This window comes from Micromonospora sp. C81 (assembly GCF_018070425.1).
Lineage (GTDB): Bacteria > Actinomycetota > Actinomycetes > Mycobacteriales > Micromonosporaceae > Micromonospora > Micromonospora zamorensis.
In genome coordinates this window covers 57,672-103,800 of the sequence record NZ_JAGPXS010000022.1, presented here as the reverse complement: position 1 = coordinate 103,800, position 46,129 = coordinate 57,672, and the positions used below count along the sequence as shown (strand labels likewise).

At 71.6% G+C, this 46,129-nt stretch carries 54 protein-coding genes and 1 tRNA gene (1 of these 55 running past the window's edge); 22 read left to right on the top strand and 33 right to left on the bottom strand.

Going from position 1 to position 46,129, the window contains the following annotated elements:
- Nucleotides 1-119: 119 nt before the first annotated feature.
- The 3 genes from KBX46_RS28000 to KBX46_RS27990 all read right to left on the bottom strand — a co-directional run bounded on the left by KBX46_RS28000 (nucleotide 120) and on the right by KBX46_RS27990 (nucleotide 3,733).
- Nucleotides 120-1,679 carry a cobyric acid synthase gene (locus KBX46_RS28000; protein ID WP_210794905.1) on the bottom strand — a complete coding sequence of 520 codons (1,560 nt, stop codon included), beginning with the start codon at nucleotides 1,677-1,679 and terminating at the stop codon, nucleotides 120-122.
- Complete coding sequence (locus KBX46_RS27995) at nucleotides 1,676-2,680, bottom strand: cobalamin biosynthesis protein (RefSeq protein ID WP_210794903.1); 1,005 nt, start codon at nucleotides 2,678-2,680, stop codon at nucleotides 1,676-1,678. Before KBX46_RS27995 ends, KBX46_RS28000 begins: the two co-directional genes overlap by 4 nt.
- 297 nt (nucleotides 2,681-2,977) lie before the next feature.
- The gene (locus KBX46_RS27990; protein WP_210794901.1) at nucleotides 2,978-3,733 is read right to left on the bottom strand and encodes a single-stranded DNA-binding protein; all 756 of its coding nucleotides are present in this window, start codon (nucleotides 3,731-3,733) and stop codon (nucleotides 2,978-2,980) included.
- 305 nt (nucleotides 3,734-4,038) lie between these two features.
- On the opposite strand from KBX46_RS27990, the gene KBX46_RS27985 reads away from it, so the two are divergent.
- Nucleotides 4,039-4,479, top strand: a complete 441-nt coding sequence (locus KBX46_RS27985) for an HPF/RaiA family ribosome-associated protein (RefSeq protein WP_141910862.1) — start codon at nucleotides 4,039-4,041, stop codon at nucleotides 4,477-4,479.
- Nucleotides 4,480-4,641: 162 nt separating this feature from the next.
- Entirely contained in the window at nucleotides 4,642-5,814 is a 1,173-nt protein-coding gene (locus tag KBX46_RS27980; protein WP_210794899.1) for an alpha/beta hydrolase, read from the top strand.
- Between the two features lie 91 nt (nucleotides 5,815-5,905).
- On the opposite strand, the gene KBX46_RS27975 is transcribed toward KBX46_RS27980, so the two are convergent.
- The gene (locus KBX46_RS27975) at nucleotides 5,906-6,610 is read right to left on the bottom strand and encodes a hypothetical protein (protein WP_210794897.1); all 705 of its coding nucleotides are present in this window, start codon (nucleotides 6,608-6,610) and stop codon (nucleotides 5,906-5,908) included.
- A gap of 160 nt (nucleotides 6,611-6,770) precedes the next feature.
- Here KBX46_RS27975 and KBX46_RS27970 point away from each other — a divergent pair.
- A tRNA-Arg gene (locus KBX46_RS27970) sits at nucleotides 6,771-6,846 on the top strand.
- A gap of 131 nt (nucleotides 6,847-6,977) precedes the next feature.
- On the opposite strand, the gene KBX46_RS27965 is transcribed toward KBX46_RS27970, so the two are convergent.
- Nucleotides 6,978-7,703 (bottom strand): dienelactone hydrolase family protein, encoded by a 726-nt coding sequence (locus KBX46_RS27965; RefSeq protein ID WP_210794895.1) that lies wholly within the window; start codon nucleotides 7,701-7,703, stop codon nucleotides 6,978-6,980.
- A gap of 142 nt (nucleotides 7,704-7,845) precedes the next feature.
- Between KBX46_RS27965 and KBX46_RS27960 the strand changes: the two genes are divergently transcribed.
- Complete coding sequence (locus tag KBX46_RS27960; RefSeq protein WP_210923722.1) at nucleotides 7,846-8,226, top strand: VOC family protein; 381 nt, start codon at nucleotides 7,846-7,848, stop codon at nucleotides 8,224-8,226.
- A 115-nt stretch (nucleotides 8,227-8,341) separates the two neighbouring features.
- Here KBX46_RS27960 and KBX46_RS27955 read toward each other — a convergent pair whose 3' ends face one another.
- From KBX46_RS27955 to KBX46_RS27940, 4 genes are all read right to left on the bottom strand, one after another.
- Entirely contained in the window at nucleotides 8,342-8,644 is a 303-nt protein-coding gene (locus tag KBX46_RS27955; RefSeq protein WP_210794893.1) for a MerR family transcriptional regulator, read from the bottom strand.
- Nucleotides 8,645-9,494: 850 nt separating this feature from the next.
- On the bottom strand, nucleotides 9,495-9,893 hold the full coding sequence (locus KBX46_RS27950; protein WP_210794891.1) for a nuclear transport factor 2 family protein: 399 nt from the start codon (nucleotides 9,891-9,893) through the stop codon (nucleotides 9,495-9,497).
- A 95-nt stretch (nucleotides 9,894-9,988) separates the two neighbouring features.
- Nucleotides 9,989-10,462 carry an STAS domain-containing protein gene (locus KBX46_RS27945; RefSeq protein ID WP_210794889.1) on the bottom strand — a complete coding sequence of 158 codons (474 nt, stop codon included), beginning with the start codon at nucleotides 10,460-10,462 and terminating at the stop codon, nucleotides 9,989-9,991.
- A gap of 166 nt (nucleotides 10,463-10,628) precedes the next feature.
- Nucleotides 10,629-11,375 carry a GAF and ANTAR domain-containing protein gene (locus tag KBX46_RS27940; RefSeq protein ID WP_210794887.1) on the bottom strand — a complete coding sequence of 249 codons (747 nt, stop codon included), beginning with the start codon at nucleotides 11,373-11,375 and terminating at the stop codon, nucleotides 10,629-10,631.
- Between the two features lie 442 nt (nucleotides 11,376-11,817).
- On the opposite strand from KBX46_RS27940, the gene KBX46_RS27935 reads away from it, so the two are divergent.
- A complete protein-coding gene (locus KBX46_RS27935) occupies nucleotides 11,818-12,141 on the top strand; it encodes a plasmid stabilization protein (protein ID WP_088951974.1) in 324 nt (107 codons plus the stop codon).
- A gap of 58 nt (nucleotides 12,142-12,199) precedes the next feature.
- On the opposite strand, the gene KBX46_RS27930 is transcribed toward KBX46_RS27935, so the two are convergent.
- From KBX46_RS27930 to KBX46_RS27920, 3 genes are all read right to left on the bottom strand, one after another.
- A complete protein-coding gene (locus KBX46_RS27930; RefSeq protein ID WP_210794885.1) occupies nucleotides 12,200-12,607 on the bottom strand; it encodes a four-helix bundle copper-binding protein in 408 nt (135 codons plus the stop codon).
- Nucleotides 12,608-12,684: 77 nt separating this feature from the next.
- A complete protein-coding gene (locus tag KBX46_RS27925) occupies nucleotides 12,685-13,398 on the bottom strand; it encodes a GAF and ANTAR domain-containing protein (RefSeq protein WP_210794883.1) in 714 nt (237 codons plus the stop codon).
- Between the two features lie 257 nt (nucleotides 13,399-13,655).
- The gene (locus tag KBX46_RS27920; RefSeq protein ID WP_210794881.1) at nucleotides 13,656-14,666 is read right to left on the bottom strand and encodes a hypothetical protein; all 1,011 of its coding nucleotides are present in this window, start codon (nucleotides 14,664-14,666) and stop codon (nucleotides 13,656-13,658) included.
- A gap of 188 nt (nucleotides 14,667-14,854) precedes the next feature.
- Here KBX46_RS27920 and KBX46_RS27915 point away from each other — a divergent pair, with 188 nt between their 5' ends.
- From KBX46_RS27915 to KBX46_RS27895, 5 genes are all read left to right on the top strand, one after another.
- Nucleotides 14,855-15,250, top strand: a complete 396-nt coding sequence (locus KBX46_RS27915) for a VOC family protein (RefSeq protein WP_088951975.1) — start codon at nucleotides 14,855-14,857, stop codon at nucleotides 15,248-15,250.
- A 119-nt stretch (nucleotides 15,251-15,369) separates the two neighbouring features.
- Nucleotides 15,370-16,548 (top strand): sensor histidine kinase, encoded by a 1,179-nt coding sequence (locus tag KBX46_RS27910; protein WP_210794879.1) that lies wholly within the window; start codon nucleotides 15,370-15,372, stop codon nucleotides 16,546-16,548.
- A 22-nt stretch (nucleotides 16,549-16,570) separates the two neighbouring features.
- On the top strand, nucleotides 16,571-17,746 hold the full coding sequence (locus KBX46_RS27905; protein ID WP_374225031.1) for a hypothetical protein: 1,176 nt from the start codon (nucleotides 16,571-16,573) through the stop codon (nucleotides 17,744-17,746).
- A complete protein-coding gene (locus KBX46_RS27900; RefSeq protein WP_088949813.1) occupies nucleotides 17,719-18,432 on the top strand; it encodes a response regulator transcription factor in 714 nt (237 codons plus the stop codon). The genes KBX46_RS27905 and KBX46_RS27900 overlap by 28 nt, the downstream gene beginning before the upstream one ends.
- A 72-nt stretch (nucleotides 18,433-18,504) precedes the next feature.
- Nucleotides 18,505-19,227 carry a hypothetical protein gene (locus tag KBX46_RS27895; protein ID WP_210794875.1) on the top strand — a complete coding sequence of 241 codons (723 nt, stop codon included), beginning with the start codon at nucleotides 18,505-18,507 and terminating at the stop codon, nucleotides 19,225-19,227.
- Here the strand turns inward: KBX46_RS27895 and KBX46_RS27890 are convergent.
- The 5 genes from KBX46_RS27890 to KBX46_RS27870 form a co-directional block, all read right to left on the bottom strand.
- Entirely contained in the window at nucleotides 19,109-20,089 is a 981-nt protein-coding gene (locus tag KBX46_RS27890) for a GlxA family transcriptional regulator (RefSeq protein WP_210794873.1), read from the bottom strand. The genes KBX46_RS27895 and KBX46_RS27890 overlap by 119 nt on opposite strands.
- A gap of 4 nt (nucleotides 20,090-20,093) precedes the next feature.
- Complete coding sequence (locus KBX46_RS27885; protein WP_210794871.1) at nucleotides 20,094-20,702, bottom strand: isochorismatase family protein; 609 nt, start codon at nucleotides 20,700-20,702, stop codon at nucleotides 20,094-20,096.
- 79 nt (nucleotides 20,703-20,781) lie between these two features.
- Entirely contained in the window at nucleotides 20,782-21,534 is a 753-nt protein-coding gene (locus KBX46_RS27880) for a 1-acyl-sn-glycerol-3-phosphate acyltransferase (protein ID WP_088949816.1), read from the bottom strand.
- A 93-nt stretch (nucleotides 21,535-21,627) separates the two neighbouring features.
- Nucleotides 21,628-23,688: an amylo-alpha-1,6-glucosidase gene (locus KBX46_RS27875; protein WP_210794869.1), complete on the bottom strand. Its 2,061-nt coding sequence runs from the start codon at nucleotides 23,686-23,688 to the stop codon at nucleotides 21,628-21,630.
- Nucleotides 23,688-24,059, bottom strand: coding sequence for an SCP2 sterol-binding domain-containing protein (locus KBX46_RS27870; RefSeq protein WP_099848068.1), 372 nt, complete (start codon nucleotides 24,057-24,059; stop codon nucleotides 23,688-23,690). The genes KBX46_RS27875 and KBX46_RS27870 overlap by 1 nt, the downstream gene beginning before the upstream one ends.
- 195 nt (nucleotides 24,060-24,254) lie before the next feature.
- On the opposite strand from KBX46_RS27870, the gene KBX46_RS27865 reads away from it, so the two are divergent.
- Nucleotides 24,255-25,364: a winged helix DNA-binding domain-containing protein gene (locus KBX46_RS27865; protein ID WP_210794866.1), complete on the top strand. Its 1,110-nt coding sequence runs from the start codon at nucleotides 24,255-24,257 to the stop codon at nucleotides 25,362-25,364.
- Between the two features lie 76 nt (nucleotides 25,365-25,440).
- Here KBX46_RS27865 and KBX46_RS27860 read toward each other — a convergent pair whose 3' ends face one another.
- Nucleotides 25,441-25,857, bottom strand: a complete 417-nt coding sequence (locus KBX46_RS27860) for a CBS domain-containing protein (RefSeq protein WP_088949820.1) — start codon at nucleotides 25,855-25,857, stop codon at nucleotides 25,441-25,443.
- A gap of 75 nt (nucleotides 25,858-25,932) precedes the next feature.
- A complete protein-coding gene (locus KBX46_RS27855; protein WP_210794863.1) occupies nucleotides 25,933-26,616 on the bottom strand; it encodes a TMEM175 family protein in 684 nt (227 codons plus the stop codon).
- A gap of 130 nt (nucleotides 26,617-26,746) precedes the next feature.
- On the opposite strand from KBX46_RS27855, the gene KBX46_RS27850 reads away from it, so the two are divergent.
- The gene (locus tag KBX46_RS27850) at nucleotides 26,747-27,328 is read left to right on the top strand and encodes a nucleotidyltransferase family protein (protein ID WP_141910880.1); all 582 of its coding nucleotides are present in this window, start codon (nucleotides 26,747-26,749) and stop codon (nucleotides 27,326-27,328) included.
- 18 nt (nucleotides 27,329-27,346) lie between these two features.
- Here KBX46_RS27850 and KBX46_RS27845 read toward each other — a convergent pair whose 3' ends face one another.
- From KBX46_RS27845 to KBX46_RS27830, 4 genes are all read right to left on the bottom strand, one after another.
- Complete coding sequence (locus KBX46_RS27845; protein ID WP_210794861.1) at nucleotides 27,347-27,826, bottom strand: PPOX class F420-dependent oxidoreductase; 480 nt, start codon at nucleotides 27,824-27,826, stop codon at nucleotides 27,347-27,349.
- A 91-nt stretch (nucleotides 27,827-27,917) separates the two neighbouring features.
- Complete coding sequence (locus KBX46_RS27840; protein ID WP_088949823.1) at nucleotides 27,918-28,943, bottom strand: aspartate-semialdehyde dehydrogenase; 1,026 nt, start codon at nucleotides 28,941-28,943, stop codon at nucleotides 27,918-27,920.
- Between the two features lie 229 nt (nucleotides 28,944-29,172).
- Nucleotides 29,173-30,522, bottom strand: coding sequence for a pitrilysin family protein (locus tag KBX46_RS27835; RefSeq protein WP_088949824.1), 1,350 nt, complete (start codon nucleotides 30,520-30,522; stop codon nucleotides 29,173-29,175).
- Entirely contained in the window at nucleotides 30,519-31,808 is a 1,290-nt protein-coding gene (locus KBX46_RS27830) for a pitrilysin family protein (protein WP_088949825.1), read from the bottom strand. The genes KBX46_RS27835 and KBX46_RS27830 overlap by 4 nt, the downstream gene beginning before the upstream one ends.
- Before the next feature lie 100 nt (nucleotides 31,809-31,908).
- Here KBX46_RS27830 and KBX46_RS27825 point away from each other — a divergent pair, with 100 nt between their 5' ends.
- Nucleotides 31,909-32,652 carry a phosphodiesterase gene (locus tag KBX46_RS27825; protein WP_210794858.1) on the top strand — a complete coding sequence of 248 codons (744 nt, stop codon included), beginning with the start codon at nucleotides 31,909-31,911 and terminating at the stop codon, nucleotides 32,650-32,652.
- Here the strand turns inward: KBX46_RS27825 and KBX46_RS27820 are convergent.
- The gene (locus tag KBX46_RS27820; RefSeq protein ID WP_088949827.1) at nucleotides 32,619-32,837 is read right to left on the bottom strand and encodes a hypothetical protein; all 219 of its coding nucleotides are present in this window, start codon (nucleotides 32,835-32,837) and stop codon (nucleotides 32,619-32,621) included. The two genes, KBX46_RS27825 and KBX46_RS27820, sit on opposite strands and share 34 nt — an antisense overlap.
- A 272-nt stretch (nucleotides 32,838-33,109) precedes the next feature.
- Between KBX46_RS27820 and KBX46_RS27815 the strand changes: the two genes are divergently transcribed.
- From KBX46_RS27815 to KBX46_RS27795, 5 genes are all read left to right on the top strand, one after another.
- Nucleotides 33,110-34,204, top strand: a complete 1,095-nt coding sequence (locus KBX46_RS27815; RefSeq protein ID WP_141910884.1) for a 3-deoxy-7-phosphoheptulonate synthase — start codon at nucleotides 33,110-33,112, stop codon at nucleotides 34,202-34,204.
- A gap of 278 nt (nucleotides 34,205-34,482) precedes the next feature.
- Nucleotides 34,483-35,373, top strand: a complete 891-nt coding sequence (locus KBX46_RS27810) for a helix-turn-helix domain-containing protein (RefSeq protein ID WP_088949829.1) — start codon at nucleotides 34,483-34,485, stop codon at nucleotides 35,371-35,373.
- 45 nt (nucleotides 35,374-35,418) lie between these two features.
- Nucleotides 35,419-36,102, top strand: coding sequence for an SDR family NAD(P)-dependent oxidoreductase (locus tag KBX46_RS27805; RefSeq protein WP_210794856.1), 684 nt, complete (start codon nucleotides 35,419-35,421; stop codon nucleotides 36,100-36,102).
- Between the two features lie 75 nt (nucleotides 36,103-36,177).
- Nucleotides 36,178-36,411, top strand: a complete 234-nt coding sequence (locus tag KBX46_RS27800) for a hypothetical protein (RefSeq protein ID WP_218907803.1) — start codon at nucleotides 36,178-36,180, stop codon at nucleotides 36,409-36,411.
- Nucleotides 36,412-36,434: 23 nt separating this feature from the next.
- Nucleotides 36,435-36,626: a hypothetical protein gene (locus KBX46_RS27795; protein WP_088949832.1), complete on the top strand. Its 192-nt coding sequence runs from the start codon at nucleotides 36,435-36,437 to the stop codon at nucleotides 36,624-36,626.
- A 67-nt stretch (nucleotides 36,627-36,693) separates the two neighbouring features.
- On the opposite strand, the gene KBX46_RS27790 is transcribed toward KBX46_RS27795, so the two are convergent.
- From KBX46_RS27790 to KBX46_RS27780, 3 genes are read right to left on the bottom strand one after another with little or no spacing between them, the layout of a single operon-like run.
- Nucleotides 36,694-37,233: a DUF1360 domain-containing protein gene (locus tag KBX46_RS27790; RefSeq protein ID WP_088949833.1), complete on the bottom strand. Its 540-nt coding sequence runs from the start codon at nucleotides 37,231-37,233 to the stop codon at nucleotides 36,694-36,696.
- A gap of 55 nt (nucleotides 37,234-37,288) precedes the next feature.
- Nucleotides 37,289-37,627 (bottom strand): hypothetical protein, encoded by a 339-nt coding sequence (locus KBX46_RS27785; RefSeq protein ID WP_099848083.1) that lies wholly within the window; start codon nucleotides 37,625-37,627, stop codon nucleotides 37,289-37,291.
- Nucleotides 37,627-37,968 carry a DUF6158 family protein gene (locus tag KBX46_RS27780; protein WP_370453105.1) on the bottom strand — a complete coding sequence of 114 codons (342 nt, stop codon included), beginning with the start codon at nucleotides 37,966-37,968 and terminating at the stop codon, nucleotides 37,627-37,629. Before KBX46_RS27780 ends, KBX46_RS27785 begins: the two co-directional genes overlap by 1 nt.
- A 121-nt stretch (nucleotides 37,969-38,089) precedes the next feature.
- Here KBX46_RS27780 and KBX46_RS27775 point away from each other — a divergent pair, with 121 nt between their 5' ends.
- The gene (locus KBX46_RS27775) at nucleotides 38,090-38,512 is read left to right on the top strand and encodes a hypothetical protein (RefSeq protein ID WP_197699564.1); all 423 of its coding nucleotides are present in this window, start codon (nucleotides 38,090-38,092) and stop codon (nucleotides 38,510-38,512) included.
- Between the two features lie 25 nt (nucleotides 38,513-38,537).
- Entirely contained in the window at nucleotides 38,538-38,867 is a 330-nt protein-coding gene (locus KBX46_RS27770) for a DUF3817 domain-containing protein (protein ID WP_088949837.1), read from the top strand.
- Between the two features lie 48 nt (nucleotides 38,868-38,915).
- On the opposite strand, the gene KBX46_RS27765 is transcribed toward KBX46_RS27770, so the two are convergent.
- Nucleotides 38,916-39,437: a DUF6232 family protein gene (locus tag KBX46_RS27765; RefSeq protein WP_088949838.1), complete on the bottom strand. Its 522-nt coding sequence runs from the start codon at nucleotides 39,435-39,437 to the stop codon at nucleotides 38,916-38,918.
- A 498-nt stretch (nucleotides 39,438-39,935) separates the two neighbouring features.
- On the opposite strand from KBX46_RS27765, the gene KBX46_RS27760 reads away from it, so the two are divergent.
- Entirely contained in the window at nucleotides 39,936-40,913 is a 978-nt protein-coding gene (locus tag KBX46_RS27760; RefSeq protein WP_210794854.1) for a C40 family peptidase, read from the top strand.
- A gap of 70 nt (nucleotides 40,914-40,983) precedes the next feature.
- Here KBX46_RS27760 and KBX46_RS27755 read toward each other — a convergent pair whose 3' ends face one another.
- The 4 genes from KBX46_RS27755 to KBX46_RS27740 form a co-directional block, all read right to left on the bottom strand.
- A complete protein-coding gene (locus tag KBX46_RS27755) occupies nucleotides 40,984-41,973 on the bottom strand; it encodes an RNA polymerase sigma factor RpoD/SigA (protein ID WP_088949840.1) in 990 nt (329 codons plus the stop codon).
- A gap of 379 nt (nucleotides 41,974-42,352) precedes the next feature.
- Complete coding sequence (murQ, locus tag KBX46_RS27750; RefSeq protein ID WP_210794852.1) at nucleotides 42,353-43,309, bottom strand: N-acetylmuramic acid 6-phosphate etherase; 957 nt, start codon at nucleotides 43,307-43,309, stop codon at nucleotides 42,353-42,355.
- The gene (locus tag KBX46_RS27745; RefSeq protein ID WP_088949842.1) at nucleotides 43,306-44,220 is read right to left on the bottom strand and encodes a MurR/RpiR family transcriptional regulator; all 915 of its coding nucleotides are present in this window, start codon (nucleotides 44,218-44,220) and stop codon (nucleotides 43,306-43,308) included. Before KBX46_RS27745 ends, murQ begins: the two co-directional genes overlap by 4 nt.
- Before the next feature lie 73 nt (nucleotides 44,221-44,293).
- Complete coding sequence (locus KBX46_RS27740; protein ID WP_210794850.1) at nucleotides 44,294-45,310, bottom strand: NAD-dependent epimerase/dehydratase family protein; 1,017 nt, start codon at nucleotides 45,308-45,310, stop codon at nucleotides 44,294-44,296.
- 113 nt (nucleotides 45,311-45,423) lie between these two features.
- Here KBX46_RS27740 and KBX46_RS27735 point away from each other — a divergent pair, with 113 nt between their 5' ends.
- A complete protein-coding gene (locus KBX46_RS27735; protein WP_210794848.1) occupies nucleotides 45,424-46,113 on the top strand; it encodes an SDR family NAD(P)-dependent oxidoreductase in 690 nt (229 codons plus the stop codon).
- Here the strand turns inward: KBX46_RS27735 and KBX46_RS27730 are convergent.
- On the bottom strand, nucleotides 46,098-46,129 hold the 3' end of the coding sequence (locus tag KBX46_RS27730) for a thymidylate kinase (RefSeq protein ID WP_210794911.1). Its footprint extends 640 nt past the window's final position; 32 of the gene's 672 nt are visible here — the last part of the coding sequence; its start codon lies beyond the right edge, outside the window; the stop codon is at nucleotides 46,098-46,100. The two genes, KBX46_RS27735 and KBX46_RS27730, sit on opposite strands and share 16 nt — an antisense overlap.

Sequence of the window (46,129 nt, the reverse complement as noted above, 5' to 3'; positions counted from 1 at the left end):
CTTGTGGTGCCCGTTGTGCTCCGACTAACCCCTTTCATCCCCCACCACAACTCCATGATCGACCACGGCCAGCGAGTCCACGGCGGACGGAGGTGCGCTGGCGGTGGAGGCCTGGGGGGCTAGTTCTGAGGCGGCGTGGTGGTTGGTGGGGGGCCGGGTGGGATGAAGGGGAGGCCTGCCGGTGGCCCGGTTTCGATGAGACGCCAGAGGGCGTCGGTGTCCAGGTGTTCCTCGACGAGGTCACCGAGCAGATCGAGCGAGCGTTCCCGGGCGGCGGCGAAGCTGGTGGCCGGTGCGACCCGGAAGCCGGTACGGCCGGCCAGGCGAGCCGTCTCGGTGAGGAACCACCGGCGGAACCCGTCGGACTCGAACGCCCCGTGCCAGTGCGTGCCGTGCACCGCGCCGAGTACGGCTCCCTCGCCGACACCGTCGTCGCCGATCAGCAACGGGGCCAGGGTGGGGTCGGTGTGCGAGACGTACCCGTGGTGGATCTCGTAGCCGCGCACCGGAAGGCCACCGTGGGCGGTGCCCACCGACTGCCGGACGGTCTTGCGCGGATCGAACGTGATCTCGATGGGTAGCAGGCCCAGCCCCGGCACGCTGCCCTGGCGGCTCTCCACCGGGTCATGGATGGCGCGGCCGAGCATCTGGAAACCGCCGCAGAGACCGAGCAGTGGCTTGCCGGCCGCCACGTGTGCGGCAACCGCGTCGGCGAGGCCCGTTTCGCGCAGCCAGGCGAGGTCGGCGACGGTTGACTTGGAGCCGGGGAGGACGACCAGGTCGGCGGCGGCCAGCTCGGCTGGTTCGATGGTGAGGCGTACGCGGACACCCGGCTCGGTGGCCAGCGCCTCCACGTCGGTGGCATTGCTGATCCGGGGCAGGCGGACGACGGCCACGTCCAGCCATTCGGTGCCGTGTGGGGCGGCGGGGCGGCCGAGCACACGGCCGTAGGCGAGTGAGTCCTCCGCGTCGAGCCACAGGTCCAGTGCCCAGGGCAGCACCCCGTACGTGGGACGGCCGGTGACGTGACGCAGCATGTCCAGCCCCGGCCGGAGCAGCCCGAGGTCGCCTCGGAACTTGTTGATCACGAAGCCGGCGATCAGGGCCTGGTCGGCGGGGTCGAGCAGCGCCACGGTGCCGAACATCGAGGCGAAGACGCCACCCCGGTCGATGTCGCCGACCACGATGGTGGGCAGGTTGGCGTGCCGGGCCAGCCCCATGTTGACGTAGTCACCAGCCCGCAGGTTGATCTCGGCAGGGCTGCCGGCACCCTCGCAGATCACCACGTCGTACGTCTCCCGCAGCTCGGCCAGCGCCGCGTACGCGGTCTCGGCGAGCCGGGGACGCAGGTGCCGGAAGGTGCCGGCGGTGATGGTGTCGACGGCCTCGCCGAGCAGCACCACCTGACTCGCCAGGTCACTGCCCGGCTTGAGCAGCACCGGGTTGAACCGCAGATCGGGCGCGAGCCCACAGGCTGCGGCCTGCATGGCCTGGGCTCGTCCGATCTCGCCGCCGCGCCCGTCCGGCCCGACGACCACCGCGGAGTTGTTCGACATGTTCTGCGCCTTGTACGGCGCCACCTTCACACCCTGCCGGTGCAGCCATCGGCAGATCCCGGCGGTGAGCACGCTCTTGCCGGCGTCGGAGGTCGTGCCGGCGACCAGCAGCCCGCCGCTCACCGCCCACGCCCACCGGTCACGGCGGCCAACCCGCGCCGGCCCACGGCGCCGACCAGACGGCCGAGGGTCACCGGGTACGCGGCCGCCAACCCCACGGCCGCCAACCCGACAGCGCCGGAGATCCGGGCGGCACGCTTCAGGTGCCGCGCCTCCGGACGGGGGCCGTCGCCGAGGAACGGCCGCACCTCGGAGCGCCCGAAGTAGACGTTGCAGCCACCGAGGCGGACGCCGAGCGCGCCGGCCATGGCCGCCTCGCACTGGCCGGCGTTGGGGCTCGGGTGGTCGTTGCGGTCACGCCGCCACACCTGCCAGGCCCGCTGCCGATCCCCGTGGGCGACGGGCGCGACAGCGATGGTGAGCAGCCCGGTCAGCCGGGACGGCACCAGGTTGAGCACGTCGTCCAGCCGCGCGGCCGGAGTGCCGAACCGGGCGTAGCGCGCCGACCGGTGCCCGACCATCGCGTCGAGGGTGTTCGCCGCGCGGTAGCCCAGCAGCCCGGGCAGACCGGCGACCGCGCCCCAGACCAGCGGGGCGACGACCGCGTCGGACGTGTTCTCGGCGACCGATTCGACAGTGGCGCGGGCCAACTCGGACTCGCCCAGCGTCGACGGGTCCCGTCCACAGAGGTGACCGAGACGTTGACGGGCTGCGGGAAGGTCACCGGCGCGCAGCGTCCGACCCATGACCGTGGCCTCGTGCCGCAGCGTGCGGCCGCCCAGCACGGTCCACGTGCTGGCGGCCACGAGCACCGCCCGGGTCAACGGCCGGTGCCGGGTGGCCGCCGCGGCGACGGCCCCGAGCAGCACCGGCCCGCCCACGGCCAGCGCGGTGAACGCCGCACCCGCCGTACGGTCCGGCCGGTAGAGGCGGCGCTCCAACGCTCCGGCGGCCTGACCGAAGCCGGCCACCGGATGCCACCGGCGCGGGTCACCGAGCAGCCTGTCGAGCGCGTACCCGGCCAGCAGCCCCACCGCGTTCGCCACCGGCGCTGTCCGTCGCACCCGCACCACCTCCGGCCGGCCAGCCTAGACGAGCAACCCGTGAACCAGCTTGGCCCGCGGTGCTTCACCAGTGAAGGACGCTTCGTGGGCCGCCAGGCGGGCCGGTCCTTCAGTTGTTGTCACGCGGGGTGACGACGCTGATCGCATCGCCACCCCGCCCCCGTCGTGCCGTTACGTCCGGTTCGGTGCTGCCGAAGCGCCGACCGACCAGCCGCCAAAGAGGCGGTGACGAGCGGCGTGGCGCCCGGCCGGCACGGGATTGTCAGGCGCCCGGCCCGCGAGGGCCGAACCGATGGGTCATGCCGGCTGCGGGACCCGGCCCCGGCCACGCCGCCCCCGACCGGACTGCGCGGGCTCCGGCTGACCCTCGTCCGGCACCGGCTCCAGCTCGTCGTCCAGGTCGGCGTTGTCCTCGTCCTCCTCGGGCGGGAGGGGCAGCTCGTCGTCGAGGTCGGGCAGGACGTCGACCGGCCCGATCTGCCCGCCGCTCGGGACGAGATCACCATCCACCGGGCCGTCGGCGAACGGGCTGGTGCGCAGCGCGGCGTAGTCGGGCAGCTCGAAGTCATCGTCCAACGGGCGGTCGTCGGGCAGCACGGGCGCCTGCCCGGCCGGGACCGGCTCGGTGGGCTCGCCGTGCACGCGGCTCTCGGCCTCCGCGTCCTCCACCGTGCTGGTCGTGACACTGGGCCGGTTACGCAGGAACCGGGCCCGCCCTCGGGAGAGGTCGTGGCCGACGGCGACCGCCTCCAACTCGTAGAGGGTGCGGTGGTTGCCGGCGTCGTCGGTCCAGTCGCGGGTGTAGAGCCGCCCGCAGACCACTACCGGATCGCCGACCATGACCGATGCCGCCACGCCCTCGGCGAGCTTGCGCCAGCAGTTGACGCGGACGCGCAGTGAGTTGCCGTCGACCCACCGGCCGCTGTCGCGGTCGAGCCGTCGGGCGGTCGAGGCGACCTTGAAGTTGGCCACCAGGGTGTTGCTCTGGGTGGTACGCCGCCACTCGGGCGTTGTCAGCACATTGCCGATGATTGTCACGTAGGTGTCGAACATCGTCCCTCCAGGGGGATTGGGGCCTGCCAGCGCGAGTCGACTCGACCACGAGCCTCTGCGCTGAGGGCGGCCATCACCAGCGCCCCACCCCCGACCTGTGGACAACGAAGCCACCTGTGGACAACGCCCTGATCACGCCCTCATGTGGTACGCCCGACCCGCCCGACTCGACTTCGGCGGTTTCCGGGGCCGCCCGAACTGGGTATGCACTTGATCAACGCACCACCGACAGCTCCACGTCGACGAGAGGTCAGCGCCATGATGATCACCGAAATCGGCTCCGCAAACGTCTCCGAGGCGCAGCGATGAGCGCCGTGGCGAACCCGGCCACCGTTGCGGAGTGCCTGCGGGTGGGTGCCGGGTTCTCGCAGGGCGACCGCAACTGGATCGCCGAGCAGTTCGCCACCCTCGACGCCCGGTTGGCCAGCTTCCACGCCGACGCCACCGAGCTCGAGGTGTCGGTGAAGGACCGGGAGGCCCGCGGCCAGAAGGTCACCCTGGAGTGCTGGATCGCCGGCCGACAGAAGATCGTCACCACCTCCGCCGAGGAGGACCTGCACGCCGCGCTCAACGACGTCCGCGACGACCTGCGCCGCCGGCTCAACGACGCCAAGACCCGCCAGGAGCCCCGGCACAACAAGCACCTGCGCGACGTCCCGCAGCCGCAGAGTGAGCTGGACTCCGCCGACGACCAGGAGCAGCTGCCCGCCGCCGACCCGAGCCGGGCCGACGCGGAAACGGTCTGACCCACGCCTCGTCCCCGCGATCCTGCACCTTCGGGCCGCGCACGCAGCTCGCAGAGGCTGCGCCACGGCAACAGGAGCAGGATCGCGGGGGCAGGCGAGGATCGCGGGGCCAGCCAGAGCGCGGGCTACCGCTGGGTAGGTTCGCGGCGTAGCGTCGCGTCCGTGGAACCGGACGTGTTGGGGCCGCCGTACGAGCGGCAGACGATCAACCTGGGCACCGACGACGAGGGACCGGTCGTCGCGACTCTGGTCCGGCGGCGCGCCGAGCGCCCCAGCGGGCGGGCCGTCCTCTACGTGCACGGCTTCGTCGACTACTTCTTCCAGACCCATCTGGCCGACTTCTTCGCCGAACGGGGCTGGGACTTCTACGCGCTCGACCTGCGCAAATACGGGCGCAGTCTGCTCCCGGGCCAGACCCCGAACTTCTGCCGCGACATCAGCGACTACTTCCCCGAGCTGGACGCCGCCGCCGAGATCATCCGCTCCGACGACGGGCACGACACCCTGCTGGCGATGGGCCACTCCACCGGCGGCCTGATCCTCTCGCTCTGGGCGGACGCCCGCCGCGACACCGGCACCGTCGACGGCCTCGTGCTCAACAGCCCGTTCTTCGACCTGAACGCCCCCTGGGCGGTGCGCCGACCCCTCGCGGCCGCCGTCTCCCGCCTGGGCCGCAGGGCGCCGCACCGCATCCTGCCGTTCGGGCTGGGCACGGTGTACGGCGAGAGCATCCACTCCGACCACCGCGGCGAGTGGACCTATGACCTGGCGTGGAAGCCGCTGGCCGGGTTCCCGGTCCGGGCCGGCTGGCTGAACGCCATCCGCACTGGTCAACGCCGGCTGCGCGCCGGCCTCGACATCCAGGTGCCGGTGCTGCTGGCCTGCTCGACCCGCTCCTTCCGGGGCACCAGGTGGCACGACAACGCGACCCTGGCCGACGCCGTGCTCGACGTCGAGCACATGGTCCGGTACGCGCCCCGCCTCGGCCGGCACGTCACCCTGGCCCGTTTCGACGGCGGGCTGCACGACCTCACGCTCTCCGGCCCGGCCGTCCGCAAGAAGGTCTTCGACGAGGTGGGCCGCTGGGCCGAAGCGTTCCTCGCCGCCGGCCCCACCGCCCCGGCCGATCCGGCCACCGCCGACCCCGGGTCGACCGACCTGGCGCCGGCCGCCCCGGCTACCGCCGATCCCGCACCGGCCGACCCTGCGGCAGGCGGCGGGCCACCGAGCGTCGAGGCCTCCACCGGCACCGACTCGACCACCGGCGAGGCCGGGCTGCCGGAGAGCCGACGGTCCACGGCCGACACGGCAGGTGCCGCGCCGGCCGGCGGCTGACCAGCCGGGAGGGCGACGCCGGGCGCGAGTGCCGTCGCCGGGCGTGGGCTCAGACGTTGCGCCGGGCGCGGCTCAGACGTTGCGGCGTGGCTCAGATGTCGCCGGGCGTCGCCGGAAGGACGGCTCGGATCCGGTCGAAGGTCGCCACCGGGTGCTCGCCGACGCCGGGCAGCACCAGCCCAAGGCAGTACGGCGACAGCTCCCCGCTGGAGTCGAGCTGGACGACGAAGACCGGCGCGCCGACATACCCCTGCGGCAGCTCCGTGGTGATCCGCACGGCGTCCCCGTCGCGGACCACCCGCTCGATCGCGACCTCCAGCGGACGCGACCCGTCTTCGCGTACCCCATGGGCCAGCACGAAAGCGGAACCGGCGTCGGCGCCGAGGCGGGCGATCACCTCGGGCCCGGCGGCGATCCCCGCAGGGACCGGCTGAACGCGCCACCGCCAGCCGCCGTCACCGGCCAACCGGTGCAGGCCCGCTGTTGGCAGCACCGCGACCCCGTCACCCGGGAAACGGGCCCAGCCGGGCACGATGTCGACCTCGGACACGGCGGCCGGGGCGACGCCGGCCGGCTCGGTGACGCTCGTCCGCAGCCCCAGCTCACCAGCCGGCGCGCCGACCAGGTCGGCCGCCGTCAGCAGCGACTCCCCCACCGGATCGTCGCCGCCCTGGAAGAAGAACGCGGTGCCGTGGTGCTGGTCGTCGTCCGACGACCGGTACGGAAGGATGGCGCGACCGACGACCTGGCACAGCTCGTAGGCGACGTCGCTCTCGGCGTCGGAATCCAGCAACACCAGCCAAAGGTACGGTCCGAGGCCCGGCCGGTCCGCGGGAACCCGGATGCCCACCAGGCGCCTGACATGAGACCCTGCTCGACAACGTGGACGCGGGCACCCTTTTCGCCGCCGGGCAGCAGGACGGCGGTACCCTCTGGGCGCGACATCCACGTCACGCGCGCCCGTAGCTCAGCGGATAGAGCAGGGGACTTCTAATCCCAAGGCCGCAGGTTCGAATCCTGCCGGGCGCACCACAGTCGTCCCAGGTCAACGACCTGTCTTTCCCGGTCGAGTCGATCACAACGGCCCCCGTACGGCCATTCATTCAGCCGGCGGCGGTCGATCGCCTGGTCCGTGGCCCCGGAATCGCGGTTGCCGACCCAGATCACTCCGTTACGGGCAGGCACTCTGCGAGCAGGTCGACGACGTCGCGCCAGGCTCGCTGCGCGTGCCGTGGGTGGTAGCCGACGCCGGGGAGCGTGGGGTGGTCGACCGGCGGGTGGTGGAAGGCGTGCAGGGCGCCGCCGTAGACCACGAGGCGCCAGTCGACGCCCGCGGCCTGCATCTCGGCGGTGAACGCGTCCCGTTGCGCGGGCGGCATGATGGGGTCTTCCGACCCGACCCCGGCCCACACCGGGCAGCGAATGCGCGCCGCCTCGCCCGGTCGGCCCGTGATCAGTCCGTTGACTGTCCCGATCGCGCGCAGGTTGACGCCGTCGCGCCCAAGTTCCAGCCCGATGGCGCCCCCGGTGCCGTAGCCGACGGCGGCGATCCGGTCGGGGTCGGTCCGCGGTTCGGCGCGCAACACGTCGAGCGCCGCGTGGCCGATGCCCCGCATCCGGTAGGGGTCGGCGAGCAGCGGCATGCAACGGGCCAGCATCTCCTCGGGGTCGCCCAAATAGCGCCCGCCGTGAAGGTCGAAGGCCAGCGCCACATACCCCAGCTCAGCCAGGGTGTCGGCTCGGCGGCGCTCGACGTCGCTGAGCCCCGTGCCCTCTGGTCCAAGCAGCACCGCGGGCCGGCGGTCGACACCGGCCGGGAACGCGAGGTGCCCGACCATCGTCAAACCGTCGGCCGGATACTCGACCGTACGCGTTGTAACCGTCCTCATGAGACCGGACTGTAGCGACCGTCGAGCCCGGTCGGACCGGTCTTAGCCGCTGGCAGAACAGTGCTGTGCCTGGCATCTGCCGCGGGCTGGCAGCATCGCTCCGGCGTCAGCTCCACTGCGCTGATAGCGTCGTGATGTGTCGATGTTCCGCACTCCGCAGGTGATCCTCTTCTCTGAGGACGTTCTGCGCGCGGCCGAGTTCTACGCCGGTCTCGGCTTCACCGAGACCTTCCGGGTGCCAGTCGAGGGCGAGCCGATCCACATCGATCTCGTGCTCGACGGCTACAAGATCGGCATCGCCTCGGTGGCCTCCACCCGCGACGATCACGGGCTCGACCCGGTGCCCCAGGGCCAGCGGGCCGCGGTGATCCTCTGGACCGACGACACCGCCGCCGCGTACGCCGCGCTCACGGCGAGCGGCGCCCCCGCACTGGCCGCACCGCACCGGTGGCTCGATCGCCTGCTGATCGCCTGGACGGCCGACCCGGACGGCAACCCGATTCAGATCGTCCAGCAGCTCTGAGCTGGGCGGCACCGGACCGAGACCCTTCCGCAGACGACGAACGGTCCCTGCCATGGTGGGAGGGACCGTGTGCGGTCGGCGTCACTTGTGCGGGAGGCCGCAGCGTGGGATGTGTTCAGTCCTGCTGGTAGCGCTCGTTGCGTCGAAGGGCCTCTTCGAGCTGGTCCTCAAGAATGATGATCCGGCAGGCCGAGACGATGTCGGTGCCCTGGTCGCACATCTCCCGGGCTCGTGCGGCAAGGCGGAGCTGGTAGCGGGAGTAGCGGCGGTGCCCGCCGCTGGAGCGCTGCGGGTCGAAAAGTTTGGCGTCACCGAGCCGACGGAGGAAGTCCTGCGAGCAGCCGATGATCTCGGCGGCGCGGCCCATGGTGTACGCGGGGTAGTCCTCGTCGTCAAGCATGTCGTCGGATTGGGTCATGAAACCTCCATCACGAGGGCCCCGGTGCTCGGAAGCACCGGGGCCCAAGGGTTGTGGGTCAGGAACACCATCTGCCGACAGAACGTCGGCTTGTCTTGTCCACACCGGCCGTCAATGACGGCATCGGGTGCGAGGATCGCGTATGCGTGACCGGAGACCACCTTTCGTTCGATGGATACTGCGGTGTCCGCGCCCAGCCCATGTCCACGGGTGGCAGCGGGCGATCCAACGGTGTTACGCCCTCCCTTGCCTCTGATTTCCTCTGTCGTTCCTCTTGCTGTCCGTCGGTGTCCGAGCCCCACGCGACTTCATGGCCCTGACACGTGCGACGAACCCTGCTTGCCTCGGGTGAAGCCCTGAACGAGCCTCGGCCTCACCCGCAACTTCTGAGCGGGCCCACGAGTTTCCTGGCCCAACTCCTTCACCCTCGGTTGGGGCGGTTACGTCAGCGTCTTTACTTGCTCCGTCTTCGACTTGAGAAACGTTAGCCGACAGCCGCAAGAAAATCTAGCTCTTCGCACAGAGATTTTCTCTGCCGACGTGAGCAGTCCCGTCGGCCGTGCAGCCGAGAACGTCGCCGGCGGGTCGAGCAGGCGCTGCGCGGCCGGCAGAAACACCCGGCGGGTGTCTACGGGCCGGCTGACCTACCGCGTCAATAGGGCGTGACGTTCGAGGAGACGCGTTCGCTCGCACGCCCGCGCTGATCCGGCTCGCCCGGCTGCTGACCGATGACGAGCACCTAGCCGAGGACCTGGTTCAGGAGGACGGCCTGGTGGTCCTCGGCGGGTACCAGCCGACCGGCGACCTGGACCGCCCGGACACCTGGTGACAGTCGCCGGGGCGTGAGACGTCACCCGAACAGGTTGGCGGGCGGCAGGAGTCGCCCCTCCTTGGCGTGGGAGTAGTCGCGGGCCTCGGTCACCAGGCCCGCGTCGTCGAAGCGCAACAGGGTGCAGCCGGAGATGGTGAACGGCCGGTCGTTCGGGTAGCTGACCGCCCAGTATTCGACGCTCGCCGTGTCGCCGTCGACCTGCGGGTCGCCAAACCAGACCTCAGCCGGGCGGGTCTCCTCGTCGAAGCACTCCCGCAGGTACGCGCGGAGCCCCACACGCCCCCGGTACGGGCGGAACATCGACGCCCAGTGATCGCCGTCCTCGGCTTGCAGCCCGGCGATGCCGTCGACGTCCTTGGCGGGCCATCCGTGGGCCCACACGGTCGCCCACCGCTTGGCCGCGTCCCGTACCTCCATGCTCGGCCCCCTCACGACAATGCTTGTGCTCCTTCTACCAGCGACCTCCGACATGGCGAGCGTGCAACTCGTCCGGGCGCACGGATCGGCGGTTCTCAGCCGCGTTTGCCGTCGAGGAGCAGAGGCTCCACGCCGGTGATCCGCAATACGCGCAGGGTGACTCCGCTGGCGCCTCGGACCGAGAAGCGAGACCCGACCTGTTCCGCCCGGTCGCGCGCCCGCAGGAGGACGTGCACACCCGCGGCGCTGAAGAAGCCGACGCCGCTCAGGTCGCAACAGACCTCGGGGTGGCTGTCGACCGCGTTGAACAGTGCCGTCGCCAGGCGCGGCGCGGTGTCCATGTCGACGTAACCCACCGGGGCGACGACCATCCGGTCGGCGGAAATGGTCGCGGACAGGTCGGTGGGCTCGGTGAAGCGAGCCACGTGGAACGACAGCTCGGGGGACTCCACCTCAGGGGCAGGGGCCGCCTGGCGGATGGCGAGCGTCGCTGGTGTGACCAGCCCCTGGCTGACTGCCGGCGGGGACCGATCGAAGTGGGTCTGGAGGAGCCAGGAACGCTCAGTCATAGGGGCTCGCGCCTCCTGTCGAGATTCGTAACAGGAAGGGCGCGTGTCTTGACCCGAACCCAACGGTAATAGGAACGGCCGCCGACCGCCAGTCAACTCGTACGCTGTTGCCGAGTTCAGCCGGCAGCACGCCGGCGGGCCGCCCCAGCGTTCCATAGCCGAGCGCTCACGGCAGGTGGCCTGCGTCACCGCGATCCCGTTTGAGGCTCGACGGTCGGGCGGCCCTTTCGACCAGCGCGGCGGCGACGTCCCGCAGTTTGCGGTTGGAGTCCTGGGAGACCTTCGCGAGGACGGCGAACGCCTCGTCCGGGGTGCAGCGGCGTTCGCCCATGATGATGCCCTTCGCCTGCTCGATGACCGCTCGACTCTGCATGGCCGACTGCATCTGGGCGGCCAGGGTGGCGGTGGTGTCGTACAGGTGGGCGTTGGCAAGGGCGACGGCGGCGTACCCGGCGAATGTCTGTGCGAGGGTGACCGCGTCGTCGTCGAAGGCGCCCGGTTTGACGCCGTAGATGTTCAGTGCCCCGAGCACGGTCTCCTGGATCGGGAACCCGATCGACAGTGAGCTGAGCGCTCCGCCCCGCACGGCTTGGGCCGCCCACTGTGGCCAACGAGCTTCATCGGACATGTCGGGGACGGACACGACGGCGGCCTCCCTGGCCGCCTCCAGACACGGGCCGTGGCCGTACTCGTACTGCAGTTCGTCGAGTCGTAACGCCATCTCGCCGCTGAACGCGGCGGTGTGCGCCCCCTCCTGCTTCAGCAAGGTCACCGACACCTCTTCCGCGCCGGGAATCGTTCGGCGTGCCAGCTCGGAGACCTGGGTCAACACTCCGGACAGATCGGTCTCGCCGAATTTGATCTGGCCGAGTTCAGAGATCGCCGCATTGGGATCAATGGGCTGCTGTGCCATGACGTCAAGGTCCTCGTGCCCGGGGCGCGTACCAGTTGCAGGAAGGCGACGGCAGCGCGCGTGGTGATGGCGCACCGCGAACACGGGGCGCCGCACAGGCTCGCCAACCGAGCCCGGCGCCCGCTGCTGGACGCTGACTGGCCGACGCACAGGCGTCGGCTGCGGCAACAACTATACGACGCCGCTCGGAGCGGTTCCGAACGTGCAGCCGGATCGGGTCCAGCGCGCGGGCCGGGACGGCCGGCGCTGTTCCGTCGCGCCGACAACGTGCCGGGCGATCGTCGGGCACGCGCGTTAGCGGCACTCGTTTGACCTCTGTGGCGACTGGGCATGGTGGCCCAAAAGCGTGAGCGCGACGCCCCGGCCTGGGATGTCTCGATCGCACCTCGGACTGTGCGAGCCGGGTCTCGACCTCACCCGACAGCGGCTGCGGGAGGCACCGATGCCAGCAGGATCAAGTCCCAAGAGGGAGCGGCAGTACGAGCACATCAAGGAGAGCGCGCAGGAGCGGGGCGCCTCCGCCGGCCGGGCCAAGGAGATCGCGGCCCGCACGGTGAACAAGGAACGGGCCCGCTCGGGTGAGGCGCGCACGTCGAGCCGGTCGTCGCGCAACGACGTGTCGTCCGGGCACCGCGGCGGTAAGCGCTCCCACAGCGGCGCGAAGGGTCGCACCAAGGAGCAGCTCTACAACGAGGCGAAGCAGCGCGGCATCAAGGGGCGCTCGTCGATGTCGAAGGCGGAGCTGGAGCGCGCCCTGTCGAAGTAGCGAGCCTTCCGCGTGAGCGGTGCCGACGCCCCTCGGCGCCCGGCACCGCGCACCGCGGTCAGCTCATCGTGGCCAGCAGGTCCCGACAGGCCCGCTCGCAGGCCCGGCAGGCGTCCGCACAGATCCGGCAGTGCTCGTGCATGTCGGCGTGCCGGGCACACTCGTCACCGCACGACTTGCACGCAGTGGCGCACGCCTCCAGGAGGCTCCGGCTGAGGTTCGCGTCGTAGCCGGTGTGCCGGGACAGCACCCGGGCCGCGGTGGTGCAGATGTCCGCGCAGTCCAGGTCCGTCCGGATGCACTTGGTCAGGTCGGCGACCATGTCCTCGCTGAGGCAGGCGTCAGCGCACGCCGTACACGCCTGGGCGCAGTCGTTGAGGGCGTCGATCGCCGCCGCAAGCTTCGCCCGGTCCAGGTTGATCGACTTTGGGTACGTCTCCAGCATCGGCATCGTGGTGCTCGGCATCGGGGAATCCTCTCGTCGGCTTCCCTCGGCCCTACCCGAAGTCTCGCCCCGCACACGTCCGGGCAGGCAGGATGCCCTCAGGCCCCGGATGGCTTGGCGGCCCGGTCGACCAGAGCCTGGGCCACGTCACGGACCTTGCGGTTGGAGTCCTGTGAGACCTTCGACAGGATCGCGAACGCCTCCGCGGGGCCGCAGCGCCGCTCGGCCATGACGATGCCCTTGGCCTGCTCGATGACCGCCCGGTTGGCCATCGCCTCGCGCATCTGCCGGGCGAGGTTGGCGGTGCTGTCGTAGAGCTGGGCGTTGGACAGGGCGACCGCGGCGTACGCGGCGAACGTCTCCAGCACCGTCACGGCTTCGTCGTCGAAGGCCTCGGGTGTGTGCGCGTAGACGTTCAGCGCTCCGACGACAGCTTCCTGGATCGGCAGGCCGATCGACAGGGAACTGCCCAGGCCCCGCCCCCGGCCGCGGGCGGCCCACACGGGCCACCGGTCCTCGCTGGCCAGATCGGGGACGGAGACGACATCGCCGCTGGCGGCGGCCTCCAGGCACGGGCCACGCCCGTGGGCATACTGCCCCTCGTCCATGTCACGGGCCACCTCACTGGTGAAGGCCGCCGTATGTCCGACCCCACCACGCATCAACGTGACCGACACCTCCACCGGCATGGGCAGGACGCGTTTCGCGAGCTCGGCTACCCGCTGAAGGACCTCGTCGAGATTGACCTCGGAGAGCTTGATACCCCCGAGTTCGACGAACGCGGTGGCGGGGTCCGTCGGCAGGCGGGGCATGAGTGCACCAGGTCCTCGGGGCCGGCGCGCCCGCTGCCGGCAGAGCCGTCGAGCGCGCGGATGGCAGCACGCCTTGGCGGGCTGCTGCACAGATCCACGGCGGGTGGACCTGGGACCCACGCCGATCTCGTGACGCCGGCTCGCCCCGCCCCATCCAGGGACGTGGGCTACAGAATTTTCACCCTACTCCCCTGTGGTGCGACGTGCCGCGCCGAAGTTTGCGTGGACGAGTGCAGCCCGTGAAACGCTGAGCGGGCTCAGACGGGCCCCAGCAATGCCGCCAGCGCTTCGTCGCCCTGACCGAGCTGCGCTCCACCCGTCGGTGGCGCGACCAGGAAGCGTCGGCAGCCGTCGAGTTCCACGTACCGGTCGGGTCCGGCGGCGCCGTCCAGCGGGCGCAGCACCGCGAAACGCGACGTCGGGGTCTGACACTCGACCACCGCCCGGCGGTTGGCCAGCCCACGGAGCACGCCCCCCTGACGCTCGGCCGGCAGCGGCCCGCCGTACACGAAATCGCCCGCCGGCTTGCCGCCACCCTGCTCCGACGCGGGCACCTGGTAGACGCAGAGGCGCAGCGGCCCGGCGGCCGGAGACGTGGCCGGCGCGGGCGGCCCGCGGCGTTCGTTGCTGGTCTCCACCCACACCATGTCCGTCCATCGTTGCGCGCATCCGGCGGCCTCGGCCGCCGGGGATTCCACCTGGCCGACGGTACGGGTGTCCACAGTGGTCCAGGACAACCCGGCGAGCGCGTCGCTCACCTCGGCGCGCGGCCTGCCGCAGACGGTTGTCGGCAGGTACGGCCGCAGCCAGCGCCCCCGGTCGTCGAGCAGGGCCAACCAGGGTGGGATGACCATGTCGAGGGTGCAGGCGATCTCCCCGTCGGCCTGCTCGTTGGGCAGGCGCAGTGCGGCGAGCAGCGGTGCGATCTGCTCGGCGCGTCGCTCCGTGGCGGTCTGCTCCTGGCCTCCGTTGACGCCCGGTCGGATCTCCCGCCCGCAGAGCACGGCGGCGACCGGGGTGAACGCGGGGTCGATGCGCCCGATCTTCGGCTCGGGCACGGTCGGTGTCGGTGTCGGCGTGTTCGGTACCGACAACACCGCACCGGCCTGTGGTGCCGCTGCGCGGCAGGAGGCCCACGAGTCGACGATCTGAGCCGGGCCGGGCTCCTCGGCCACGCCCGGCCCGGTGGTCGTGCCACCGCAGCCACCCAGCGCCATGCTGAGCAGTGCGAACGCCAGTACGGCCCGGGACGAGCGCATCCGGCTCACCACCTCTCCACCCGAGGATGGGACGGCCCACGGCCGCATCCGGTTCCCGCCAGGGCACCTGACGAACGCGAGTGGTTCACGCGCGAGCCGCGACACGCGCCGCTGCGACGGCGCGCTGCGGCGTGATCCGGGCGACCGGCGGGGACGCCGCCAACCGGGTGCGACGTGCCCGGCGGCATGATGACCGGATGGCACATCTGGGACTCGTCGCGCTGGTGGTCAGGGAGTACGACGAGGCGATCGACTTCTACGTCGGCGACCTCGGTTTCGAGTTGGTGGAGGACACCGCCCGACCCGACGGTTCGCGATGGGTGGTGGTCCGCCCGGCGGGCGCCCGGGAGACGGCGTTGCTGCTGGCCAGGGCGAGCACCGACGAGCAGCGCGCCCGGATCGGCGACCAGACCGGCGGCCGGGTCGGGTTGTTCCTGTACACCGAGGACTTCGCCCGGGACCACGCCCGGATGGTGGCCGCCGGGGTGCGCTTCCTGGAGGAACCACGCCACGAGGCGTACGGCTCTGTCGCGGTCTTCGCCGATCTCTACGGCAACCGCTGGGACCTGCTCCAACCCCGCAGCGCAGAGTGACACATTAGCGACACTCTGCGCACAACGGGGTCAACGTTCGACAGCAGCCATGCTATTGTCCGATGTCGATCTCTACCGCACGGACCCGGACCGGGTCGTTGTCGGAAGGACACTTCCCGATGCCGGCCGTTGCCGCCCCGCCCGTGCCGCCGCCCACGCTGGACAATCCGGCCGGCGGCGCATTCGGCCTCATCTTCACCACACTGCCGGCGCTGCTGCGGCTGACGTGCGGGTTGGTCGGCGCGTCGGTGGCCCTGTCGGTGCAGACCCCGCCGGTCGAGCCAGCCGTGTTGCTGCCCGGCGTCGCCGCGCTGACCGGCTGGTCGCTCTGGTACGCGCACCGCGCGTTGCGCCACGGGATCACACCGAGCCTGGTCGCCGGTGACGTCGCGGTCACCGCGGTGGCCTGCCTGCTCATCCCCGTCATGGTGGCACCCGGGGTCCTGCCCGGTGAGGGCAGTTGGATCGCGGTGCTGGCCAGCACCACGGTGATCAACACCCAGGCCACCGCCCCGGCGCGCTGGTCCATCCCGGCCGGCCTGCTCGTCGTCGCCACCTATGTGACAGGCACGCAGGCCGCCGGCAATCCCACCGAGGCTCGGGCGCACGCGGCCACCCTGTTGGTGCAGACCGCCTGCACGGCGATGATGACGGCGGTGATGCGTCGGCGACTCGGCCGTGCGGACCGCGCCTTCATCGAGCATCAACGGTTGACCCGGGAGGCGTTGGTCGCGCGAACCGCCCGCGAGGCGGAACGTCAGCAGAATCGCGACCTGCACGACACGGTGCTCGGCACCTTGACCATGGTCGGGCTGGGCGCGGTGTCCGGGCCCTCGACCGCCTTCCGCGACCGGTGTGCCGCCGACCTGCGTACTCTCGTAGCGCACACCGACGTCGGCCCGGTGGCCGGTGACGGCCCGGTGCCGCTGGACGGGCGGTTGCGGTTGGTGGCGGCCCGCCTGCCCGAGCTTCCGGCGCACCTTGACCTGGAGTCGTGTGCGGTCCCGTCCGGGGTTGCCGACGCCATCGGCGAGAGCACCTACGCCGCGATGTCCAACGTGGTCCGTCACGCGCCGGGCGCGCGGGCCACGCTGCGGCTGAAACGGGATGCGATCGGCGTCGTGGTCGAGGTCGTCGACGACGGCCCCGGCTTCGACCCAGCCACCGTCCCACCCCACCGGTACGGGTTACGCGAGTCGATCGGCGGCCGGATGGCGGCGGTCGGCGGTCGGGCCGACGTGCACTCGGCACCCGGCACCGGCACCCGGATCCGACTGGAGTGGCCTGGTGTCGGCTGACCTCGGCGCGCCAGCGCACACCATCGGCGCACCGCAGGCACCGGACCGGACCAGCGTGCCGGCCCCCCGGGAGCCGGTCTCCGCCGACGGGCTCGCCGCGCCGGCGGCCGTCGCGCAGGCCTCCGACCGGGGTGCCCGGATCGCCGCCGTCGCCATCGCGCTGGCCTGGCACGTCGCGATCGGGCTGCCGGCGGTGTGGGCCGCCCGCGCGGAGTTCGCCGCGCCGGTGGTGGTGCTCGGCGCGTGGGCGGTGGTCGCGGTGACCGGCGCGGTGGCCGGGATACGGCTGCTGCGCGGCTCACCGCTGCCGCCGTGGCCGTTGGCCGCGCTGCTGCTCGCCGTCGACGCGGCCGTCTTCGCCGCGGTCGGCGAGCGGCAGTTGTTCGCCGCCGCCAACTGGGTGTGGGGCACGCTCGGCTGGTTCTTCGTGCTGGCCCTGTGGGGTCGGCGGGTCGTGGGGCTGATCGCGCTGCTGACCACGCACGCGTTGATCGCGCTGGTCGCCGTGCTCGGGCACGGTCCCGACCCGGTCGACGTGGCCCGCTACGTGATGTACGTCTACGGCACGTTCTCGCTGCCGGTGGCGGTGTTCGTGGGCAGCGCGACGATCGTCTCGCTGGCGCGGGAACGCGCCGCCGTCTCGGCCGCCGGCCATACTATGGCGGCGGAGCGCGACGCCGCGGAGCGTGGCCTCCGCGACCGTCGGGATCGACTCGCCCTGGTCAGCTCGGCGGCCGGGCGGGTGCTCGGGGAGTTGGCCGCCGGTCAGGCCGACCCCAACGACCCGGAGGTGCAGCGCCGCAGCGTGCTGGCCGCCGCCCGGCTGCGCCGCCTGATCGCCGAGTCGGACGACGTGCCCGACCCACTGCTGCACGAGTTGCGGGCCGCCGCCGACCTGGCGGAACGCAACGGCCTACCGATCGACCTGGTCACCATCGGGACCCCGCCACCGCTGCCGGTGGAGATCCGACGCCGGCTGGCCGATCCGCTCACCGGCACCCTCGCCGACGCCGAGGGCTGGGCCCGGCTGACAGTGGTCTCCGGCCCGGACGAGGTGGTGGTCAGCCTGGTCACGCCGGACCGGGAGGGGCCGGAGGCGACCGGCCCGCCACCCGGGGAGTACGACGACGGGCAGGTGCAGCACCTCTACGAACGGGACGGGAACATCAGATGGGCGCAGACCCGGTGGCAGCGATGACCGGCGAACGGCCGATCGGTGTGGCGATCGTCGACGACCATCCCGTCGTGGTCGAGGGGGTCCGCGCCTGGCTCGCCACCGAGCCGCGGCTGACCGTGCTGGCCACCGGCGACGACCCGGACGAGGTGCTGCGGGTGGCGCCGGACGCCGACGTCGTCCTGCTCGACCTGAGGCTGCACGGGCGGATGGCGTTGGACAAGTTGGCCGAGCTGAGCACCGCCGGGCGTCGGGTGGTGGTCTATTCGGAGCACACCGACCCGCAGACCATGCTCGCCGCGCTGGACGCCGGGGCGGTGGCGTTCCTGGCCAAGCACGAGGGGCGGGAGCACTGCGTGGCGACCGTGCTGGCCGCCGCGAGCGACCGCCCGTACGTGCCGCCGGCACTGGCCGGAGCCATGGTCGGCGACCCGCGACCGGACCGGCCGATGCTGTCCGACAAGGAACGTGAGGCGCTGCTGCTCTGGTTCCAGTCGATGTCCAAGGCGTCGGTGGCGCGCCGGATGCGGATCAGCGAGCACACGGTGAAGCAGTACGTCGACCGTGCTCGGATCAAGTACACCCGGGCGGGGCGGCCGGCCGCCACAAAGGCGGCATTACTCGCCCGCGCGATCGAGGACGGCCTCGTCCGCCCGGAGGAGATCGGCATCTACCGGTCACACGCGGCGCACGACCGGCCGACCCCCTAACAGGCGTCATGACAGCGGCCGGCCGATCCGACAGGCTTCACCACACAGCCAGCTGATCGGGAGGTCGTGACGATGCACGCCGACGCGTCCCCCTTTTTCATCGGTCCGCACCGGTTCGACGCCCCGGACGACGAAGTGGGGCCGACCCTGGATCGCCGTTACAACCTGCGTCCGGTGCATGGTGAACGGGTCCTCGCCCGCCACCGTCTGCTGGTCGCGGGCTACCTGCTCGGGCCGAGCGAGACACGGCGCCGTTGGCAGCTACCCGAGCCCGTCGCGGTCACCGTCACCGACCAGCGGATCTGCTGGGTGGGCAGCGGCTCGCAACTGTCGCTGGTCGCCGACGACCTGCCCCGGGCGCGGCCATCCGCGCGGATGAACGGCCTGATGAGTGGGCAGATCCGGTGGCAGTGGCCGTCCCGGTTGGAGCTGCCGGTCGCCGAGGAGGACGAGCCGTCGCAGCTGTTGATCGTCTGCGATGCGTTGCGCACCATTCAACAGCCGGCGTTGGCCCTCGGCGGCCCAGCGGGAGAGGTCGTGGCGTTGGCCCGACAGGTCCGCCGGGCGGTCGCCATGTTCCGGCTCACCCGACCTGAACTGGTCGACCTGTCGGCTCAGGAGCGCGACGTGCTGCTGTTGCGGGCCGGCCCCGCCCTGCTCGCCGGGGCCACCCGGGTCACGCTGCCCGGCTCGTTGCCGGTGGAGTTCCACTCCCGGGACGACTACTACCGCTCGGGGCCGGAGCCGAGCTCGTGGCGCGGGCTCGCAGGCGGCGCAGCATCCGGGCATCGCTGAAGCCGACGGTCCGCGCGGCGGCTTCCACTGTCGTGCCGTGGCCGATCAGGTGCTCGGCACGTTCCACCCGCAGCACCTGCTGGTAGCCGAGCGGGGTGAGCCCGGTGGCCGCACGGAACAGCCGGGTCAGCGTCCGTTCCGCAAGGCCACCGGCAGCCGCCAGCTCGGCCAGTGGCAGCGCCTCGGCGTACCGGCTGTCGATCAGATCCTGCACCCGGTGCACCGAGTCGGACAGGTGGGAGCGGTGCCGCATCATCGCGCTGGCCTGCTGCTCGTGCCCGTTGCGGCGGGCGTAGACGACCAGCGTGCGGGCGATCTTCGCGGCGGTCGACGGGCCATGTCGGGTGGCCACCAGGTGCAACGCCACGTCGATGCCACTGGCGATGCCGGCCGAGGTGACCACCCGGTCGTCGACCACGTACAGCACGTCGCGGATGACCTGGGCCGCCGGGTGCCGGCGGGCCAGGTCGTCCTGCACCTCGTGGTGGGTGGTGCAACGTCGACCGTCGAGCAGCCCGGCCCGCCCGAGGGCGTACGCCCCGGCGCAGATGCTGGCCACCGTGCCACCGGCGCGATGGTGCCCGGCCAGCCGCCGCAGGTCGCCGGGCGACACCGGCCCTTGCGGCCCGTGCGCCGCCGGCCGCCAACCGGGCACGATGACCAGGTCGTCCGGGGCCAGCTCGGGCCACCGGGTGTCGGCGACCAGGGGTACGCCCTGCACGGTGGTCACCTGCTCCCGCTCGGCGACGTAGTGCAGCAGGTAGTCGAGACCGAGGTCGGCGGCGCTGGAGAAGACCTGGGCCGGCCCGGCGAGGTCCAGCAGGTGCAGCTGCGGGACCAGCAGGAAGACGACCCGGGTCATCGCGTCAGCTCCGGGTGCCGGCGAGGGCCGCGCCGGTCACCTCGTCCACGGTGCGGATGGTCGCGAAGCGGCCAGCCAGCGCGTACTCGGTGCGGGTGACGATTTCCTCGTTCGTGAGGGTGCGCGGGTCGGCCAGGATCTCCGCCACCGTGGCGGTCTCCGGCAGGTCCCGGTGTGGGATGGGGAAGGTCAGCGTGGCGTCGGTGACGAACGTCATCCGGTAGCCGAGGTCGGAGCCGACCCGGGCGGTGGTCTCCACGCACTGCTCGGTGCGGATGCCGCAGACGGTGATGTCCTGGATGCCCGCCTGGGTGAGCACCTGCTGGAGGTTCGTGGTGGTGAACGCGTTGTGCGCGGTCTTGACCAGCGTCGGCTCACCCTCGGCCGGGACCAGCCCGTCGATCAGCCGCACGTGCCCGAGGGCGGGGTCGAACAACCCACCGGTGCCCGGCTCGGAATGCAGGACCCAGACCACCAGGTCGCCGCGCTCACGGGCCGCGGCGACCAGTCGTTCGACCTGCCGCACCAGATCGGGGTTGGAGCCGTACGCCCAGATCGGGCGCTGACGGAAGGACTCCTGGACGTCGATCACGACGAGTGCTGATCTGCTCATGCTCCGATCCTGACCGGATGAGGACCGCGCCGGCAGACACCATCACGCCCGGGTGCGGAACGATCCGGCCACGTCGGCGTCAGGCGCTGGGGGTGCGCTGCTCGGCGGCGGCGTCCAGAACGGCGGCCTCCTCCGGCGTGGGCGCGCTGCCGCCCAGGTGCGCGGGCAGCCACCAGGTGTCGTCCGGGCCGGCCGGGGTGTCCGGGTAGTCCCTCTGGGCCCGGTCGACGAGCGCGTTGAGCCGGGTGGTCAGCTCCTCGGCCAGCACGTTCGGGTCCGGGAAGTCCGCCGGGTTGATCGGCTCGCCGACCAGGATGGTGATCGGTGTGTGCCGGCGGGTGAGCGTGCGCGGGCGGCCCTTGGTCCAGAGCCGTTGGGTGCCCCACACCGCGACCGGCAGCACCGGCACCTTCGCCGAGCGGGCCATCCGGACCGTGCCGCTCTTGAGCTCCTTCACGGTGAACGACCGGCTGATCGTCCCCTCGGGGAAGACACCGACGACCTCGCCACGCTTGAGCGCGTCCACAGCGGCCCGGAACGAGGCAGCCCCGGCCTGCCGGTCCACCGGAATGTGCTTCATCCCGCGCATCAACGGGCCGCCGATCCGGTCCGCGAAGACCGACTGCTTGGCCATGAACCGGACCAGCCGCCCCGAGGGGTTCGCGCCCAGGCCGGCGAAGATGAAGTCGAGGTAGCTCACGTGGTTGCTGGCCAGCACCGCCCCGCCGGTGCGGGGTACGTGGTGGGCGCCCTCGATGGTGATCTTCAGGTCGAGAAGGCGGAACGCCGTCTTGGCGGCGGCGATAATGGGCGGGTACACGAGCTCCGGCATCCGCAGAATCTACCCTGCCAGCCTGTGGTTCGGCTGGGTGGCGACCGGCGGCGACGCGGGTTGCGCGCCGCCGCCGGTTCGTCGGTCGATCGCTCAGTCGGCGAGCTTGTCCAGGTCCAGCCGGCCCCGGGCGAACGCGTCCACCCGGCCCCAGCGACCCGGGATGTCCAGCACCTCGATCCGCCCCATGCCCACCGGCAGCCGTGGCTCGACGGTCAGGTGACCCTCGTGTGGCTCCAGACCGAGCATGGTCCGCAGCAGCAGCAGCGGGGTGCCGGTCGACCAGGCCTGCGGGCTGCACGCCGTCGGATACTCCACCGGGAACTTGGTCAGCTCCCGGGGATAGCCGCCGAACGCCTCCGGCAACCGGCCGTCGAAGTACGTGGCCGCGTCCAGGATGCCGTTGGCGATGGTGGCGGCCTCCTCGGCAAACCCGTACCGGCGCAGACCCCAGGCGATGAAGGAGTTGTCGAACGGCCAGATCGTGCCGTTGTGGTAGCCGATCGGGTTGTACCGGGCCTCCCCCTCGGCGAGGGTGCGCACTCCCCAGCCGGAGAAGAGCCGCGGCCCCACCAGGTGGGCGGCCAGCTTCTCCGCCCGCTCGGGTTCGACGATCCCGCTCCACAGCAGGTGGCCGATGTTCGAGCTGAGGATGTCGCACTGGCGACCGTCCGGGTCCAGGGCCAGGGCGTAGAACTCGCCGTCGTCCACCCACCAGTCCCGGTTGAACCGCTCCTTCAGGGCTGCCGCCTCCCGCTCCAACTGGTCGGCGAACTCCGGGTCATCCCAGAACTCGCGGGCCATCCGGGCCCCGCGGACCTTCGCGTCGTACGCGTACCCCTGCACCTCGCAGGTGGCCCGCGGGAACGGCGGCAGGGTGCCGTCGCGGTAGGAGATCGAGTCCCAGGAGTCCTTCCAGCACTGGTTCTCCAGGCCGGTGTCGGTGTTGCGCCGCTCGTACCAGATGTAGCCGCTGCCGACCAGGTCGGCGTAGTTGTCGATCCATTTCAGCGCCGCCCGGGACTCCCGCTCCAACTCCTTGACCAGCGCGACGTCCCCGGTCCACCGCTCGTACTCGTCGAGCAGCACGACGAACAGCGGTGTCGCGTCCACCGAGCCGTAGTACGGCGAGTGGGGTTGCTCCTCGAAGGCCGCGGTCTCGCCGTAACGCATCTCGTGCAGGATGCGCCCCGGGTCCTCGTCCCGGAAGTCGTCGAACCGGCTGCCCTGCAGGGAGGCCAGGATGCGCAGGGTCGTCTTCGACAACTGCGGGGTGAACGGCAGCGTCTGGAGGCAGGTGAGGATGCTGTCCCGGCCGAACATGGTCATGAACCAGGGCAGGCCGGCCGCCGGCAGTGTGGCGCCGCCCAGCGACAGCGGCGAGAAGCGCAGCGCCGCCAGGTCGATCAGGCTGCGCCGGTACGTGGCGGCCACCCGGCCGTGCTCACTGTTGACCTTCGGAGCGTCGGCGATCCACTGCTCCAGGTCGTGCTGAAGGGCGAGCCGCTCGTTGCCGTGCACGCGCAGCCCGAAACGCAGGTCCCGGCCGCCCGGGCCGACGGCGTGCGTCTTCACGTCGATCGAGGCTTCCCACTGCTCGTTGGGCTCCAGGTGCACCGTGTACGCGAAGCCCTTGCTGTCGTAGCGGGGGGACATCGACGAGGAGATGACCGTCTCGCGTTGGAAGTTGCCTCTTCGGTATCCCAACCGCAGCCGGTCCGACTCGACCTCGGTGAAGATCTCGCCCTTCTTGTTCACGATCTCGTCCTTGACCTGGAACAGGTCGGCGAAGTCCGATGCCGCGTCCATCCGGACTTCCAGGTCGACCGGCTTCTCGTCGTGGTTGAGGATGGTGAGTTGCTCGCAGAAGCTGCCACCCACCGCGCGCTCGCGGATGATCGACAGCTTCGCGTCCACGTAGTGCGTGGCCATCCCCGGGACGAGGAAGAATCGCGACTCGAAGTACTGGAGGTCGTCGAAGGAGAGCGAGTTCAGCCGCTCACCGTTGACGGTCAGCACCCAGGTCGACAGGAACCGGGTGTCGATGGAGAACAGCCCGGTCGGCTCGCTCGGTGTCGCCTCGATGTCACCGGTGTCCTCGCACACGACGAACGTGTTGCCGTCCAGGATCCGGATCGTGTTGCTCTGCCCCATCAGTCCGCCTCCCCCACGAAACGCCGACGAGGTCCACGGGCGTCCGGGGAACCCGGGAAGATCCGCTCCACCTGTACGACGAGACGAGCGTCCCCGGACACCGTCATGTCCCCGCGCAACAGCGCGGCCAGGCCGTGTTCGCGGCCCGAGGCGATGTCGTCGAAGAGCACCGGGCTCGTCCCGATGACCGTGTCGGCCTCCTGGTCCTCCTGACTCACGTCCAGCCGGCCGTGGTCGATCCTCAGCAGCCAGTGCCGGGTCTGCGCCCCCTCGTGCAGGTCGATACGCACTGTCCCGGAGGTCTTGGCCAGCAGGGGTTCGTACCCCCGCCGGTCCAGGTCCTCGAAGAACCTCGTGGTCGCGTCCACCATCGGGTCCACTCCTCCCAGTTGCCGGGCCCGGGGTCCCACCCACCGCGCTCGCGTCGCGCGGCCGGCCGGCGTTGCACGTCCCCGCAGGGGTCCCCGCCGGTTCCCCGGTCAACCTCGCCCGGATCGGGTGAGCCGCCGGGCGGTGTCGGACCAGCGCGGTAGCGTCCCGGACGGGACGTGCGGGACGGGAGGCACATGACCGGGCAGACACCACCACAGGTCGACCGGCGGCAGGTGCTCGCCTACCGGGCGGCGGCCCAGCAGCTCGACCGCTCCGGCGGCCCTCGTCCGGGCGACCTGGCCGTTCTGGCTCTCGGCGTGCAGGACACGCCCTACGGCACCGCCCGGCAGGCACTGGCGGCGCGCGGCGCGACCGGGCCGGACGACCGCCTGGAGCTGGTCTGGTCGATGCGCGGCGCCCCGCACCTGCACCGCCGGGCCGAGTTGCCGGCGCTGGCCGCGGCGATCTGGCCGCTCAGCGACGCCGACGCCACCCGCCGCATCCCGGGCCAGATCGGCGCGGGTGCACGGCTCGGCCTGGCCGCCTTCCGGGCCACCGCCGAGGCGTTCCAGTTGGTGGTCACCACCGAGTTGGAGCGCGGCGTGGTGAGCCGTGCCGTTTCCGACCGGGTGCCCAACGAGCTGACCTACGACTGCCGGGTGTGCCAGGCCCGGCACATCTCCGGTGCGGTCTTTCAACAGGCCGGGCTCGCCGGTGGGGTGCGCCTCGTGGTGTCCGGCCGCGCCGCCCGGCTCGCCCCACTGCCCGAGCGCACCGACCCGCCCACCGCCGCCGCGCACACCGCCGAGCTGGTCACGACATACCTGCGGCTGCTCGGCCCGGCCACCCCGGCCGACGCCGCCGGCTTCCTCGGCTCCTCGGCGACGGAGCTGCGTCGGGTCTGGCCGACGGGCCTGGTCGAGGTGCGGGTCGACGGGCGACCCGCCTGGCTGCCGGCAGACGCGGTCGAGGCGCTGACCAACGCGCCGCCGCCCCGGCTGGTGCGACTGCTGCCGCCGGGCGATCCGTTTCTCGCCGGTCGCGATCGTGACCTGCTGGTGCCCGAACGCGAGCACCAGAAGCAACTGTGGCGAGCCATCGGCAATCCGGGTGCGCTGCTGGTGGACGGGGAGGTGACCGGCACCTGGCGGGCACGGCAGACCGGAAAGAAGCGACTGGAGCTGACCGTCACCCCGTGGTCCCCGCTGTCCGCCCGGGTCCGACGCGACGTCGACGCCGAGGCCGCGACGGTGGCCGCCGCTCGTGGGGTCACCGACGTGCGGCTCCAGTTCGACCAGTCCTGATCCCTCGATCTGGTCCACGACACCGCAGCGCCGGCCCTCCCCCGAGGGAGAGAGCCGGCGCGCCCGCGGCGGACGGTCAGTTGTTTGGATCGTCGGCGCTGATGTCCGCGAGCACCGACTGCGGTTCACGCTCGACCGCGAGGTCACCCATCGAGATCAGGCCGACAAGACGCCCGTCGTCGATCACCGGGAGCCGGCGTACGGCATACGTACGCATCAGGTCAGCGGCGGCCACCACGTCGTCGTACTGGCTCACCGTGATCACGTCGCGGGTGGTGATCTGGTTGAGCTGCGTCGAGCCCGGGTCCATGTTCTCCGCGACACCTCGGACCGTGATGTCCCGGTCCGTGACGATGCCGACCACGCTGTCGCCGTCGGTCACCACCACATCGCCAATCGCGCTGTCACGCATCTCCTGCGCGGCGGCGATGAGCGTGTCGTTGCCGTCCATCGTCACCAACCGGGTCGTCATGAACTCTCCGACCGTTGTCATGGTGCTCCCCTCTCGGTGTCGGCACGGCCCGTCTACCCGCCGCCCGGGACGGGGTAACGCCGACGGCTCGCCGGGCTATCCGTGGGGGTGCCGCAAACGCCGCAGTTCGTAGAATCCACTGCTGGTCACTGTGTAGAACATCGGCAACAGAAGGAAGATCACCAGCGCGAACGGCGAGCTGGCCAGGTATCCGACGAGAATCGCCAGCGCGTACCCCAGCAGGCCGACTGCGGCCCGTGCCCGTTCGGTCGGGAAGAACCGCCGCGAGACGGCCTGATCCAGCAGGTCGTAGTGTCGGGCGAGGTAGTGGTACAGACCCAGCCAGCTCGCCGAGACCAGCACGCCGACCAGTCCGTAGAGGGCCACGCCGGCCCGCTGGTCCGCCTCGTCGCCCTCCCGCATCGCCTGTGAGACGACCGAGGTGGCGAACGGCAGCAGCGCGGTGCTGAACAGCACGCCGAGGTTGTACCACTGCAGGGCCTTTCCGCTGCTTCCCACCCGGTTGAAGGCGGCTCGGTGGTTCAGCCACCCCACCGCCACGTACACGTACGACGTGACATAGGCGAGGTACGCCGGCCACTGCTCGACCAGCGCGTGCAGCAACTGACCGCGGCCGACCCGAGGTGGCTGAAGGTCCAGCACCAGCAGGGTGATGATGATGGCGAAGACACCGTCGCTGAACGACAGCAGACGGGAGGTTTCCCGTCTCAGGGTCGGGCCACCGGGGCGGATCCCGTCGCTGGCCTGGTCGGCGCCCATCCCGTACCCCCTTTTTCGCAGCTGGCCCGCGACGGCGGAGCAGGCACGGGAGGGCGGTATACCCCGCGACGGACGACGCACCCCGCGCGTCGGGTTCCCACCGCCTGGTGCCGCTGCCTACCGTGGGCCGATGACGACGGGCGAGCAGGAGTTGCGGGAGTTGGTCGCCGGCTGCGCCTGGCTCACCCGGGCACTGACAGTGGTGCGTGACTCCGGGCTGCCGGATGCCTGGATCGGCGCGGGCGCCCTGCGCGACCTGGTCTGGGGCGAGCGGTACGGCGACGGGTTCGACCCGACGACGGTCCGGGACGTGGACGTGGTCTTCTTCGACCCGACGAGGCTGACCCGCGACGACGACCACCGCGCCACCGCCCGCCTGACGGCGGCGTGGCCCGACCCGCCGTGGCAGGCACGCAACCAGGCGGCGGTGCACACCTGGTACGCGGCGAGGTTCGGCGGCGACCCGATCGAGCCGTACCGCAGCGTGGCCGAGGCGGTGGCCACCTGGCCGGAGTACGCGACGGCGGTGGTCGTCCGGCTGGACCCGGCCGACCGCCTGGAGGTCTGCGCCCCGTACGGTCTGGCGGATCTGCTGGGCGGGGTCTGGCGGCACAACCCGGCCCGGGTGGACGTGGCCCGGTCCCGGCAGCGGTTGGCCCGGCACCGACCCGCGCAGCGCTGGCCCGGGGTGACCGTGATCGAACCGGGCTGACCGGCAGCGACGGGCGCGTCAGCCCCGGGGCGGCATCCCGTAGATGCGCTCCACGTGCAGGCGCAGCACCAGCCGCGCCTCGTCGACCATGGCCTGGCGGTATTCGTCCCAGTCGGGGTGGTCGCCGCGCAGCCCCCGGTAGAGCGCCACCAACTCCTCGACGGTCTCGTCGCCGGGCGCGGCGGCCGGCGCGGTCAGCTCGGCGCGGCACTCGACCACCGCGTACGCCCAGCCGTCCTCGCTGCCGACGTGGAAGCTGGCCCGGGGGTCCCGGCGCAGGTTGGCGGTCTTGGCCCGGCCGCCGGTGACCGAGACCCGGATCAGGCCGGCGTCGCGGTCGAAGGAGTAGACCACTGTGGACAGCTGTGGTCGCCCGTCCCGCTTGATCGTGGCGAGGACGCCCATCGAGCGCCCGGCGACCAGATCGGTCAACGCCTGCTGGACGCGGTCATCCGGCACGGTTCCTCCAGGTGGGACGATCGATCGGCTTCGCCCCATCCAAGCACGACCGGCGGATCGTCGCAGGAGGCTGCCAGGAACGGGACCGGGCCCCCGCCGACGTGCGGCGAGGGCCCGTTGACGACGACGGTCAGCGGCGTTCGGCGGCGACCAGCTCGGCGATCTGCACCGCGTTCAGCGCGGCGCCCTTACGCAGGTTGTCGTTGGAGCAGAACAGGGCCAGCCCGTAATCAGCGGTCTCGTCGGCGCGGATCCGACCCACGTACGTCGGGTCCTGCCCGGCGGCCTGCAACGGCGTCGGCACGTCGGTCAGCGCCACACCGGGCGCGTCGGCCAGCAGCTCGTGTGCGCGCTGCGGGGTGAGCGGCCGGGCGAACCGGGCGTTGATCTGCAACGAGTGACCGGTGAAGACCGGCACCCGGACGCAGGTGCCGGACACCTTCAGGTCGGGGATTTCGAGGATCTTGCGGCTCTCGTTGCGGAGCTTCTGCTCCTCGTCGGTCTCGAACGAGCCGTCGTCGACGATCGAGCCGGCCAGTGGGAGCACGTTGAAGGCGATCGGCTGGGTGAACGAGCGCGGCGCGGGAAACTCCACGGCCGAGCCGTCGAAGGCCAGCCCCGCGGCGTGCTCGGCGACCTTGCGGACCTGCTCGTCCAGCTCGGCGACGCCGGCCAGCCCGGCACCGGAGACCGCCTGGTACGTGGAGACGACCAGGCCGATCAGACCAGCCTCGGCGTGCAGCGGGCGCAGCACCGGCATCGCGGCCATCGTGGTGCAGTTGGGGTTGGCGATGATGCCCTTCGGGCGGTCGAGGGCCGCGTGCGGGTTGACCTCGGCGACCACCAGCGGCACCTGCGGGTCCATCCGGAACGCCGAGGAGTTGTCGATCACCACGGCGCCGGCCTCGGCGACCCGGGGTGCCAGCTCCCGTGCCGTGCCCTTACCGGCCGAGAAGAGCACGATGTCCAGGCCGGAGTAGTCCGCGGTCGCGGCGTCCTCGACTGTCACCTCACCGTCGCGCCACGGCAGTGTCCGCCCGGCCGACCGCGCCGAGGCGAACAACCGCACCTGCTCCGCCGGGAACTTCCGTTCCGCCAGCACCTGCCGCATCACGCCACCGACCTGGCCGGTGGACCCCACAATGCCGATCCTCATGCCCGCGAGGCTACCCAGCCCACCACCGCAACCGGGAGCCCTTTCCCACGCCCCAGGCCCGCATCACACCCACCCGCCCCAAAAACCCATCCCCGACCGCCCCACCACCCCTCGGCGCCCTCCCCCGTGATCAAGAGGTTTGCGTCAGAAATCGCGCCTGGGTTGACGCAAATCTCTTGATCAACGGCGGGTGAGGGCAGGTGGTGGGTGGGGGCTGGAGGGCGTGGGGTCAGGGGTTGGTGATGGTGATGAGGTCGCCCAGGGCTGCTGCATTCAGGTCGTCGCGGATGACCGCGGCGTCGCCTTCGATGACCAGGGTCAGCGCGTCCGGGTGCAGGTGGGTGGCCGCCGCTGCGGAGACCTGGTCCACGTCGGCGGCGAGCAGCGACTCCCGCAGACGGGCGTGGTAGTCGTCCGGCAGGTCGTGCACCACCAGCGTGGTCAACGCGGAGGCGATCGCCCGAGGGCTCTGCAACTCGACGGAGAGCTGCCCCGCCCGCCAGGACCGCGCCACCTCCAACTCGTCCTCGGTGACCCCGCTGGCCTGGGTACGGGTGATCTCGCCGACCGCCTCGACCAGGGCCGGCGCGGTGACCGCCGTCTGCACGCCGGAGCTGACCGCGAACCGTCCGAACCGCCGGGACGACGCGAAGTCGCCCCGGATGCCGTACGTGTAGCCGTGCACCTCGCGCAGCAGGTGGTTGAGCCGGGAGGTGAACGCCCCGCCGAGCACCGTGCCGGCGAGCGTCATCGGCACGTGGTCGGGGTGTGCCCGGTGCGGCGACGGGTGACCCAGTCGCAGCGTCGACTGCACCGAGCCGGGACGGTCCACCAGGATGATCCGCCGGCCGGTGTGCAGCGGCACGTCGAGCGGGCCGCCCCGCTCGGCCGGGCCGCCGCCGGTGCCGGCGAACGCCGCGGCGGCGAGCGCGTCCAGGTCGATCCGGTCCAGGTCACCGGCGACGATCAGGGTGCCGGGGCGCAGGAACCACTCGGAGTGGAAGACCGTGACGTCCTCCACGTCCAACCCGGCGACCGAGTCCGGGTCGCCGTGCATCGGCCGTCCCCAGCGGTTCTCCGCGCCGAACAGGTCCGCGCGCAGCGCGGCGTCGGCGCGCGGGCCCGGGTTGGCCCAGTCCATCCGGAGGGCGGTCGCCTCGTCGTCGCGGACCCGGCGCACATCGGCGGGGTCCAGCTTGGGCGTCCGCACCGCCTCGGCGAGCAGCTCCACGGCCGCGCTGAGCCGGTCCACCGGGATCACCACGCTGGCCTGGAACGAGTCCCAGTCCAGCCCGGTCATCAACGCGGTGCCGAGCCCCTCGACGGCGAGGGCGTACGCGGCGGCGTCCCGTTGCGCGGTCCCCTCCTCCAACGCCTTGGCCAGCACACCGGACAGGCCCTCCTTGCCGACCGGCTCCTGGCCGGCGCCCACGTCGAGCAGCAGCAGCGCCACGGCGAGGTTCTGCCCGGGCAGGTGCGCGGCGACGACCTGGCCGCCGGCCACCGTGCGGCGGACCACCGGCGGAAACCGGTACGGGCGGGCGGCGCCCGGGCCGGGACGGTCGGCGATCAGCGTCATGAGGTCTCCTCGGGCAGGTAGGTCAGGACCACCCGGTCGGTGGCGAGCACCTCGGCGGCGGCCTCGGCGATCTGCTCGGCGGTCACCGCGAGCAGGCCCGGCAACTGGTCGGCGATGCGGGCCGGGTCGCCGAACTGCGTGGCGTACCGGCCGAGCAGGTCCGCGCGGCCGTCCACGGTGGACAGCTGACGCCACCACCCGGTGCTGAGCAGCGCCTTGGCCCGGTCCAGCTCCGCGGCGGTGACCGGCACGGTGGCCAGCTCGTCGACGACCTCGGCCAGCCCTTCGGCGAGCCGCTCGGCGCTCACTCCGGGGCGGGCGGTGGCGGTGGCGATCAGCGGCGCCGGGGCGTGCGCGAGGTCCACCCCGTACGCCCCGACCAGGTCCGGCTGGGCGATCCGCTCACCGTCGGCGAGCCGCTGGTAGAGCCGGCTGCCCCGACCGCTGCCGAGGATGGTGGCGAGCACGGTGATCACGTTGTAGCCGGGGGTGCCGAACGGGTAGCTGCGGTGGGCGATGTACACCCGGGGCGCCGGCACGTCGGCGCTCACCGACTCGACGGCCGTCTGCCCGGTGGCCGGGACACTGCGGCCATCCGGAGCCGACGGGATGTCGTCGCGCGCGGGAAGGGCGCCGAAATACTTGTCGGCCAGTGCGAACACATCCGAGGCGGTTGCGTCGCCGACCACGGTGAGCACCGCGTTGTTGGGCGCGTAGTAGGTCTGGTGGAACGCCTGGAAGGTGGCGAGGTCGGCGGCGTTCAGGTCGGCCATCGAGCCGATCGTCGCGTGATGGTACGGGTGCCCCGGCGGGTAGAGCAGAGGCAGCAACCGCAGCCAGGCGTCCCCGTACGGGACGTTCTCGTAGCGCTGCCGGCGCTCGTTCTTGACCACGTCGCGCTGGTTGTCCAGCGTCTCCTGGGTGAGCGCCGGGACCAGGCCGCCCATCCGGTCGGCCTCCAGCCAGAGAGCAAGCTCCAGGTGCTCGGCCGGCACCGTCTCGAAGTAGTTGGTCCGGTCCGGATTGGTGGTGGCGTTGAGCGAGCCGCCAGAGCCCTGGATCAGCTTCATGTGCTCGGTCTTCGCCACGTTCACCGAACCCTCGAACATCAGGTGCTCGAAGAGATGGGCGAAGCCGGTCTGCCCGGCCGGCTCGTGCCGGGAGCCGACGTCGTACCAGAGGTTGACGGCCACGGCCGGCGCCGTGCGGTCCTCACTCACCACCACGCGCAGGCCGTTGTCCAGTCGGGACGTCTCGATGGGCCAGGGGTAACCGCTGTCGGGCATGCCCCGACGCTATCCGATCTCACGGGCGGAAAGGTGACGTGCGGTCGGTCGGCGAGCCGACCCGCCGCATCGGGGCCGCCGCGCGGGGTAACGGAGGGGCATGACCGTCACCCCGCCCCCGTCCGCCGGCTGGGCCGCCACCGCCGTCGAACGCGCCAGCGCCGCGCTCGGCCGGCGGCGCCACGGCCGGCTGCTGCATCCGGCCGGTCACTCCTTCGCCGGCGAGACGATGATCTGGGGTACGCCCGGACCACCCATCGGTGTCGGTCTGCTGGACGAGCCCGGCCGGTACCGGGCCACAGTCCGGATCTCCAAGGGCACGCCGACGCCCGGCAGTTGGCCGGACGTGCTGGGTCTCGCGCTGCGCCTGCACCGCGACGGCGAGCGTCCCTTCGACCTGCTGGTCAGTTCCAGCGGCGCGGCCCCGCTGCTGCGCAACCTGCCGCTGCCCCGACGCCGCTTCACCGGGACGTACACCACGATCATGTGTTACCGCGTGGGCCGTCGCCGGATCTGGCTGGCCGCGCTGGCCGACCCCGACTCGGTCGGCCTGGGGCGCAGCCTGAGCACGGTGGCCGCCGCGACCCGGGCGGACACGCCGCGTCTGGTGCTCGCGGTCGCGTCCGCCGTGGGGTCGTGGCGGCCGGTGGGGCAGGTCAGCTTCGGTGCGCAGCTCAGCGCCGAGGAGGACGCCGCGCTCGCGTTCGACCCGGTGCGCAACCTGCCACCCGAACTGCGGGTGGCAGGTCCGCTGGCCTGGCTGCGCGAGCAGACCTACCGGGGGTCACGCCGGGCACGTGGTGCGACAGCTCAGTCCGGCGGCTCGACCGCGACCACCGTCTGATCCGAGGTACGACGTTCCAGCACGGTGTCCGGGGCCGCGTTCTGGTCCGCCTCGCGGATGTCCGACTCGGCGAGGATCGCCTCCGCCTGCGCCTCCGGGTCGTCGCTGCCCACTGCCTCCTCCTCGGGCAGGAGGTGGTGGGCGCGCGACTCCACCCGGTCCTGATCGCTCTGCTCGTTGGTCATGGCACCCCTGTTACCCCGACCTCGTCCCCGGCACGCTGCCTCCGCCCCGCATCTTGGGACGACGACCGGAGGTTCCAGCCCGGTCGGGTACGCTGGCCCGGTGACGCGTTCCTATCGATGGTTTAGGCAGCCGGCTCGCACGCCGGTGACTTCACCATGAACTGACGTCACCACGGACCGAGCCGGCTGGGCAGGAGCTGTCGTTCCTGCCCTTTTGCGTACGAGCAGCCGGCTCGTCCCGGGCACCGGCCCCGGGCACGGTCGGCGGAAGGATGCCCACCGTGACGACCCCGGAGACCAATCGGGTCAGCGATCAGCGGATCGACCGTGTCGTGCCGTTGACCACGCCCGCCCTCCTGCACCACGAGTTACCCCTGGACGCCCCGCTCGCCTCGGCCGTGCTGACCGGCCGCCGCGCGGTGGGTCGGGTGCTCGACCGCGAGGACGACCGCCTGCTGGTGGTGGTCGGCCCCTGCTCGGTGCACGATCCGGCCGCCGCCCTCGACTACGCCGAGCGTCTGCGCGGTGCCGCCGACCGGGTGGCTGACGACCTGCTGATCGTCATGCGGGTCTACTTCGAGAAGCCGCGCTCCACCGTCGGCTGGAAGGGCCTGATCAACGACCCGGGCCTGGACGGCAGTGGGGACGTCAACACCGGCCTACGGCTGGCCCGGGCGCTGCTGCTCGACGTGCTGCGTCTCGGCCTGCCGGTGGGCTGCGAGTTCCTCGACCCGATCACCCCGCAGTACATCGCGGACACGGTGGCCTGGGGCGCGATCGGTGCCCGCACGGTGGAGAGTCAGGTGCACCGGCAGCTCGCCTCCGGCCTGTCCATGCCGATCGGCATGAAGAACCGCCCCGACGGCAGCATCGGCACGGCCGTGGACGCGATCCGCGCCGCCGGGGTGCCGCACGTCTTCCCCGGCATCGACTTCTCCGGCACCCCGGCGATCATGCACACCCGGGGGAACACGGATGGGCACCTGGTGCTGCGCGGCGGCGGCGGCCGGCCCAACTACGACGCCGAGTCGGTCGCCGGTGCGCTCGACCTGCTCCGCGCGGCCGACCTGCCGGAGCGGCTGGTAATCGACGCCAGTCACGCCAACAGCGGCAAGGACCACCGCAACCAGCCGAAGGTCGCCGCGGACGTGGCCGCCCAACTGGCCGCCGGCCAGCGTGGGATCACCGGTGTGATGCTGGAGTCGTTCCTGCTGCCGGGCCGGCAGGAGCTCGACCCGACCCGGGAGCTGGAGTACGGCCGCTCGGTGACCGACGCCTGCCTCGGTTGGGACGACACCGCCGAGGTGCTCGACCACCTGGCCTCCGCCGTGCGGGCCCGCAGGGCCACCCTGCCGACGACGGTGTGACGGCTGCCACCCGAGGGCACGGAACACCGGCGGGGGTCGGCTCGTTGACAGGGGTGTCGGTGTGTCCAGTGTCCCCGGGCCTCACCTAAATAGCCTTCGCGGAATACCGTCCGGCTGGAGCCGCGTAGTGCCACTCGCCGAGAGGCGACCTGCACACCGACACCAGCGCCGCCCCCGACCCACAAGGTCGGGGGCGGCGCTGTCTGTAGGCGGGCCACCAGAGCCAGGGGTGCGACAGGCCCCCCGCTGACCGCTGCGCCCGACCATACGATCGATTGGTGAGCGAGATGTCGAACGAGCTTGGTGCTTTCCTGAGTGCTCGGCGGGCCCTGGTGACACCGCAGCAGGCCGGCATTCCCAACGGGGGCGTGCGACGCGTGCCGGGCCTGCGGCGCGAGGAGGTCGCCATGCTCGCCGGTGTCAGCGCGGACTACTACCTGCGCCTGGAGCGGGGCCGCGACCGAAATCCGTCCGTGCAGGTGCTGGAGTCCATCGCCCGCGTACTGCAGCTCGACGACGAGCACCTGGCCCATCTGCTGACGCTGGTTGCGGGCGCTCCCCGCAAGCGCAGACGCCGAGCGCGCCGGGAGACCGTTCCGTCCGGTGCGCTCAAGCTCCTGGACTCCCTCGTCCAGCCCGCGTTCATCGAGGGACGGTACTTCGACATCCTGGCCTCGAACAGCCTCGCCACAGCTCTTTCTCCAGGCCTCGTGGAAGGCGGCAACCAGCTCAGGGACCTGTTCCTGAACCCCGCCGAGCAGGCGCTGCACCCGGATTGGGAAAACATCACGGAGTGCTTCGTCGCGAACCTGCGACAGGCCGTGGGCACGGACATCGACGACCCCCGCTTCATCGAGCTCACCGGAGAGCTGTCCCTGGCGAGCGCCCGATTCCGCCAGCTCTGGGCCCGCCATGAGGTACGCGGCCAGCGCGGGACACCGATTCGGATCGACCACCCCCAGGTCGGCGAACTCGTCCTCAACCGGGAACGGCTGAGCATCGCCGGAACCGAGGGACTGATGCTCGTCGTCTACCACCCCGACGCCGGCTCCGACAACGCCGAGAAGCTGACCCTCCTGGCCTCCGCGGGCCTGCCCACGACCGCAGAGGGGGTCCTGCCAGACCCCAGGCTGAAGAGGGCTCCAGGTACGCCGGTGGAACGCGCATAGCGTTCGCAGCGGCCCTTTCGGGTCAGGTATTCGAAAGGAATGGACATGACTGTCACGCTGATCACCGGAGCCAACAAGGGCATCGGCTTCGAGACCGCCCGACAGCTTCTGGAGCTGGGGCACGTCGTCTACCTCGGCGCTCGTGATGTCGAGCGAGGCGGGAAGGCGGCGGCGACGCTCGGGGCGCGGTTCGTCCAGCTCGACGTAACCGACGACGCATCGGTGCGCGGCGCACTGGCGACGATCGACTCGGACGAGGGCCGACTCGATGTCCTGGTGCACAACGCGGGCGTTCTGGAGACCGGGCTCGACGGCCCCGCCGCGCTGCGATCCTTCGACACGAACGCGGTGGGGATCGTGCGCGTCACGGAGGCCGCACTGCCCCTGCTTCGCAGGTCGCCCAATCCCAACGTCGTCACCGTCTCGAGCAGCGCGGGGTCGTTCTGGGCGGTGAACAATCCCGAGCGGCCGGAGTACGGTCTGCCGCTCGCCCTGTACTCGGCGTCCAAGGCCGCAGCCACCATGCTGACGGTGCAGTACGCCAAGTCCCAGCCGGGCATCAAGTTCAACGCCCTCGAACCGGGCCCCACCGCCACCGACATGACCGCCGCCTTCGGCATCGGACGTCCGGCGGCGGAGAGCGCCCGACAGGTCGTACGCCTGGCGACCCTGGACCCGTCCGGGCCGACGGGGACCTTCCAGGACGAGGCAGGGCCACTGCCCTGGTGAGCACGTGTGGGGTGGTCCGGAGGTGCCGGCACGTGGAACACCGGCGTGACGTTTGACCGATTCCGCCCCGGGTAGCTGATCGAGGTGACCGACGACGCATCCGTGTCCGGCGAGCCGGACACCCGGGCCCTCGACGACCTGCTCGACGACATCTACCGGGCGCAGGAGCGGGTCACCCAGGCCGAGATCTACCGCCGGGCGGTGGCTGCCGAGCTTCCGCCGGACCTGCTCGCCCGCATCGACGCGCTGCCCGAGGGCGAGTACGCGGTGGACGAGGCCAGCGACCTGCTGGGCGGTTCGATCGGGTGAGCGACCGCAGAAGGGACACCGACATGACCGACAAGGACCACGACGAGGAAATGCCGGCGCTGGGTCAGCCGCCGAAGGGCAGGGACACCACGCCTGAGCCCGACTTCGCCAACGAACACGACCGCACCGCCGTGGACCGGGACATCATCACCGGGGCGGACGAGGACGAACGGGAGCCGGAGTCGCCGCACGGCTGGTCCGGCATGCAGCGCTGAGACGTACGACATTCGACAGCGGGGGCCGGCGCATGCGCCGGCCCCCGCTGTCGTTGTCCTCGACTGCTCAGTCGTCGTCGTGCCCACCCTCGGCGGCCTGCTGCGCCGTCGCGTACGCCATCTGGAGGAAGTCGGACGCGGCGACCGCCGTCAGGGCGGTGGCAACCAGCCGGGTCAGCCGGGGCGCGAGCACCAGGCCGCCGGTCAGCCCGGTGGCCACCCAGACCGCCAGGCAGAACGGGCAGCTCAGCAACTCGCCGATGGCGTGCCGGGTCGGGCTGCCCGAGTCGCGGACCTGCTCCATCACCTCGCCGCTGCCGATCGGGCGGTCGTAACGGGTGAACGGCGCCCGCAGGGGGCTGGTCACCGCGTCCTTGGACAGCAGCCGGCTCAACTTGTGCGTGGCGATGGAGAGCAGCACCACGTCGGATGGGGCGGGACGCTCCGGCACCGGGCGACCGGTCACCTTGACCAGACCGGCGAGAGCGCCCGTCACCCCGGCGTAGGCGCCCATCGCCACCAGATAACCGCCGAGCGGTCGGTGTTCGTGCGGCGCGTACGCCCGGCGCAACCGTGCCGCCTTTTGTCGCAGGCCAGTGTCGCTCACCCGGTCTCCTCAGATGTGTCGTGGCGGTACGGGAGTGGTGTCCCGCGTGGCCGGCTCAGCCGGCCTGGAGGTTGTCGGCGACCTCGCGTGCCAGGTTGGTGAGCGCTTCGTCGGCCAACTGGTCCGGGCCCGCCCCTCCCGAGCCGTCGGCCAGGTCGAGCTGGATCCGGGCGCCGCCGGAATCCGCGGGCTCCACCCGGATCTCGGCGGACCAGTCGTCGCCGTCGCCGTCACCCCAGCGGGCCCGCAACTCCTCGCCATTGATCTCGGCGGCGGGGCTGCCGTCGCCGCGAAGCGGCTCCGGCAGCCAGGCCGAGGCGCGGTCAGGGTCGGTGGCCGTGTTGAAGACCACCTCGGGTGGCGCGGACATGCCGCGCACGGCGCGCGCCGGCATCAGGCGTCCCGCAGGCGGCTGGGGTCGACCTCCCGGCCCGGGTGGCGGGCCAGGTACTCGGTCTCGAGCTCCGCCGTGCGTCGCAGGTGGTTGGCGAGCGCGGAGTCCGACGCGTGCCGCAGGGTGTCGAGGCGGGTGCGGTGCAGGCTGTGCATCTCGCGGATCAGATCCTCGTCGGTCAACTCCGTCGGGTCGATGCCGGGCAGATCGCCGTCGAGACCCGTGGAGCCGGCCGGGTCGGCGAGGTCGTCGCCGCCCCACTCGGGCACCCGCTGCTCCGGGCTCATGTCGCTGCTGCCGCTGGACGCAAAGCCGTCCTCACGTACCGATCCGGTCATGATCGCCCCCCTTGATCTCGTTTGGGCTGGCGTCTAGACGATTGCCCAGGCGCGGGAACGCCAAACCCGCGTCAGCTACGACACGGTGTCGGAGACCCGCGCCGTCCCCGGTACCCTCGATGCCATGAGGCGGCTCTGGACCCCGGCGTGGATCGCGCGCCACGTGGCCATGGTCGTGCTGACCGTGGGTTTCCTCGGGCTGGGTTGGTGGCAGGTCAGCCGAGCCGCGGCCGGCAACAGCCTGAGCTGGGGGTACGCGGTCGAGTGGCCGATCTTCGCCGGCTTCGTGGTGTACGTGTGGTGGCGCGAGGTGAAGCTGGCCCGCAACCGGGCGTCGGAGGCCGACGCGCCACCGGCGGACCCGGCCGACGCGCCGGAGCCGGCTGTCACCACGGGTTCCCGCCCGGCGGTTCGCCGACCGGTGCGGGTTTCCCGGGTGCCGGTCAGCGACGATGCCGTCCAGGACAACGACCTGGCCGCCTACAACCACTACCTGTCATGGTTGAACGCCAATCCGGGCGCCCGGCCCGGTGACTATCCCGGCTGAGCCGGGCTCGGAAGGACGGACGACGGTGGGCGCTGCCCTTACCCGGTACCGCGTGATCGCCTGGATCGTGGGCGTGGTGCTGATCATGCTGGTCGTGATCGGCATGCCCCTGAAGTACGTGTTCGACAACGCGGTGGTGGTCGAGACGATCGGGCCGGCGCACGGCTTCCTCTACATGATCTATCTGGTGGCCGCGTTCGACCTGAGCCGCCGCGCGGACTGGCCGCTGAAGCGGATGCTGCTCGTGATGCTGGCCGGCACTGTGCCGTTCGTCTCGTTCTACGCCGAGCGCCGGGTCAGCTCCTGGCTGGCCGCGCCGCAGGAGCAGCGGGCTCCGGAGCCGGTCGCCCGCTGAGTGGCCGCTGGGCCGACGCCACCTCGGCGCCGGCCCACCGCCGTCAGGTCAACGACTGGGTCGCCACGGGTCGGCCGACGCGAGCGGATCGACCCAGCCGCCGTACCGGTTGACTTCCCGGGCCCGTAACAGTGCCCGCGTGACCTGGCCGAACTGCCGTTCGTCGTCGGCGGTGAACAGCAGCATCTCCGTTCCCCGGTACCACCCCCACAGCTCGTAGGGCGGTGGGCGCCAGCGATCGCCCACCAGGGCGAGCGCGGCCGGAAGCAGGAACACCGCACCCAGGATGAGGTACGCCCCGGCGGTCAGACGGTGCAGACCTCCGGTGAAGCCGAGCAACAGCCCGACACCGCCGAGCATGCTGGCGGTGATGACCACGGCCCGCACGGCGATCCGGTCGTGCGGGCCCCGGGTGGTCCGCAGATGGGTCAGGTCGGCGACCTGGTAGCTGGTTCGACCGGCGGTGAACCGGTCGACGGTCACGATGATGCCGGGCCGTGCGTACAGCAGGGTCGACCGGGCGCCCGGCACCGTTCGCGGCGGCGTCGTTCCTGCGCCTTCACGATTCACGGTTCCTCCCGCGGGGGACGGTTGGCCGAGATGACCCGCTGAATGACATCGCTACCGGTCGACGGGATTCCCGGCTCCGTTCACATTGTGTTGGGAGAACGCCAGCCGGCCTGGGCATTTGCGGACTCTCGACAGCTCCCCCAACCGCAGGACATCGCCGAGAAACAGCATCCATTTCAGGTTTTATCGGTTATGGGGGGCTGGTCTCCGGCGGCATACGCCCGGAACGACGAAAGTCATATTTCCGTCAGTAGGGCACTAAGAGGGCGGTACGCCCTCCCCTGTCAGGCGTCAACAGTCACGATGACGCCACCCATCGCAGGGGTACGACGGGCCACTTCGCCAACATTCGCCCCTGCTTCAACTGCGGGCAACATCCGTCCCGGGTTAGGTTGGGCGAGCCGGTCCGGCCCAGTGCCGTCCGCCCCGGGTGGCCCCGGCCGGTGTCGCCGAGGGCATCAGCAGCCCCGGCGGCCGTGGGAGAGGGGCCTTCCGCTCTTGTCATCCCTGAGAAACCTGCTGCGCACCGTGGCGCTGGCCGGCATGTCGGCCGCGCTGATCGCCCCGACGGCGGTGGCTCGCGCCGAGCCGTCCCCCGCCGACCTGACCCGCCGGATCGAGACGTCCTCGACCGAGTTGGAGCGGGTCGTCGAGTCGTACAACAAGCTGCGTGAGGAGATCAAGACCAACGAGGCCGCAGCGGCCCGATTACAGGCCCGCATCGGCCCACTCGAAGAGCAGGCCAAGCAGAGCCAGGCCGACGTGGCCAAACTGGCCAGCACCGCGTACAAGACCGGCGGCCTGCGGACCGCGGACGCCCTGCTGCGCGCCGAGGGTGCCACCGCGCTGCTGGACCGCCTCGGCACGCTCGACCAACTGACCCGCCAGCGGCAGGAGAGCATCTCCAGCTACACCGCTGACCAGCGGCGGCTGCTCGACGAGAAGTCCCGCCTGGACGCGACACTGACCCGGCAGGCCGCACAGGCCCGTGAGCTCGCGGCGGGCAAGAAGCAGATCGAGCAGGACCTGGCCAGACTGTACGAGCTGCGCGAGCAGGCGTACGGGGCGGCCACCGAGCGACCCGAACCCAAGGCCGCGGTGGCCGAGGCCAGGAACGTGCCCGCGGTGGCTGGTGACGCCGGGGCCGCGGTGCGCTACGCGTTCGGCGCGCTGGGCAAGCCGTACGTCTGGGCAGCCGACGGGCCCAACGGCTACGACTGTTCCGGGCTCACCTCGGCGGCCTGGCGGGCGGCCGGAAAGTCGCTGCCACACAACACCCGGATGCAGTGGAGTGCCGTCGCGCACATTGGCAGGGGCGACCTACGCCCAGGCGACCTGGTGTTCTACAGCGGGCTCGGGCATGTCGCCCTCTACGTGGGCGACGGCCAGGTGATCGACGCGCCGAGCGCCGGTCGCAACGTGCTCAAGCGGGGCATGAACATGATGTCCATCCAGGGCTACGGTCGGGTCCGCTAGACAGACGAATACGGCGAACGGCCGGCGTCCCCCTATCGGACGCCGGCCGTTCGCCGTCATTACTACCAGGTCAGGCTGCCTGCAGCCCCTCGGCCCGGGCCAGCTCACGCAGCCGACCGAGAGCCTGGATCTCCAACTGTCGGATCCGCTCGCGGGAGAGCGAGAACCGGGAAGCGACCTCGGTGAGCGAGTGCTCCCGGCCGTCCTCCAGGCCGTAGCGGGCCCGCATGATGCCCGCCGACCGGTCGTCGAGGTGGTTGAGCAGTCCCTCGATGCGCTGCCGCTCCAGACCGCTGAGGACGATGTCCTCCGGCGACGGCGCGTCACTGTCGGCGACCAGGTCGCCGAGCTTGGTGTCACCGTCGTCGCCCACCGGGGTGTCCAGCGAGACGGTGTCCTGCGACCAGCGGCGCAGCTCGTTGACCCGCTCGACGGTGACGCCGAGGGCGGCGGCGATCTGCTCCGGCTCCGGGTCGGCGCCCAGCTCACGGGTCAGCTGTCGGGCCACGTTGCGCATCCGGTTGACGTCCTCTACCAGGTGCACCGGCAGACGGACGGTGCGCTCCTGCTGGGCGATCGCCCGGCTGATCGCCTGGCGAATCCACCAGGTCGCGTAGGTGGAGAACTTGTAACCACGCTCGTAGTCGAACTTTTCGACCGCCCGGACCAGGCCGGTGTTGCCCTCCTGGATCAGGTCCAGCATGGGCATGCCCGAGCGCACGTAGCGGCGGGCGATCGATACGACCAGTCGGAGGTTGGCGCGGATGAAGAGGTCCTTCGCCCGCTCTCCCTCGACGACCAGCCACTCCAGGTCGGCCCGGTCGACACCGGCGGGGAGGGCATCCTCACCGAGCAGGTGCTCGGCGTAGAGGCCCGCCTCGATCGCCTTGGAGAGATCGACCTCCTTGGCGGCGTCCAGCAGTGGCGTCCGGGAGATCTCGTGCAGGTAGACGCCGACCAGGTCGCGCTCCTCGGCAACCTCGTCGGTTCGCATGCCGATGTTCTTGTCCACGTTGCCCACGGTCCCCTCGCTCGCGCCGGTTGCCCGGTTCCTTGCCATTCCCCACGTCCGTCAGCCCCTGGTAACTTCTGCTGTGCCCATCGGTGCTGACACCTACACAACAGATGAGACGTGTCGGGGATTCCGTCTCGTGAGTCGAAAGTGTCACGAATGCCTGAGTAGTAGCTGAGAGCACGGTCCATGTTTGCTGTCAGGACCCCGTCTGGCGGCTCTACGCTGGGCGCCACGCACGGGTCACCGACCATGGCAACACCGCCGGCCCGGGGGCACAGCGACCCGGGTCACCACCCTGCTGCGATCCTGGTCACTGGCTGATACGCACCGGCGGACCGGTCGGTTCATCCATCGGGAGTGTTATTACCCCCCGGCCTGATGAACAATCCGAAGCCCGGTTCGCTTCCCGGTGGACCGGGCGGGGTCAGGAGGCGAGCAGGGCGAGGGCGCCGCGGACCTGGTCGGCGGAGCGGGCCAGTGCGGCCCGGGCGGCGTCCACCTCGGCGCCGGACACCAGGGAGACCAGCGCCGTCTTCAGGTCACCGTCGGCGGCGGAAAGGGCCTGCTGGCAGACCTGCTCGGAGCAGCCGGTGGCCTCGACCAGAATCGAGATCATTCGTCCCCGGAGCTTCGCGTTGGTGGCGACCATATCGATCATGAGGTTCGAGTAGACCCGGCCCAGACGCACCATGACGGCGGTCGAGAACGTGTTGAGCACCAACTTCTGTGCGGTGCCCGCCTTCATCCGGGTCGACCCGGTAACCACCTCGGGTCCGGTGTCCACCCCGATGAACACGTCGACCGAGCGAGCGGCCTCCGCCTCCGGATTGGCGCAGAGCAGCACCGTCGAAGCACCCTTGGCCCGGGCCGAGGCGAGCGCCCCGAGGACGTACGGGGTGCGTCCGCTGGCCGCCAGACCGACCACCAGATCACCGGCGCGCACACAACCGGCCGCCTCGACCGCGCCGCCCCGCTCGTCGTCCTCGGCGTCCTCCACGGCCCGCCACATGGCGTCCGGGCCACCGGCCAGGTGGGAGCAGAACCAGTGCCGGGGCGAGTTGAAGGTGGGCGCCAGCTCGGCCGCGTCGAGCACTCCCAGGCGGCCGGACGTGCCGGCGCCGAAGTAGTGCACCCGGTGACCGCCGCGCAGGGCCGCAACCGCCAGGTCGACGGTGGTGGCGATCTCGTCGAGCACCGCTGCGACCGCGGCCGGCACCCGCCGGTCCGCCTCGTTGATCACGGTGAGGACGTCCCGGGTCGACATCAGGTCGAGGTCGACGCTGAGCGGGTTGCGCCGCTCGGTGGGCGCACCCACCCGGACCGTCGGGCGGGCGGGCGGTGCTGGCACGTCCTCGTCCGGCTCCACCGCACCTGCCGTCATGCCCGCCTCCGGTTGGCACCCACCCGGTGCGACTGGACCGCCTCGGCGGTCGCCTCCAGTGCCTTGCGTGCCCGGGCCCGGTTGCGGGCGGCCACCCCTACGAAGAGGCAGTCGACGACGGTGAGCTGGGCCAGCCGGCTGGCCGTCGCGCCGGAGCGGTAGGTGGTTTCGCGGGCCGCCGTGGTCAACACGAAGTCCGCGACGTCGGTGATCGGCGAACGCGGGAAGTTGGTCAGTGCCACGGTGACGGCACCCCGGGTGCGGGCCTGCTCCAGCACCTCGATCACATCGGAGGTGGTGCCGGTGTGCGAGATGCCGATCGCCACGTCGCCCCGACCGAGGAGGGCGGCCGAGGTCAACGCGGTGTGCACGTCCGGGAAGTAGAAGGCGATCCGGCCGATGCGGTGCAGCTTCTGCTGGAAGTCGGAGGCGACGAAGCCGCTGGCGCCGGCGCCGTAGATGTCGATCCGACCGGCGCCACTGATCGCCTCGACCACCTGCTCACAGACGGCGGGGTCGAGCTGCTCGGCGGTCTCCTCGACCGCTCGGGCGTCGTTGAACGCGATGGTGGCGATGATCTGTGCGAGGTCGGCGCCGGGCGGGATGTCACCACCGACCACCCGGGCGTCCGGCGGCTCGATCCGGCGAGCGGCCTCGGCGGCGAGGCGGATGCGCAGTTGCGGGTAACCGTCCATGCCCACCGAACGGCAGAACCGGATGACGGTCGCCTCGGATGTCTCCGCTGCGGTGGCGAGGTCGGTGATGGTCCGCCGGGCCGCAGCGGCCGGATCGGACACGACCAGTCGGGCAACCCGCTGCTCGGCGGGCGACAGCGACGGCAACAGCCCGCTGATGTGGACGATCAGCCCACCGGGCTCCTGACTCGCAGAAATCTTCGGACTCTTCGCCACGGGTGAAACTTACTTTCACCAAGCGTGAGCGTCAACTATGACTGTCCGGTAGGGAAAGTGTCGGCAGCCGGGATCACCGGTCCCGCACAGCCTGCCACTCCCGCAGGACCGCCGCCTCATCCGCCGGGTCGAGACCACCCTGCCGTACGGCGGCCGGCTGCGCTGCCATCCAGGACGCGGTCGCCCGAACGGTGTCAGGCAACGGACGGATCGCCAGCCCGACGTCCAGACCCGGTCGGGCGTCGCGGTCCATCAGGCCGCCGGACTCCGGCAGTCGCACCCACAGCGGCAGCGCCCGCTCCCCCGACCACTCGCGAACGTCGTGGGACGCCAGGAACTCCTGATCCACCCAGGTCAGGACGGGCTCCGGTGCGTCCAGCCCGGCCGCCACCCCGGCCAGCAGGTCCGCCCGTGTCATCGCCGGCCCGATGCCGTCGTACGTGCCGCTGAGGCGAGTGCCGGCGGCGTGCAGCAACCAACCCGCCAGATCGGCGACGTCCACGAACTGCACCCGGTCGGTCGGGTGCCCGGGCGCGAGAACCTCTCCGCCGGCCGACAGGCGCCGCACCCAGTACGGAAAGCGGTCGCTCGGGTCCTCGGCACCGACGATCAGGCCCGCTCGGCAGATGAACGAGCGGTCCACGCCCACCCGCTCCCGGACCGCCTGCTCGATGCTCACCTTGCACTCGCCGTACCAACGGTGGTCCGGGCCGACCGGACCGTCCACGTCCGCCGGGGCGGCCGGCAGCACCGGTGCGTCCGCGGCGGTCTGGCCGGGGGTGGTGTTGTCCGCGTACACCGAGATCGTCGACACGAAGGACCAGTGGCCCACCTGGTCGGCAAGTGCGGAGAGCGCGTGCCGCGCGTGACTGACCTGGCGGGTCACGTCGACCACGGCGTCGAAGCCGTCGTCGGCGAGCGGCACCAGGGCGTCCGGGTCGTCGCGGTCGACCGGCACGAACCGGGCCCCGGCCGGCACGACGCCGGAGACGCCCCGGGCCGCGCAGGTCACGTCGTGGCCCTGGTCGAGGGCGTGCTGCGCCACCGCCCGACCGAGGAACCGGGTGCCACCGAGAATGAGGATCCGCATCCGCCGATCCTGCGCTGCCGGTAGGCGGTTCGGCCAGCCACTCTGCTCTGGGCAGAGCGTCGGCTGTGGAGCACCGGCAGGCGCCGGCCGGACGGGACGCTAGCGTGAGGCGCATGGCGGAGCGCAGCGTGTTGGTGACCGGAGGGGCTGGCGGGCTCGGCGGGGCGGCCGTCGCCGCGTTCGTCGAGGCGGGCTGGCGGGTGGTCGTACCGGAGCGGGAGGCCCGTCCCGGTTCGGAGCCGGCAGCGGGGGTGCTCCGGCTGGTCGCGGACCTCAGCGACCCGGCGGGCGCGACGCGGGCGGTCGAGGCCGCCGCCGGCGACCCTGCGGCGCCCCTGCGGGCCGTGGTCAACCTCGTCGGCGGGTACGCCAGCGAAGGTCTGGTGCACGAGACCCCGATCGAGGTCTTCGAGCGGATGCTCACCGTCAACCTGCGGCCCACCTACCTGGTCACCCAGGCCGCGTTGCCGCATCTGGTGGCGGCCGGTGGTGGAGCGGTGGTGTGCGTCTCGGCCCGCGCGGCGGTCGCCCCGTTCGCCGGCGCGGCCGGTTACGTGACGGCCAAGGCCGGGGTGCTGGCCTTCGCCAACGCGGTCGCGGTGGAATACCGGCCCCGCAACGTCCGCTGCAACACCGTGCTGCCCAGCGTCATCGACACCCCGGCCAACCGGGCCGCCCAGCCCGACGCCGACCACTCCCGTTGGGTCGCGCCGGCCGAGATCGCATCGGTGATCCGTTTCCTCGCGTCGGACGAGTCGGCCCCGACCAGCGGTGCCACCGTTCCGGTCTACGGGCGGGCTTGAGTCACCAGCGGGGGCA

Excerpts from the sequence above, each read along its gene's own strand:
- KBX46_RS27990 (WP_210794901.1), bottom strand. The coding sequence starts at position 3,733 with ATGTTCGACACCTACGTGACAATCATCGGCAATGTGCTGACAACGCCC.
- KBX46_RS27985 (WP_141910862.1), top strand. The coding sequence starts at position 4,039 with ATGAGCGCCGTGGCGAACCCGGCCACCGTTGCGGAGTGCCTGCGGGTG.
- KBX46_RS27965 (WP_210794895.1), bottom strand. The coding sequence starts at position 7,703 with ATGAGGACGGTTACAACGCGTACGGTCGAGTATCCGGCCGACGGTTTG.
- KBX46_RS27960 (WP_210923722.1), top strand. The coding sequence starts at position 7,846 with ATGTTCCGCACTCCGCAGGTGATCCTCTTCTCTGAGGACGTTCTGCGC.
- KBX46_RS27955 (WP_210794893.1), bottom strand. The coding sequence starts at position 8,644 with ATGACCCAATCCGACGACATGCTTGACGACGAGGACTACCCCGCGTAC.
- KBX46_RS27950 (WP_210794891.1), bottom strand. The coding sequence starts at position 9,893 with ATGGAGGTACGGGACGCGGCCAAGCGGTGGGCGACCGTGTGGGCCCAC.
- KBX46_RS27945 (WP_210794889.1), bottom strand. The coding sequence starts at position 10,462 with ATGACTGAGCGTTCCTGGCTCCTCCAGACCCACTTCGATCGGTCCCCG.
- KBX46_RS27940 (WP_210794887.1), bottom strand. The coding sequence starts at position 11,375 with ATGGCACAGCAGCCCATTGATCCCAATGCGGCGATCTCTGAACTCGGC.
- KBX46_RS27935 (WP_088951974.1), top strand. The coding sequence starts at position 11,818 with ATGCCAGCAGGATCAAGTCCCAAGAGGGAGCGGCAGTACGAGCACATC.
- KBX46_RS27930 (WP_210794885.1), bottom strand. The coding sequence starts at position 12,607 with ATGCCGAGCACCACGATGCCGATGCTGGAGACGTACCCAAAGTCGATC.
- KBX46_RS27925 (WP_210794883.1), bottom strand. The coding sequence starts at position 13,398 with ATGCCCCGCCTGCCGACGGACCCCGCCACCGCGTTCGTCGAACTCGGG.
- KBX46_RS27915 (WP_088951975.1), top strand. The coding sequence starts at position 14,855 with ATGGCACATCTGGGACTCGTCGCGCTGGTGGTCAGGGAGTACGACGAG.
- KBX46_RS27910 (WP_210794879.1), top strand. The coding sequence starts at position 15,370 with ATGCCGGCCGTTGCCGCCCCGCCCGTGCCGCCGCCCACGCTGGACAAT.
- KBX46_RS27900 (WP_088949813.1), top strand. The coding sequence starts at position 17,719 with ATGGGCGCAGACCCGGTGGCAGCGATGACCGGCGAACGGCCGATCGGT.
- KBX46_RS27895 (WP_210794875.1), top strand. The coding sequence starts at position 18,505 with ATGCACGCCGACGCGTCCCCCTTTTTCATCGGTCCGCACCGGTTCGAC.
- KBX46_RS27890 (WP_210794873.1), bottom strand. The coding sequence starts at position 20,089 with ATGACCCGGGTCGTCTTCCTGCTGGTCCCGCAGCTGCACCTGCTGGAC.
- KBX46_RS27885 (WP_210794871.1), bottom strand. The coding sequence starts at position 20,702 with ATGAGCAGATCAGCACTCGTCGTGATCGACGTCCAGGAGTCCTTCCGT.
- KBX46_RS27880 (WP_088949816.1), bottom strand. The coding sequence starts at position 21,534 with ATGCCGGAGCTCGTGTACCCGCCCATTATCGCCGCCGCCAAGACGGCG.
- KBX46_RS27875 (WP_210794869.1), bottom strand. The coding sequence starts at position 23,688 with ATGGGGCAGAGCAACACGATCCGGATCCTGGACGGCAACACGTTCGTC.
- KBX46_RS27870 (WP_099848068.1), bottom strand. The coding sequence starts at position 24,059 with ATGGTGGACGCGACCACGAGGTTCTTCGAGGACCTGGACCGGCGGGGG.
- KBX46_RS27865 (WP_210794866.1), top strand. The coding sequence starts at position 24,255 with ATGACCGGGCAGACACCACCACAGGTCGACCGGCGGCAGGTGCTCGCC.
- KBX46_RS27860 (WP_088949820.1), bottom strand. The coding sequence starts at position 25,857 with ATGACAACGGTCGGAGAGTTCATGACGACCCGGTTGGTGACGATGGAC.
- KBX46_RS27855 (WP_210794863.1), bottom strand. The coding sequence starts at position 26,616 with ATGGGCGCCGACCAGGCCAGCGACGGGATCCGCCCCGGTGGCCCGACC.
- KBX46_RS27850 (WP_141910880.1), top strand. The coding sequence starts at position 26,747 with ATGACGACGGGCGAGCAGGAGTTGCGGGAGTTGGTCGCCGGCTGCGCC.
- KBX46_RS27845 (WP_210794861.1), bottom strand. The coding sequence starts at position 27,826 with ATGGGGCGAAGCCGATCGATCGTCCCACCTGGAGGAACCGTGCCGGAT.
- KBX46_RS27840 (WP_088949823.1), bottom strand. The coding sequence starts at position 28,943 with ATGAGGATCGGCATTGTGGGGTCCACCGGCCAGGTCGGTGGCGTGATG.
- KBX46_RS27835 (WP_088949824.1), bottom strand. The coding sequence starts at position 30,522 with ATGACGCTGATCGCCGACCGTCCCGGCCCGGGCGCCGCCCGCCCGTAC.
- KBX46_RS27830 (WP_088949825.1), bottom strand. The coding sequence starts at position 31,808 with ATGCCCGACAGCGGTTACCCCTGGCCCATCGAGACGTCCCGACTGGAC.
- KBX46_RS27825 (WP_210794858.1), top strand. The coding sequence starts at position 31,909 with ATGACCGTCACCCCGCCCCCGTCCGCCGGCTGGGCCGCCACCGCCGTC.
- KBX46_RS27820 (WP_088949827.1), bottom strand. The coding sequence starts at position 32,837 with ATGACCAACGAGCAGAGCGATCAGGACCGGGTGGAGTCGCGCGCCCAC.
- KBX46_RS27815 (WP_141910884.1), top strand. The coding sequence starts at position 33,110 with ATGCCCACCGTGACGACCCCGGAGACCAATCGGGTCAGCGATCAGCGG.
- KBX46_RS27805 (WP_210794856.1), top strand. The coding sequence starts at position 35,419 with ATGACTGTCACGCTGATCACCGGAGCCAACAAGGGCATCGGCTTCGAG.
- KBX46_RS27795 (WP_088949832.1), top strand. The coding sequence starts at position 36,435 with ATGACCGACAAGGACCACGACGAGGAAATGCCGGCGCTGGGTCAGCCG.
- KBX46_RS27785 (WP_099848083.1), bottom strand. The coding sequence starts at position 37,627 with ATGCCGGCGCGCGCCGTGCGCGGCATGTCCGCGCCACCCGAGGTGGTC.
- KBX46_RS27775 (WP_197699564.1), top strand. The coding sequence starts at position 38,090 with ATGAGGCGGCTCTGGACCCCGGCGTGGATCGCGCGCCACGTGGCCATG.
- KBX46_RS27755 (WP_088949840.1), bottom strand. The coding sequence starts at position 41,973 with ATGGCAAGGAACCGGGCAACCGGCGCGAGCGAGGGGACCGTGGGCAAC.
- murQ (WP_210794852.1), bottom strand. The coding sequence starts at position 43,309 with ATGACGGCAGGTGCGGTGGAGCCGGACGAGGACGTGCCAGCACCGCCC.
- KBX46_RS27740 (WP_210794850.1), bottom strand. The coding sequence starts at position 45,310 with ATGCGGATCCTCATTCTCGGTGGCACCCGGTTCCTCGGTCGGGCGGTG.
- KBX46_RS27735 (WP_210794848.1), top strand. The coding sequence starts at position 45,424 with ATGGCGGAGCGCAGCGTGTTGGTGACCGGAGGGGCTGGCGGGCTCGGC.